This is a genomic window from Neisseria sp., assembly GCF_030530745.1.
Lineage (GTDB): Bacteria > Pseudomonadota > Gammaproteobacteria > Burkholderiales > Neisseriaceae > Neisseria.
In genome coordinates, this window is record NZ_JAUMUI010000006.1 from 1 (window position 1) to 56,192 (window position 56,192).

The following is a 56,192-nucleotide window of genomic DNA, read 5'->3' on the forward strand; positions in this document are numbered from 1 at the left end:
ATCCGTTAGGGGGAATTTAGAGGAGTTTTGGGATTTTTGCAAAGGTCTCAGGCCGCTTGAAATGCCTTAAATCCCGTCATACCCGGGCTTGACCCGGGTATCTCTTTTTCTTTTGAAACAAACAGATGCTCGGGCTGGACCCGAGCATGACGATACTTGGGCGTTTCAGGCGGCCTCAATGAATTTTAAAAAAAAGCCTTGCACCGCATGTTTCACTGCATTCAAGCGGTAGTTTTCCCGCTTAAAAAATCGATAAAGCTGCGTACTTTCGCGCTTAAAAACGTGCGGTCTATATAGGCCGCATATAGTTTGGTGGTGAAAATATGGTAATCCGGCAGCAGCTGCACCAGCCTGCCCGAAGCCAGATCTTCGTCCACGCACCATGCGGGTTGGTAGCCGATGCCGGCACCTGCACGGATCAGGCTGCCTGTCATCAGCGTGCTGTTGGAGCGGGTAACAGGGTTCAAGGCCAGTTTGGTTCGCCTGCCGCTGCCCTTGTGGCGTATTTCGATGCCGCTCATATCTACATAAGAAGCCAGCACCGCCGGATGGTCGGCAAGCTCTTCAGGTGTTTTCGGCACGCCGTTGCGGCGCAGGTAATCGGGCGAGGCGAGCAGCAGAAATTCTATATCGGCCAGCGGTTTCACAATCAGCGAAGGATTGGGGGTATCGGATACGCGCAAGGCTAAGTCGTAACCTTCGGCAATCAGATCGGCATGGCGGTTGCTCAAATCAAGATGGAGCGACACATCCGGATAATGTGCGGCATATTCGGCCAGCCAACTGCTGAAACGGGGGTTGGCAAACCATTGCGGCATGGTGATGCGCAATATGCCCTGCGGTTTGCCGGTGCCGTTGGCGGCTTTGCGGGCGGCGGTTTCCAGCGTTTCGAGTGCATAGCAGCATTGGCGGAAATATTCTTCGCCCGTTTCGGTTAAGTGCAGGTTACGGCTGTTGCGGTGCAGCAGCTTGGCCTGTATGGTGTTTTCAAGATGGCTGATGTGTTTGCTGGCCATGGCGGTGGAAATGCCGAGCTGCCCGGCGGCACGGGTAAAGCTGCCGTTTTGCACCACTTGGCGGAATACTTTCAGGCTGAACAGGGTGTCCATGTTTTCTTATTAGTAAACGTTATTTCAATAAAAAGATTGTATATCAATTAATATTAAACAGCTATACTGCCGCCTTCTTTTAAAAACACACATTCAGGATTTGATTTATGCATAATTTATCACGCTTTCAGCCGGTGATCCTTTCGATTCTGCGCATAGTTGCAGCCTATATGTTTATGCTGCACGGCACGGCCAAACTGTTTGCCTTGCCGCATATGGAAATGTTTGACGGTTTGCAGATTATGTCGGTTTACGGTTTGGCCGGCATACTCGAAACATTCGGCGGCCTGCTGCTGTTGCTGGGTTTGTTTACGCGGCCTGTTGCATTTGTGCTTTCAGGCCAGATGGCGGCAGCTTATTTTATGGCCCATATTTCTCCCAACCCTTTTATACCGCTGGTTAACGGCGGCGAACTGGCTGCTTTATACAGCTTTTTGTTCCTTTATTTGGCGGCGGCAGGCGGGGGTGCTTGGGCTTTAGACCATACATTTAAAAAAGAAACCCGTTAATATTATTGAATCTGCATCATATATCTGTATTTATGAAAGGAAAAAACATGACTTATCAAAATATCCTGCAGGCAGCGGAAACACGCCGTTCGGTTTATGCCTTAAACAAAAACCTGCCGCTGCCTGCGGCGGAAGTGGCGGGCATCGTCGAGCACGCCGTTCTGCACACACCTTCTTCATTCAATTCGCAATCTACCCGCGTGGTGGTTCTGTTTGGTGCCGAACATGAAAAATTGTGGCAGTTTGCCGAAGATGCACTGCGCGCCATCGTTCCTGCCGATAAATTCGAACCCACCCGGGAAAAGCTTGAGATGTTTAAGGCTGCTGCCGGTTCGGTATTGTTTTTTGAAGATCAGCAAGTGGTAAAAAGCCTGCAGGCACAATTTCCTTCCTATGCCGACAATTTTCCCGTGTGGGCGGAACAGGCCGACGCCATGCACCAATATGCTGTGTGGACAACACTGGCTGCCGCCGGCATCGGTGCCAACCTGCAACACTACAACCCGCTGATTGATGCGGCTGTTTCCGAAGAGTGGGGCATTCCTGCTTCATGGACTTTACGTGCGCAAATGGTGTTTGGAGGTATTGAGGCTGCAGCAGGCGAAAAAACATTTGCACTGCTGGAAGGCCGTTTCAAAGTGTTTGGTGCATAACCTGCCGGATAAATGTTTGATTAGTGCCAGCCGGGCCGTCTGAAGTTTTCAGACGGCCTTTTGCTAATAATGTCAAATAATACAATTATTTGATTTTAAATAAAAAATAATTCGAAAATATCGATAATGACATTCGGCCTAATGGAAATCCGGGTTGGTAAAAATCGCTGAAAGCCTTGCACGGTAATACTTTCAGCGATTTGTACCAACCCAAATGCCTAGGGGCTGTCGACATTTAACCGACGAAGCGGTTTTTTGAGGCAAAAACCGCGTATGCAAGGCAAAAAGCGCAGCAAGGTTGAACACCTTGCGAGCATTTTTAACGCCGCAGACGGGGTGTTTTGGCCAAAATACCGCCGTTGCGTTGAATGTCGACAGACCCTATTAAAACCCATATTCAGGCCGATGTTTGATAGGCCGCTACGGGCTCTGTAAAGGCTGCTGCCCCGGTTAAGGCTGCCCCTTCACATCAATAATCCACACTTCCGATTGCGAACCCAGGCGCAGCGGCACGCCCCAGAAGCCGTAGCCGGAGGTAACGAAGAAATGGCCGTTGCCGATTTGTTCGTATCCGTAATGCAAGCGGTTGAGAAAGCGCACGATCAAATTGGCGGGGGCAACCTGGCCGTTGTGCACATGACCCGATACCTGCACGTCGATCGGCAGCTTGGCATGGGTTTCGATATCGGTGGGGCGGTGGTCGAGCAGCAAAACAGGCAGGGCGGTGTTTTGGTTTTTCAGCAGTTCGGCGGTGGAGGGGCGCTTGGTGTCCAAATCGTCGTTACGGCCCACCACCAGCAGGCGGTTGTCGATCACCGTGCTTTCATTGGCGAGCACGCGTATGCCTGCTTTGGTTACTTCTTCGTAGATTTCGCGTTCGTGGCCGAACAGGTCGTGGTTGCCCAATGTGGCATACACGCCCAGCGGCGCGCGCAGTTTTTCAAGGCGGGGGCGCATGTTTTCGGCACGGTAGGCGATAACGTTGTCATCCATCAAATCGCCGGGCAGCAGTATGATGTCGACTTTTTCGCGGTTCATGATGGCGGCCAGTTCGTCTAGGCGTTTGGCGCCGAACAGTATGCCCAGATGCATATCGCTGGCCATGCCGATGCGCAGCGGCTGTTCAAGTTTTTTGTTGATGCTGATTTCGGCATGGCGGATAACCGGTGTGTAGGCATTATGCAGCGCCACGCCGAACAGGCCGATCACGAACAGCGGCGCAAACAGCCGCAGGCTGCGCGACATCGGCTTTTGCGGCATAAAGCGGCGCAGCACGAGATAGAGCAGAAACGTGGCCAGCGCGGCATACATCACAAACAGCAAAACCACCATCCACAGCGCCGCCCAGCGGAAAACGGCATGCCCCAACTGCAGCAGCAGGCCGGCAATCAGCGAATTGGTTACCAGAAACGCCAGCCCCATCAGCCGGCGCCTGCCGCGCGCGCCGATAACAGGGGCGGACAGCCATTGCAGCGACCGCCCCAGGCCGAACGTGAAAAGCTGCATCAGCAGCAGCACGGCAATAAAAAACACAATGCGCATAAACTATCCCGTATCAATAATGGCGGCGGATTTTAACACGCCGTTTCAGCAGAAAAACGCACGCGAAAGTAAAGAAAAGCAACCGCCGCATTTGTTATAATCCATCATCAGATTTCAGACGGCCTCTATCATGATGAGGCCGTCTGAAAACACATTTATGAAAGGAACCCAACTATGAACCAGCCGCAAAGCGCCATTATTCCCGAAAGCAGCAAAGCCGCCGTTTTTATCGAAGCCGACATCGTGCCGGGCGGCCTCGGGCACATCAAAACCGCCTGCGCGCAGAGCCTTGAAGCCTTGGCCGGACTGCAACGGCAATATCCCGACGCCGTATTGGGTCTGACCATCGCTTTCGGCAGCGAAGCATGGGCGGCGTTCGGGCATACGGAAGAAGGCAGCGAAATCAAACCCTTCCGCGTGCTTGGCAACGGCCTCGCTCCCGCCACCCAGCACGATATTATGTTCCATATCCAATCGCTGCGCCCTGATGTCAATTTCACGCTGGCGATGGCGCTTTTGGAAATTTTCGGCGGCAGCATCAAAGTGGCCGACGAAACCCACGGTTTCCGCTGGATTGAAAACCGCGGCCTCGACGGCTTTGTGGACGGCACCGAAAACCCGCACGAAACCGACGACATCCGCCGTATCGGCACCATCGCCGCAGACAAGCCCGACGCGGGAGGCAGTTATGTGCTGCTGCAAAAATACCGCCACGATTTGAAAAAATGGAACCAGGTGCCGCTGGCCGAACAAGAAGCCGCCGTCGGCCGCACCAAACAGAGCGACGAAGAATTCGGCAAAGACGTGCGCCTGCCCGATTCGCACCTCGGGCGCGTCAACCTGAAAGAAAACGGCGTCGGCCTGAAAATCGTGCGCCGCAGCCTGCCTTACGGCACCGCATCGGGCGAACACGGCTTGATGTTTATCGCCTATTGCGGCACGCTGCACAACATCGAAGCCCAGCTTTTGAGCATGTTCGGCGAAACCGACGGCCAAACCGACCTGCTGCTCCAACACGTTACCGCCGCCGTGTCGGGCGCGTATTATTACGCCCCTCCGGTGGAAAGGTTGGCGCAGTTGTAACGGGGGCGGTTTGATGTTTCAGACGGCCTGAAACCTTTGTGAAATTCCTTTCCACATCTTAAAACCTCTGCGTCATGCCCGGGCTTTACCCGAACATCTTTTTGTTTCAAAAGAAATAACAGATACCCGGGTTAAGCCCGGGTATGACGAAACATAAATAAATTCAGGATTAAAACATATTTTTGCAAAGATCCCGGCCTGAAATCGGTTTGGCAAAAGTCGAGGCCGTCTGAAAATCGTTTCAGACGGCCTCAACAAACTTTGCAAAGGTTTCCCCGGTTTATCTCACACCTTTGGGCGTGTAGCGTCCGGCCATCGATTTATACACCATGTTTTCATATTTCAGTACTTCATAGCGCTGGTTGATCAGGTCTTGGGCAGACGAGTATTCGGTGTTGAGTGCCCCGAGCCAGTCTTTCAGCTCGTTTTTGCCGTATTGGTAGCGCATTTGGTAATAACGGCTGTTTTTTTGATCGAGTGCGTGTTTTTTACGAGTATTGTTCAGGTTTTCTTCAGCACGGGCGTATTTCTGGTAATTGCCGAACACTTCGTTTAAAGCGGAAACCAAGGTTTGCTCGAAATTCAAACCGGCATTTTCAAAATCGGCTTGGGCGTTTTTATTCTGCCATTTTAAAGTTTTCCAATTTAGGAAGGGCAGGTTGATTTGCACGGAACCGCCCAAAAAAGGCACATCAAATGCAGTTTTTGCCTTATCCGACGAACTGCTGAGTGTGGCACCCAGAGTAATACTCGGATACCAGCTGCGCTTTTGGGCATCCAAGCTTTTCAGAGAAGACTGCAGGCGGTATTCGGCGGCGCGCAGGTCGGGGCGGTTGGCCAGGGTGGCTACGGGCACGTTCAGGTCGACGCCTTTCGCATCGGGCAGGCGGAAGCTTGCAGGTTGGGCCGCCATGTTTTCGCCGGGTTTCAGGTTCAGCAGGTTGCGCAGGGTTTCTTCCAGCGTTTCGCGGCTGCCTTTAAGCTGGAGCAGGCTGCTTTGCGCCGCAAGCAGCGACTGCTGCGACTGGCGCGGTTCGGAAGAATCGGCTTTGCCGTATTTGTATTTGGCCGAGGCGATACGGTTAATGCTTTGGTATTGTTTGATTGACTTTTCGGTGAGGGCGACGGCTTCGTTTAAATAGGCGATATTGAAATAGGCGTCGGCCACGTTGTTGGCGAGCGTGAGGCGGGCGGCTTCCAAATCCTGCCGGGTGGCACGGTATTCCCATACCTGCGCATCTGCCTGAGCCTTGAGCTTCTTCCACAAATCTATCTCATAACTCAGGCCGAGCTGGCTGCTGAATGATTGGCTGCTGCCGCCGCTTTTCAGGTTTTTGGATTTGGACGCACCAAGCGAGCCGTTGAACCCGGGCACCAGCTCCGCCCCGACGATATTGGCCTGATACAGGGCTTTATTCACACTGACTGCCGCTTTTTTCAGATCGGCATTGTTGGCAAATGCCTGGCCGATCAGGCTGTTGAGGCGGCTGTCGCGGTAAATGCCCCACCATTCTGTGTTTAAGTCATAACGTTGTGCGGTTTCTTCGGCCGGAATCACGTTGCCGGTTGCTTCGAGCGTCAGCTCCGGGCGGGCGGAAGGGGTGCCGGCGCAGGCGCTCAGGGCGAGCAGCACGCCGATGCTTGCGGCCGTTTGGACAAACAGTTTGCGTTTCATTGTCGTTTCCTTTTTTTTCAGACGGCCTTTTAGTGCTGCAAAGGCCGTCTGAAAACAGATTAATCGTGTGCCAGTGCGTCGATGGGGTTCAGCTGCGAGGCGCGTTTGGCGGGCATAAAGCCGAACACCACGCCGATGGCGGTGGAGCAGGTTACGGCGGCCACGATGGAGAGGGTTGAAAAAGACATGGCGAAATCTTTGACAAAATAATTGAACACCACGCTGATTCCGAAAGAAAACAGCACGCCTGCCAAACCGCCGATCAGGCAGATCAGCACGGCTTCTATCAGAAACTGCTGCAGGATATTGCTCTGCCGCGCCCCGATGGCCATGCGGATACCGATTTCTTTCGTGCGTTCGGTAACCGAAACCAGCATGATGTTCATCACGCCGATGCCGCCCACCACCAGCGAAATCAGGGCGATGCACGAAATCAGCAGCGTCATGGTGCCGGTTGCGCTTTCAACGGTTTGTTTGATGCTGTCGCTGTTTTGCATAAAAAAGTCTTTTACGCCGTGGCGCGAGAGCAGAAGCTCGTCCAAGCTGTTTTCGGCAGCCTGCGAATTGACGTTGTCTTTGATTTTTACCGTAATCGAATTAATGTGCCGCTGGCCGCTTATCTGGTTGATAACAGTGGTGTAGGGCGCCCATATCTGCAGGTTTTCGCTGCTGCCGAAACCGCTGTTGTCTTTTTCGGTGATGCCGATAACCTTCAGCGGGCGTTTTTTAAACAAAATGGTTTTGCCGATGGGGTTGGTGCCGTCTGAAAAAAACTTGTCTTTGGTGTTTTGGTCGATAACCGCCACCTGCGCATTGTTTTTCACGTCGTCATCGTTATACAGGCGGCCTTCGGCGATCTTGATGCCGCGCACGTCGAAATACTGTTCGCCCGCTCCGTAAAGCTGGGCGGTGGCGTCAATATTGCGGTAGGTGGCTGTGCCGCTTGATGAAACCATCGGCGTTACGCTGTCTACATAACCCTGTTTGGCAATCGCCTCGGCATCGCTGATGGTCAGTGTGCGTATCCTGCCCGAGCGGCGGTCGCCGAAGCCGCGCCCCGGATGTACGCTGATGGTGTTGGTGCCGATGGCGCTGATGTCGGCCAGGATTTTTTCCTGCGATCCGCGCCCCAAGGCAACCACCGACACCACCGAGGCAATGCCGATAATGATGCCGAGCATGGTCAGCAGCGAGCGCATTTTATGTGCCGTAATCGCCTGCACCGACATGCGGAACGACTCCATAAACTGGTCTTTGAAAAACAGCCACGAGGTGTTTTCTTTGATGCTCTCCACGCTGCTGGGGGCGATTTCGGTGTTTTTGCTGGTGTCGGCAATGATTTCGCCGTCGCGGATTTCAATTACGCGGTTGGCATTGGCGGCAATGCCCGGATCGTGCGTTACCAAAATAATGGTATGACCCTGTTTGTGCAGGCCGTGAATGATTTCCATCACGTTTTCGCCCGATTGGGTATCCAGTGCGCCGGTGGGTTCGTCGGCCAAAATGATTTCCCCGCCGTTCATCAGCGCACGGGCGATACTCACACGCTGCTGCTGGCCGCCTGAAAGTTCGCTGGGTTTGTTGTCTTCTTTGGTTTCCAAACCCAAATCATGCAAGAGGCTGTCGGCACGCCTGTTACGTTCTGCATGTTCCATGCCCGCATACACCGAGGGCAGAGCCACATTGTCGCGGGCGTTGAGCGCGCTGATTAGATTGTAGCGCTGGAAAATAAAGCCGAAGCGCTTGCGGCGCAGGCCTGCCAGTTCGTCGGCGGCCATTTTCGCCGTTTCCACCCCGTCTATTTTGTAAGACCCGGAAGTGGCGGTGTCCAAGCAGCCGAGAATATTCATCAGTGTGGATTTTCCCGAACCGGATTGGCCGATAATCGCCACGAAGTCGCCTTTTTCTATGGTGAGGCTGACATCTTTCAAAACGTGCACGCGGTTGTCGCCGCTGCCGAAATAACGGTTGATGTTTTTACATTCGATCAAACTCATTGCCGGCCTCCCGTTACATCGGCCCCATCGGGCCTCCGCCGCGGCGGCCGTTATTTTTTGCATCGGCGGCGGTGGCTTCGGAAATAATCACGTTTTCGCCTTCTTTCACACCCGAAATAATCTGGGTGTTGGTGCCGTCGCTCAAACCGGTTTTTACTTCGCGTTCCTGCACTTGGTTTTTCGCTCCCAGGATGCGCACAACTTTCTTGCCGTTTTTGGTTTTAACGGCCAGGTTCGGCACGCTCAGCACATTATCCGCTTTATTAATGACGATGGTGTTTTCGGTGGTCATGCCGATATGCAGCGAGCCGTCTTCGTTCGGAACCAGTGAACGGGCATAGTAGTAGACTGCCGTATCGGTTGTGTCGGTGCTGGTCGTATAAGAACCTTTCGACATCGTGGTCAGCCCCGGATCGACTGTGTCGATAACGGCGCTGCGGGGGGTGTCGGGCTGTGAAAGAATCGTGAACGTCAGATTCTGGCCGGCTTTAACCTTGCCCGCATCACCTTCTGCAATCTGCATTTTATTCAGCATTTTGCTTAAATCAGCCAATTGGATAACAGTGGGAATACTCTGCACGGCGGTAACCGTTTGGCCTTCTTCCACCGGAATGGACACTACGGTGCCGTCCATGGTGGCTACGATGCGCGTATAGCCCAAATCCGTTTCGGCGGTATTGATTGAAATCTGGGTTTGTTTGATTGAAGACTTTAATTCGGCCACAGAGGCTTTTGCCGAAGCCAAAGCGTCTTCCGCGTCTTCAAGTTCCTGCCTCGAAGTGGCATCTTCCGCCCACAGCGCTTTTTCGCGCTTATATTTCTTTTCGGCGGTGCGCTGTTTGATTTCGGCGGAAACCAGCTGGGCTTTATAGGTTTCCAGCCTGGCCTTGTTGGTATTGAGTGTATTGATTTGCGTAGTCGAATCGATTTCGGCGATCAAATCGCCTTTTTTCACCTGCTGGCCGATTTTTACATGCAGTTTTTTAATCTGCCCTGTAGCCTGCGAACCCACGGTAACCAATTGTGCCGCCGAAATTTCTCCTGTTGCACTCACGGTTTGGCGGATGTTGATGCGGCTTACCGGCTGGGTAAGGTAGTTCACCTCGTTTTTAGGTTTGAAATAAGTCCATGCCGCAAAGCCCAATGCTGCTGCAGCAGCCAAACCTGCAATCCATTTAATCGCTTTTGCCATAATGTTCCAATATTTAAGATTATCAGTTACGGATATTTTTGAAAAACAAGCCAACAAACGGGCGAGAGTTTACTGCAAAAGAAGTGGGCCGCCAAGCGTAAAGCATAAAAAAATAAATATTAACTAATTGTTATTAAATGTATTTTTTTATTGCTTTTACACTGGCGGGGAGAAATTTTTACAAATTTTCCCGCTTGCCGTGCTTATCCGTAAACATAAAATACAACAGTTTCTTAATTAAATTGTTCCGCTTGGTATATTTACGATACCAAATATCGCATTTGCGCGCTAAAAAAATGAAATCAATTTATACTTTGCAATCTTAAGCATCTGGTTTAGTATATTTATACTATACATGTTCGGCTTAGAAAGGTGCATGAGGCATACCCGCTTCTTTAATAAACAAACCGACGACTCACTTATCCGATACAGACACAACATGAAAACGCAACAACAAGGCTTTACCCTCATCGAACTGATGATTGCGGTGCTTATCTTGGCCATTCTGGCCACCATCGCCTATCCATCTTACGAAACCTATGTCCGCCAAACACGCCTGGAAAGCGTGCGTGCCGATTTGATGATCAATGCTCAGATGATGGAGCGTTATTATGCGCAGAACCGCCGTTTCCCTCCTAGTCAAGCCGATGCATCAGATGTACAAGAATCTTTAAAGCAGAATGAGTATTTTGATATCAGCTACCAAGCAAGCGGCGAAAACAACTATATCTTGACTGCAAAGCACAACGATAAAAACCCCAATGAAAACCGCTATATGAAGATAGACGGTAACGGGGTGGTTACTTTATGCAAAGAAAATGCATCGGCAAACGAAGAATGCTATATGTATAAATAATCATACAACAAGCTAAAAACACACGTTTTTTTCTTTACAACCGAACCGGGTGTGCGCATACTTTCCCGCAAACCGAAAATAAAGGGGAAAACCATGCAGAATGCCTGCCGACAAGGATTCACATTGCTTGAACTGCTCGCTGTTATAGCCATATCGGCTGTTTTGGCCGTGATTGCGGTTCCCGCTTATCAAAAATATGTCCGCGACACCCGTTTGAACCATGCCCGCACGGTGCTGCTGCAAAACGCCCATTTTATGGAGCGCTTTTATCAGCAGCACCGTTCGTTTAAGCAAACCTCCACCACATGGCCGGTTTTGCCGCATACCGAAACAGAACATTTCTGTATCCGCCCGCAAGGAAACGCCCGCGGCGCGCGCGACGGCAAATTCACCTTGAAAGCCGTTGCATTCGATAAAAACGGCGAAGCCCGCGTTGTCAAAATCAACGAATCGCTCACTGCCGTGGTATGTGAAAGCAGCGCCAGTACCTGTGAGGACAAAGGTGGTTTTTTTGCCGGCGGCAGCAGGGTGGATAAAAAGTGCAGGGTATTCCAATAAAAATTCAAAACAGGCCGTCTGAAATTTCAGACGGCCTGTTTCATAGCTAAGCCATTTATTTAGAGACCTTTGCAACCCCCCCCCCGGATGCGGCGCATTTCTGCGTTGTGCGCTGCCCGCCCGCTTAGCTTTGTACTTGATATGCCTGCGCCCGCTGCACTGCTACGCCTTGAACTGCATCCACATCCGGAGGTTTTGCAAAGGTCTCATTTAGTAACCGTTCCGTCATGCTAGGGGCTGTTGACAATTGGCCGGCGAGGCGGTTTTTTGAGGCAAAAACCGCGTATGCCAGGCAAAAAGCGCAGCAAGGTTGAACACCTTGCGAGCATTTTAGCTTCGCAAGTCCGCTACGCTACCTAACGCCGCAGACGGGGATTTTTGACCAAAAATACCGCCGTTGCGCTAATTGTCAACAGACCCTAGGGCTTGATCCGAGTATGACATGTTCTTTTTATTTGCTTTAGGTTAAACAACCGGCACCTTCCTGTTTCAGACGGCCTTATGCCGGGAACTTATTTGTATCCGGATAGTCTAGCGGGCGCAATTATCATAAATGAAAAAGGATCTCAAATATGACTAAATTATGCGCTTCTCCAACCAACCGCAAAGTGATTCTTTGGACCACCCTGATCGGCGGCTTTTTCAGCTCGCTGGTGAAATGGGGGTCTGAAGTGAACATGCCGCCGCGCATGCCCGGCGAAATTTCGCCGCCCGGTGCAAATATTGATGCATGGCTGGGTTGGCTCGGTTTCAACCAGCACTCGCTGGATTATGTGTATCAAGGCAACAGCGTGTTGGGCGCGGTAACGCTTTACCACTGGCTGTTCAGCTTTGTGTTTGCCTTTGTTTATGTGTGGGGTTCGGTGTATTGGCCGAAAATCCGCCTGTGGTACGGCGCGTTTTACGGTATTCTGATTACCGTGGTGATGCACGGGCTGCTGATTCCGATGTTCGGTTTCCGCAACCCGGCCTATGCCGACGGCGCGGTAGGCTGGATGTGGAACCTCAATGCGGCGGAACACATCAGCGAGTTTCTCGGCCACATTTATTGGTCGGTGTCCATTGAAGTGTGCATGATTGCTGTGCTGGCTTATTATGCGCGGCCGATTAAGGGCGACTGGGCAGAGCATTGAAGGGCACCTGTTAAGTGCCGATAAAAAAGCAGGATTTTGTCCTGCTTTTTTATATTGGTTTATTAATAACAAGCGGTTAAATTTAAGCCTGTTCAAGCCTTTACGGTTTGCCCACAAAAGTTGTGGATAACTGTGTGGAAAGTTTGTGAAACCAGCGTGTTTTTCCCGAAAAATCGGGCTTCGGCAACGGTTGCACAAAAATTAAGCCATAATAAAAACATTATATTTATCAATATATTATAATAAAATTTAAGTTGTCAAGCTTGTCGGTAGAAACGGTCGTTTCCGTCGATGCGGCCGATGTGGATAAAGAAATCCGACAGGTTAACAAAACGGATAAAGTCAGTAAATCTTCATCTGACAAAGGCTTGCAGTATTTTTAACGGCACCGGCAGGCAAAGCATTTTTCTGCCCGCTGTGATAAAGCAGCCGCCCCCCCCCCCCTTTAAGCCGCAAAGCGCAGAGGTTAAAATGCAGGCTGCACACACAAAGGATTTCCGCCATGCAAACCCGCTTACCGTTTTTCAGCCTGATCCGCGTTACCGGCGACGACCGCGCCGCCTTTCTGCACGGTCAGCTTTCCAACGATATCAACAACCTGCAACCCGGAGCAGCCTGTTACGCCACCTATAACACCCCCAAAGGCCGCGTGATTGCCAATATGCTGGTGCTCAACCGTGGCGGCGATTTGCTGCTGGTGCTGGCCGCTGATTTGGCCGAAACCGTAACCAAACGCCTGCGTATGTTTGTTTTGCGCGCCAAAGCCGTGTTCGAGCCGCTGCCGGATTTTGCCGCCGCCTGCGAACTGCCGCCGCAAACCCCGCCGCAACCCGCCGAAAGTCCTTCCCTTCCATTTTCCGCAGAAGAAAACAACGGCGTGTGGACTATTATGCTGCCCCATCAAGGCCGTCTGAAAATCGGCGTGGCGGCAGATCTGCCCACATATGACGCCGCTGCTGAAAACGCCTGGAACCTGCACGAAATCGAAAGCGGTTATCCGTGGATCAGCGCCGCCACCAGCGAAAGCTGCGTCGCCCAAATGCTCAACCAGCACACCATCGGCGGCGTGCATTTCAAAAAAGGCTGCTACCCCGGACAGGAAATCATCGCCCGCGCCCAATACAGAGGCCAGGTCAAACGCGGTTTGGCCGTACTCGAAAGCCCCTCGCTCGAAGCCGCCGGCACGGCGGTGCACAGCGGCGGCGAAGAAGCCGGCATCATCATCAACAGTGCTTTAACCGGCAGCGGCAGCACCAATCTGGCCGTGATTAAATTTTCTGCCGCAGCAACCCCTTTGACCGATGCCGACGGCAACGCGCTGAAAACCGGCAAAGTATTTTTTAAAACCGGTAACGAATAAGGCTGGGCCTTTGCAAGCCGCCCGGGCCGTCTGAAAACCCGCAACCCGTTCCCCACCATGTTTCAAATGAGAATACGCACCGACAGTGCCCGCTGGACGCGCCTGATGCTGAACTTCTGGCCGCCGCTTTTTTTCAGCGGCATCCGCATCACCGAGCTTTCCGACGATTTCCGCTATATGAAGGCCACTCTGAAAGACTGGCCGGGCACCCGCAACGTACACGGCGCGCAGTTCGGCGGCAGCCTGTTCGCCCTAACCGACGCATCCTACTCGGCCATGCTCAACGGCATGATAGGCAAACGGTATTATGTGTGGGACAAATCCGCCCATATCGACTTTATCAAACCCGGCCGCGGCGCCGTGTTCATCGAATGCCGTATCACCGACGAAATGCTGCACGATATTTACGAGAACACCAAAAACGGCGAAAAATACCTGCCCGAAATCCCCGTGCGCGTGTTCGACAAAAACGGCGAAACCGTTGCCGTCGCCAAACGCACGCTTTATATCCGTTTGAAGCCCACGTTCAGGCCGAAAAAAGAAGCTGCCTGATCAGTTAAAACGACAGCATCGATACCGATATTTAAAATATTTTAAACTGCACTTTTTATCCGTTTTGAAATATGAACCGTTTACTGACACCGTTGCCGGTATGGCTGATATTGGCCGATATGGCATACACTTTTGCCGTCGGCATCCTGCAGAGTTTCAATCTGATTCAAACCCGTTTGCCGAAAGGCGGGCTGCCCGTTTCTCCCGATATTGCTTTCAGCGGCTTCCAGGTGGCGGTAAACGGCGGTATGGCGGTGATTATCGGCTTTGGTTTGTGGACTTTGCTGAAACTCAACCGCAGTGTGATGCAGCGGCAGATTCTGCCTATCGGCGTTTTCCGCACACTCGGCCTGGTGGCCGTGCTCGCTTTCAGCATACCGTCCCTTTGGCAGTGGGCGTGGGCTTTAATCAAGTTGGCAGGCGGCAGTGAAACCGTCGCTTCCGACTCCCCCCGATACCTGGTTATTGCCGTCTGCCAGCCCCTCGTTGCCTGCCTGTGCCTGTACCGTCTGACCGGTTGGTACCGGCTGCATAAACATGCTGTCCCGGAAGCACTTCACGAATGAGTATGGCGGAAAGGCCCGACTGTGCTGCGGCACCTGCCTGTTTTTCTGTGCTGTTTGCGGCAGGCCGTTCTGTATAACGGGGCTTCGGTTGTACGTTTCAACTGACTGAAAGGCGGGCCGGGTTGCGGATATATTCTGAAAGTCTGAGGTTATTCTTGTTCTTCATCATCGTTCCAGCTGTTTTTTAAAGCGGTTTGAATGATGTCCGTATCAAAACCCCGATAGGCGAGAAAGCGCGCCTGCTTTTGTTTTTCTTTCAAATCGGCGGCGGGGGCTTTGAACTTTTTGCGCAGCACGGCCACGGCGGTTTGCAGTTCGCTGTCGCGGTCGGGCAGGAAACTGCGCGCGGTGTCTTCGCTCACGCCTTTGGCCTGCAAAGCCTGTTGCAGGCGCAGGCGGCCGTGTTGGCGGCTTTTGCTGTGCACGTAGGTTTCGGCGAAACGCTCGTCGGACTGCCAGCGGCGTTCGGCCAGTTCGTTTAAAAGCAGCTCGAGTTCTTCTTCGCTTTCGGCGTGCGGGGTGAGCTTGCGTTTGAGTTCGGCGCGGCTGGTTTCTTGGCGGGAAAGAATGTCGAGGGCGCGGGCGCGCAGGGATTTTTGCGGTTTCATTGCGGGCTGGAAAAGGGTTTTTCAGGAATGTTTGAGGCCGTCTGAAAAGGATTTCAGACGGCCTCAACGTTATTCGTCCTGCACTTTTTGCGGTTGCAGGTTTTCGTAGATTTCGGGCAGCGAGCCGATCAGCCAGTCGGGTTTGGTGGCAGGCTCTTGCGAGAGCAGGGTCATGTCGCCGTAGCCGAAGGTTACGCCCACGCTCAGGCAGCCCGCGGCTTTGGCGGCGAGGATGTCGTTGGCGGAGTCGCCCACCATCAGCATATCGGCGGGGGCGATGCCGAGCACTTCGGCGGCGTGCAGCAGCGGCAGCGGGCTGGGTTTTTTCTCGGGCAGGCTGTCGCCGCCGAGTATCAGGCTGAAATAGTCGGCCAAGTGCAGCTGTTTGAGCAGCTCGGCGGCCAGCACTTCGTTTTTGTTGGTAATCACCACCAGCGGAATGCCCAGCGATTTGAGCAGGCCCAAGCCGGCTTCGGTTTCGGGATAGGGGTGGGTGAACACGCTCAGGTGTTCGCGGTAGTAGCGGATGAAAAAGGTAAACGCCTGCTCCCAGCGGTTTTGGTCTACTTGGCCGTCGCGGCTGTCGGTGAGCACGCGGTGGACGAGGTTGGCCAGCCCGTCGCCGACGTAGCTTTCCACGGTGTGTTCGGGCAGCGGCGGCAACCCCATGTGTTCGCGGGTGGCGTTGGCGGCGGCGGCGAGGTCTTGCACGGAATCGCAGAGCGTGCCGTCCAAATCAAAGGCAACGGCTTGAACGTGTTCGATGGCGGGTGCGGTCATGGCGGTTTGCGGTGAAGTGGAAAAGGGAATGGAATTGTAGCACAGGGCGGGTAGGGCGGAACGGCTGCGGGCGGGGTTGTTTTTGAAAGGCGGCAGGCCGTCTGAAAATGATTTTCAGACGGCCTGCATGGGTTTGCAGAATCTCTGGTTTTATGTGGAAAACACAGCAGTCATACCCGGGTCAAGTCCGGGTATGACGGCAAATAAATATGATAAAAATACAATAAATCAGGGACAAGCGTTTATTCGATATTCTGCACCTGTTCGCGCATCTGCTCGATAAGCACTTTCAATTCCACCGATGCCTGCGTGCATTCGGCGGCGATGGCCTTGCTGCCCAGCGTGTTGGCTTCGCGGTTGAGTTCCTGCATCAGAAAATCCAAACGTTTGCCCACGCTGCCTTTGGCGGTGGTAACGATGCGGCGCACTTCGCCGATGTGGGTGCGCAGGCGGCTGAATTCTTCGTCGACGTCGGACTTCTGCATAAACAGGGTGAATTCCTGTTGCAGGCGGTCGTTGTCGATGGTTGCCACCGCCTCTTTCAGACGGCCCCTCACTTTTTCCATATGCGCTTCGAGCAGGCCGGGGAAAATGCCGCTTAAGTTGTTGATGATGTTTTCCATTTCGTCTAAGCGGCCCAGCAGGTGCTGCGCCAGTTTTCCGCCTTCGCGCGCCCGGGCGGCGGCAAAATCGGTTAAGGCTTGGTTTAACAGTTGCTGCACGGTTTGGGCGAAGGCTTCTTCGTCTTCGTTTTGGCTGGCGAGCACGCCAGGAAACTTCAAAATATCGGCCACGGTGAGCTTGCCCAAGCCTTCGTGTTTTTTGCGCCATTTTTTGTTGATCTCGGCCAGTTGCGCCACCAAATCCTGATTCACGCTCAGGCTTTGCGCGCCTGATGCGATGTCTTGAATCTGGATGCGGCACTCGAGCTTGCCCCGGGCGGCGCACTTGGCGATGCTTTCGCGCAGGCTGCTTTCGAGATGGCGCAAATCGTCTGGCATACGGAACTGCACGTCGAGATAGCGGTGGTTGACGGCGCGCACTTCCAAGTTGATGCGTTTGGCGCCGCATTCGCCTGCGGCGTTGGCAAAGCCGGTCATGCTGTGGATGGTCATGGTGTTTTACTCCGTGTGGTGTTTGCGGGTGAAATCGGCCGAAATATACCATATCTGCGCATGTTATAATCCGCGCGTATCGAATTTGAGGAATAAAACCGATGACTGCCTACACCCGCACTTCGCGCGCTGCCGACGCTTTGCGCGAAATCCGCATCACCCCCGGTTTTCTGCCCCATGCCGACGGCTCGGTGTTAATTGAATGCGGCAACACCAAAGTAATCTGCACTGCATCGGTTGACGAAAACGTGCCGCCGTTTCTGCGCGGTAAAGGGCAGGGCTGGGTAACGGCGGAATACGGCATGCTGCCCGCATCCACCGCTTCGCGTATGCGCCGCGAGGCTGCGGCGGGCAAACAGAGCGGGCGCACGCAGGAAATCCAGCGCCTGATCGGCCGCTCGCTGCGTGCGGTGGTGGATTTGGAAAGCTTGGGCGAGCGGCAGATTTTAATCGACTGCGACGTTATCCAAGCCGACGGCGGCACGCGCACCGCCGGCATCACGGGCGCATTTGTGGCTTTGCAGATGGCGGTGGATAAATTATTGGCGGCGGGTATGCTGCTGCACAACCCCGTGCGCGAAGCCGTGGCGGCGGTGTCGGCCGGCGTGGTCGGCGGCGTGCCGCTGCTGGATTTGGACTACCCCGAAGATTCCGGCTGCGAGAGCGATGTCAATATGGTGATGACCGCCTCGGGCAAAATCATCGAAATACAGGGCACGGCGGAAGGTGCGCCGTTCAGTGTGGCGGAACTGGGCGAGTTGATCAGATTGGGGCAGAAAGGCGTGGCCGAGCTGGTGCGGTACCAGCAGCAGGCTTTAGCGTCGATTACAGCCGTTTCCAACCGATAAGGCCGTCTGAAAAAGCGCAGGCCGTGTTTTTAGACGGCCAAAGGTTCCGGCTTTCACACCCAAACAAAATTGATTATGAGCAAACACATCCTACTCGGCATCAGCGGCGGCATTGCCGCCTATAAATCCTGCGAACTCGTGCGCCTCTTGAAAAAGCAGGGCCACAGCGTAACCGTGGCGATGAGCCGCGCCGCCACCGAATTCGTTTCGCCGCTCACCTTTCAAGCCTTAAGCGGCAACCCCGTGCTGGCCGAAACACACAGCGGCGGGACCGGTGGCAACGGTATGGCGCACATCAACCTCACCCGCGAAGCCAATGTGTTTCTGATTGCCCCCGCAAGTGCCAATACCATCGCCAAAATCGCGTACGGCATCGCCGACAACCTGCTCACTAATCTGGCCGCCGCGCGCAAATGCCCGCTGGCCGTGGCACCCGCAATGAATGTGGAAATGTGGTTCAACCCCGCCAACCAACGCAATATCGCACAGCTGCTTGCAGACGGCATCACCGTGTTCCAGCCCGCCGAAGGCGAGCAGGCCTGCGGCGAAACCGGCGTAGGCCGTATGCCCGAAGCCGCCGAGCTGGCCGACCTGCTGCCCGATATGTGGGCCGGCAAATTATTGCAGGGCAAAAAAGTGCTGATAACGGCAGGCGCAACGTTTGAAGCCATCGACCCCGTGCGCGGCATCACCAATATTTCCAGCGGCCGAATGGGCATGGCGCTCGCCCGATCCTGCCGCGCCGCCGGAGCGGAAGTGTCGCTGGTTTACGGCCAGATTCAAACAGGCATACCCGCCGGTTTGGCTCACACCGAGCAGGCCGTGAGCGCCGAAGCCATGTACCGCGCGGTGATGAACCGCATCGGCGGGCAAGACGTTTTCATTTCGGTGGCCGCCGTGGCCGACTACAAAGTGAAAAACAGCAGCGCGCAAAAGCTGAAGAAAAACCCCGCCGGCGCACCGCCCGTTATCGAACTGGCCGAAAACCCCGACATTCTCGCCGCCGTGGCCAAACTGGCCGATGCGCCTTTTTGCGTAGGCTTTGCCGCCGAAAGTGAAAACGTGCTCGAATACGCCCGCGCCAAGCGCCTGAAGAAAGGCATTCCCATGCTGGTAGCCAATGACGTGGCCGCCGCGATGGGCAAAGCCGTCAACCGCATCACCATTATCGACGGATACGGTGAAACCGCGTTTCCCGAAACCGACAAAAACCGGGCCGCCACTGAGATTGTGAAACACTTGGCACAGCGGCTTTAGGTTGGCAAAAGGCCGTCTGAAAACGGTATTTTATCGGCTGTGTTTTGATACCCGTCAATCCACTATCAAAACACAGCCTTTTTATATGTCCGGAGGGTTTTTACGATACTTATATCATTAAAAACCCTTAACCGGATTTAAATCGGAAAGCGGCTTCTTAAAAAAATGAAAATTCAAGAAACTTCTTAAAAACGAGGTTGTCGGAAAAGAACCATGTGAAGTTTATGTGGTTATTTATCAATCTGTTTTATAAAGGAGTGTGATTATGCAAACTTTGGCAACACATGAGCTGCAGTATGTTTCCGGAGCAAGTCAGCCTGGCTGGGGTGTGACAATCGGCAGTATAGTAGGGGGATTTACCCGTTCTCCGTGGGGTGTTGCGGCCGGAGCGGCCATCGGGCATGGAATTGAAACAACTGATTGGGATGCTGTGGCTCGAAATCGTATTAATTCGGTAGCCAAGGATATTAAAAACGGTAATATTCCTGCCGATTAACCTTGAGAATCAAGTGCCATGAAACTGACGGCTTTCATCATAACGGGCGCTTTGGCGGGTATGTCTGTATATTTCGTCATAAACAGGCTGACCGACTGGCCTGATCCTGTTTATGTCGCCCTATGCATTTCTTTGGCATTTGCAGGGTCTTATATTGCCCGGAAAATATATTTTTCTTCAAGAAAAAAATGTTGATTCCGGTTGTTTTTACCCAGGCCGTCTGAATGCGTTCAGACGGCTTTGGGGCTGCCGACAATTGACCCCAAACCCCCAAGATTACAGCCGCGTAACGCTCAACACGCCTTTTACCTCGGCCAGGCTGGCCAGCACGCGCGGCAGGTCGCCTACTTGGCGCACTTCCAGCGTGAAACGCATACTCGCTTCCAAATCGCGGCTTTGGGTTTGCACGGCGGTAACGTTGAGTTTGTGGCGGGCGAGTGTGTCGGAAACGTCGCGCAGCAGGCCGCTGCGGTCTTGGGCGCGGATTTCCACGTCCACGGCGAAAACCTGCCCTTCCTGCGCCTGCGCCCAAGCGGCGGTGAGCACTTTGTCGGGCGACTGTTCGGCCAGATGCTTGAATGAAGGGCAGTTGCTGCGGTGCACCGAAATGCCCCGTTCGCGGGTAACGAAGCCGACGATGTTATCGGGCGGGGCGGGCTTGCAGCATTTGGCCAGCGTGGTCATCAGGCCGTCTTCGCCGTCGATCAGCACGCCGTTTTTGCCGCCTTTTTTGATTTTAGACTGTTTGACGATAGTGGTTTCGTTTAGCGGCGGCGGGGGCGGCTCGACCAGTGTGCCACAGGCTTTCTGAATGGCGCGCGGCGACACTTCGCCTTGGCCGACGGCGGTGTAGAGGTCGTCGGTTTTATTAAAGCCAAGTTTTTCGGCCAAGTCTTGCAGATTGGGTTTGGGTGATACTTTAACCAGTTGTTTTTCAAGCTGGTTGCGGCCGTTTTCGCGCACGGTGTCGGCATTTTGCTGGCGGATGAAGGCGCGGATTTTGCTGATGGCCCTGTTGGATTTCACCCAGCCTTCGTGAAGCCAGTTTACCGAAGGCGAGCCTTCTTTGGCGGTGATGATTTCTACGCGCTGGCCGTTTTCGAGCGGGGTGGAAAGCGGCACGATCTGGCCGTCGACTTTGGCGCCGCGGCAGCGGTCGCCGACACTGCTGTGCAGGGCGTAGGCGAAGTCGATGGGGGTGGAGCCGGCGGGCAGCGACAACACTTTACCGTGAGGCGTGAGTACGTAGATGGTGTCGTTGAAAAGTTCGGTGCGGAAGGCACCGGCCAAATCTTCGCGGCCGTTGTCGGCCATGTTTTCGCGCCATTCGAGCAGTTGGCGCAGCCAGGCGATTTTCTGCTCGTAGGCGCTGTCGCCCCTGCCGCCTTCTTTATAGCGCCAGTGGGCGGCCACGCCGAATTCGTTGAACCGGTGCATATCGAAGGTGCGGATTTGCACTTCCACGCCTTTGTCTTCGGGGCCTACCACCACCGTGTGCAGGCTTTTGTAGCCGTTGCCTTTGGGCTGGGCGATATAGTCGTCGAACTCGCCCGGTACGGGCCGCCACAAGCTGTGGACGATGCCGAGCGTGGTGTAGCATTCCGGCACGGTTTCTACAAGGATGCGCACCGCGCGGATGTCGTACAAACCCTCAAAGCCGACCTTTTTCTTCACCATTTTTTTATAAATGGAATAAATATGCTTGGGGCGGCCGGCCACATCGTAACGGATGCCGTATTTGTCTAACTCGGTGCGAAGGCTGCTCAGAAAGCTGTTGATGTATTCGATCCGTTCTGTGCGCTTTTCGTCGAGCAGGCGGGCGATTTCTTTGTATTTTTCGGGATTTTGGTGGCGGAAGCCCAAATCTTCAAGTTGCCATTTGAGCTGCCACACGCCCAGGCGGTTGGCGAGCGGGGCGAAAATATCCAGCGTTTCTTTGGCCAGTGCTCGTTTGTCTCCGCTGTCGGGCAGCGTGCCGATAAACTGCATGGTGCGGGTGCGCAGCGCAAGCTTGATGAGTACCACGCGGATATCTCCCACCATCGCCAGCAGCATTTTGCGCATGGTTTCGGCCTGCTGGGCGCGCTCTTCCGGCGTAGCGAGGCTGTCGACGCGGGCGAAGTGGGTGAGTTTCTGAACTTCGTCGATGCCTTTCACCAAACTGCATACGTTTGCGCCGCATTTTTCGGTAACCGTTTCCTGCCAGTTGGCGGCAAACGAAGAAATATCGGTGAGTATGGTGGCGGCCACCGCTTCGGGCAGCAAATCCATACCGGCCACCATCTGCGCCGCGCCCAGCACGTTGCTTAACAGCGGTTCGCCGTTGGGGGTGAGGGCATCGACGGGGTAATGCGCTTCGGCCAGTTTGCGGGCGTTGAGCAGGATTTGGGCATCGTTGTCGTTCAGTTTGGCGGTGTAGCCGACTAGCCATTGGTGGTAATTATCGAGATTGGGCGCGATGCTGCTGGGCGTCTGCTTGACGTAGTTCATAGAATTCCCCGATAAGGCTGATATGGTGTGGCTATTGTATAGCATGGCCGGCGGGTTTTGAACCGATACCGCCGTGCGCCCTGATGATGAAAGCGGATAAGAACAACAGGCCGTTTGAGAAAGATTCTTAACGAGACTTTTGCAAAATCCCCGTCTGCGGCGCATTTCTGCGTTGTGCGCTGCTCGCCCGCCCAGCCTTGTATTTGATATGTCTGCGCCCGCTGCGCTGCTACGCCTTGAACTGCATCCGTATCCGGGGGGGGGCAAAGGTTTCTTAACTTGTCCAAGTATTGGGGAACAGTTTATTTTTTCAGACGGCCTTTAGGTATTTTGCAAAGGTCTCGGCTTATTGAAAGGCGGGGTAGGGCGTTATAGTGAAACTGATCAAGTTTTTCATAACCGTTGCGTCATACTCGGGACAAGCCGGATTATGGCGCATGTGTTTTTTCTTGTGTTGGCTCACTATACATTGCTTGCCTGCTAAACATGGAAGCTTTCGCCGCAGCCGCATTCGTCTTTTACGTTGGGGTTTTGGAACTTAAAACCTTCCTGCAAGCCTTCTTTGGTGTAGTCAAGCTCGGTGCCGTCGAGGTAAACGTGGCTTTTGGGGTCGACGAACACTTTCACACCGAAGCCTTCAAATACCAAATCTTCGGGCTGCACGTCATCGACAAATTCCAAAGTATAGGCCATGCCGGAGCAGCCGCTGGTTTTCACGCCCAAGCGGATGCCTTCGCCTTTGCCGCGTTTGGCGAGGAAGGTTTGGATATGGTCGGCGGCTTTTTCGGTTAGGGTAATCATTGTCTTAATCCTTGTGATGCCAAAATATGCAGACCGTGAGTCGGCCGGGCAAGGGTTTAAACGGGCGGGTAGGCAGTCAATCAACTTTAAGAAAAATCAGATTGCGTTATACTCGGACCCGCTCCGGGTATGACGGCACGGTTGCCAAATTAAGTGGAACCGTATTGCCCGCCTCAGACTTGGGTTTGCCGTTTCGCCCAAGCAACCGCCGCCGCAACGGCGGCTTTGGCCTGCGGGCTGTTTTTCCAGCAGCTCGATCCGGTCAGAGCTGCACCCTGCTGCAATATGTCTTCAGGGTCGGCGGCGGCAAGGGCGGACACATCGTCCAAGCCCATTTGCTGCAAACGCTGCAACACGGTTTTGCCTATGCCTTTTTCGGCCAATAGGGATTGGGTTTCTGCTTCGGTAAAGGGCACGGTGCTTCCTTTCTGAAATCTGCTTTCAGACGGCCTTGCATGTTTTAAACCGTTGCAGGCCGTCTGAACGGTTAAACGCCTTTTTTCTTTTTGTAGTCGGAAACGGCGGCTTTAATCGCGTCTTCGGCCAGAATCGAGCAGTGCACTTTCACGGGCGGCAGTTCCAGCTCTTCGGCAATGGCGCTGTTTTTGATGGCCAGCGCTTCGTCAAGGCTTTTGCCTTTCACCCATTCGGTAATCAGGCTGGACGAGGCGATGGCCGAGCCGCAGCCGTAGGTTTTGAACTTTGCGTCTTCAATCACGCCTTGTTCGTTAACTTTGATTTGCAGCTTCATCACGTCGCCGCAGGCGGGCGCGCCGACCATGCCGGTGCCGACCGATTCGTCGTTTTTGTCGAACGAGCCGACGTTGCGGGGGTTTTCGTAGTGATCGATCACTTTGTCGCTGTATGCCATGATGTGGTTCCTTGTGCGGATTTATCGGTTAATCGGTTTCTTTTGTTTCATTTAAGGCCGTCTGAAAGGAATTCAAGACGGGTTGGGGGTAACTATTTGCTAGGTTGGGTTGTTAAACCCGACTTTGCAAAAAGCTTTTTATGGATTTGTCGGGTTTGCAACCCAACCCACGCTTGCTAGGGTCTGTCGACATTCAACGCAACGGCGGTATTTTTGGCCAAAATCCCCCGTCTGCGGCGTTAAAAATGCCCGCAGGTGTCCAACCTTGCTGCGCTTTTTGCCTTGCATACGCGGTTTTTGCCTCAAAAAACCGCTTCGTCGGTTAAATGTCGACAGCCCCTAGGGTCTGTTGACAATTAACGCAACGGCGGTGTTTTTGGTCAAAAATCCCCGTCTGCGGCGTTAAAAATGCCCGCAGGTGTCCAACCTTGCTGCGCTTTTTGCCTTGCATACGCGGTTTTTGCCTCAAAAAACCGCTTCGCCGGTCAATTGTCAACAGACCCTAGGGCTTTGTCCAGTCTTCTACATTTAAACCGGCGATTTGCCGGAAAGCGGCATCATTGCTGACCAATACCGCGCCGACAGCCGATGCGTGTGCGGCAATCATCATATCCAGTGGGGCGAGGCTTTTGCCTGCCTGCTCGGCTTGTGCTTTAAAACTTCCGTAACGGCTGCCTGCCTGTTCGTCGAACGGCAGTACAGCCACGCGCAGCAAAAATTCATGCACGGCGCGGTGCAGTTTGACCGCATCGGGTTTCTTGGCCAAGCCGTACACCAACTCGGCGTGGGTAACCGCCGAGATATGCAGATCAGCCATCGGCACGCTTTGCAGTTTTGCCATCACATTGGGCTGCCGGCGCAGAATATGGCTGACCATATTGGTATCCAAAAGGTAAATCACGGTTACTCCTGCCAGTCTGCAAACGGGTCGCGCTGCTGCGCGGCGGTATCGCGCTCGATGACGTCGTGTTCGGACAGTTCTGCGGCGGCGGCGATAAAGCCCTGCCAATCGCTCGGGCGTTGCGACAAAATCACATCTCCCGTGGCTTCGTCGCGGCGGATATAAACTTCATCGCCCGAAAAGCGGAACGCCGCAGGCAGCCGCACGGCTTGGCTGCGGCCGTTTTGAAAGAGTTTGGCGGTTTGCATGGTGCGCTCCTTTTTAAGGTTTTGTCGGATTAAAGTCTAACAAGTCAAACAGTAGTTATCAAGATATATATCACTTAGAGGGTGTTTTTCCGTAGGTCGGGCATAAATGCCCGACTTACTGTTCAAATTTGTTTATTCAGGCCGTCTGAAAAATATGTTTCAGTCAGATTCAAGAATATGACCTGCCTTTTCAGACGGCCTCACGCACCAATTTTAATGTTCCGCCCATTCCACGGTATTCAAATCAATCCCTTCTTTAAACATCTCCCATAAGGGCGAGAGTTCGCGCAGTTTGCCGATTTTCGATTTGATCAGTTCGGCGGCAAATTTCACTTCTTCTTCGGTGGTCATGCGGCCGAAGGTGATGCGCAGGGAAGAGTGGGCGAGTTCGTCGTTGCGGCCGAGGGCACGCAAAACGTAGCTGGGTTCCAACGAAGCGGAGGTGCAGGCGGAGCCGCTGGATACGGCCAGCTCTTTCACGGCCATAATCAGGCTTTCGCCTTCGACGAAGTTGAAGCTCACGTTGAGGTTGGTGGGCACGCGGCTTTCCAAATCGCCGTTGATATATACTTCTTCGATGCCTTCGATGCCTTTCAGGAACAGTTCGCGCAGTTTGAGGGCGTGGGCGCGGTCTTGTTCCAATTCTTCGCGGGCGAGGCGGAAGGCTTCGCCCATGCCGACAATCTGGTGGGTGGGCAGGGTGCCCGAGCGGAAGCCGCGCTCGTGGCCGCCGCCGTGCATTTGCGCCTCGAGGCGCACGCGCGGTTTGCGGCGCACATACAGGGCACCGATGCCTTTGGGGCCGTAAATCTTGTGGGCGGAAAGGCTGAGCAGGTCGATTTTGGCGGCTTCCACGTCAATCGGGGTTTTGCCGGCGGCCTGGGCGGCGTCGACATGGAAGATGATTTTGTTTTCGCGGCAGATTTCACCGATAGCGGGAATATCCTGAATCACGCCGATTTCGTTGTTGACCCACATCACGGAAATCAGAATGGTGTCGTCGCGGATGGCGGCTTTGAGTTCGTTTAAATCAATCAGGCCGTTTTCCCGCACGCCCAGATAGGTTACTTCAAAGCCCTGGCGTTCGAGTTCGCGCATGGTGTCGAGCACGGCTTTGTGTTCGGTTTTCACGGTGATGAGGTGTTTGCCCTTGGTTTTGTAGAACTGCGCCGCACCTTTGATGGCGAGGTTGTTGGATTCGGTGGCGCCGCTGGTAAACACGATTTCTTTGGCGTCGGCGTTAAGCAGTTTGGCGATTTCGGCACGGGCGTTTTCTACGGCTTCTTCGGCCGTCCAGCCGAAGCTGTGGCTGCTGGAGGCGGGGTTGCCGAACTGTTCGGTTAAATAAGGAATCATTTTGGCGGCCACGCGCGGATCAACGGGGGTGGTGGCGGCATAGTCGAGGTAAATCGGGGTTTTAACGGTCATGGTTGTGTTCTTTCTTGATTATGGTTTTTTAATGGATGTGGGTATGGGTAAAGTCTACTACTTGGGTGTTGCCGGTGTTTTTTTGGTCGATAATGTGTTGCAGGGTAACGCTGCTGAGGTAGTTGTGGATGGTTTTGTTTAAGTTTTCCCACAGCTCGTGGGTGAGGCAGGGCGAGCCTTTGCGGCAGTCGGCCTTGCTGCTGCATTGGGTGGCATCCAAGCGGTCTTCGGCGGCGGCGATGATTTGGGCGATGTTAATTTCGGTTGCGGGGGAGGCGAGAACATAGCCGCCGCCGGGGCCGCGCAGGCTTTCCACCAGCTCGGCGCGGCGCAGCTTGCTGAAAAGTTGTTCTAAATAGGAAAGGGAAATATGCTGCCGCTCGCTGATGGCGCTGAGCTTCACGGCGCCGTTTTGGGCGTTGAGCGCCAAATCTATCATGGCGGTAACGGCAAACCGCCCTTTTGTGGTGAGTCGCATGGCAGTTGTTGGTGTTGTGGTGGTTGTGTTTGGCGGATTGTCTAATATCTGAGTGTTTTAGTCAAGTATATGTTTTCAGACGGCCCCGGGTGTTTGATATATCCGGCAGCTTGGTGTAAATTGATAAAGGTTCTCAAATAGTCTGTTTGATGATGGTTTTGAAAAGTATAAATAAATTAATTGGTTACCAAAGTGGAGTGAACTATGAACCGTGATTTGAGTAAGATGACCTGCATCGAAGACCTGCGCCGCGTTGCCAAGCGCAAGGTGCCGAAAATGTTTTACGACTATGCCGATTCGGGTTCGTGGTCGGAAACCACTTACCGCGAAAACACTTCGGATTTTAAAAACATCAAGTTCCGCCAGCGCGTGCTGGTGGATATGGAAGGCCGCAGCCTGGCTACCAAGATGATCGGGCAGGATGTGAAAATGCCGGTGGCCATCGCGCCGACGGGCTTTACCGGCATGCAGCATGCCGACGGCGAAATTTTAGCCGCCCGCGCCGCCGAAAAATTCGGCATACCGTTTTCGCTTTCCACCATGTCGATTTGTTCGATTGAAGATGTGGCCGAAAACACCGGTGCGCCGTTTTGGTTTCAGCTTTATGTGATGCGCGACCGCGAGTTTATGGAAAACCTGATTAAGCGCGCGCAGGCGGCGAATTGTTCGGCGCTGATTCTCACCGCCGATTTGCAGGTGCTCGGCCAGCGCCACAAAGACATCAAAAACGGCCTTTCCGCGCCGCCGAAACCCACGCTCGCCAACTTAATCAATCTGGCTGCCAAGCCCGAATGGTGCCTGAAAATGCTCAACACCGAGCGGCGCACGTTCCGCAACATCGTCGGCCATGCCAAAAACGTGGGCGATTTGTCGTCGCTTTCTTCGTGGACTTCCGAACAGTTCGACCCGCGCTTAAGCTGGGACGACGTTGCCCGCATCAAAGATTTGTGGGGCGGCAAGCTGATTATCAAAGGTATTATGGAGCCGGAAGACGCCGAGCTGGCCGTGAAGAGCGGGGCGGATGCCATCGTGGTTTCCAACCACGGCGGCCGCCAGCTCGACGACACCGTTTCCACCATCAAAGCCCTGCCTGATATTGTGGGCGCGGTGGGCAGCAACATCGAAGTGTGGCTCGACAGCGGCATCCGCAGCGGGCAGGATATCCTCAAAGCATGGGCGCTCGGCGCGCGCGGCACCATGATAGGGCGGGCCTTCCTTTACGGCTTGGGCGCATACGGCGAAGAGGGCGTAACCCGCGCGCTGGAAATTTTATATAAAGAAATGGATATTTCGATGGCGTTTACCGGCCACCGCGATATTCATCATGTAAACAAAGATATTCTGGTAAAAGGCACTTATCCCGAAGCGGATTGAGTATTGAGTGAAGTTGCCGGACAGGCCGTCTGAAAAGATTTTTTCAGACGGCCTGATTGTTTTGAAAAACAGTAAACGGCGCGGAATCGGGTTTTTACACTATTGACGATGCCGTGTTTTTTTACATTGCAAAACTTGTCTTTTTCATAAATTAAATATATAAATACGAACCATTATCAATTATTTTATCAGGAAGGCCGTCTGAAAAGAAGCGGGCGGTTACGAATCAAACTGTTTTAAATTATTGATTTTTATTGAGGAAAAGACATGAAGTTAAAACCCGCCGCCTGCGCCGTGGTGATGGCTTTTGCCGCCCCCGCACTTTATGCCGAAACCGTGCAGCCTGAAATTGCCGAACTGGAAACCGTTACCGTAACCGCCGACCGCAACGCGCAGAAGCTCGACCTCGCCGCGCCGAATGTGGCGGTGGTGTCGCGGCAAACCCTGAATCAGGCCGCCGCTGCGAATTTGGATGATGTGTTTTTATACGAGCCGGGCGTGTGGGTGCCGTCGGACAACACGCGGCGCGGTAACGCGGGCGTAAATATCCGCGGCATCGACGGCAACCGCATCCTGATGATGGTGGACGGCGTGCGCCTGCCGGAGGCGTATGCAGGCGGCGGCAGCAACGGTGCGATTTCGGGCCGCGATTTGGTCGAACCCGATACGCTTAAGCAGGCGGACATTGTGAAAGGGCCGTATTCCGCGCTCTACGGCAGCGATGCGCTGGGCGGGGTGGTAAATCTGGCCACTTATTCGCCGCGCGATTTCGTCGATGCCGACAAGCCTTATCACTTCGGTCTGAAATACGGCTACCGCAGCCGCGACAACAGCCACGGCCTAACCGCCACGGCGGCCGGCCGCACCGAAAACGCCGAGGGGCTGCTGATGCTCACCCGCCGCCAAGGGCATGAAATCAAAAACAAAGGCAGCGCCGATACGCGCGACAGCAGCCGCACCAAAAACAATCCGCAAGACAACAACAGCTACAATATTCTGGCCAAAGGCAATATCGGCAACGAAAACCACCGTCTCGAAGCCGTGTTCGAGCAGTTTTACCGCAAAAACGAAACCGAGTTGCTCAACACGCTGGGCAGCAGCAGCGTGGTGCGCGGCCCGACCACGGTTACCGCCACGCAGAGCCTGGCCGAAGCGTATGATTCCGCCCGCCGCCAACGCTTCGGCTTGGGCTACCGTTATATGGGCGGAGGCCGTCTGAAAGAAGCCGAAATCATGTTTTACCGCCAGCAGCTCAAAGCGCAGGACGATGCGGTGAACACGAGCGAAACCGCGATTAACGGCCGCACCGTCGGCAGCGGCGTCCGTTATTCCGACTACGGCTTCGACCAAACCGCCAACGGTATCAGCAGCCGTGCGGTGGCCGAGTTTGACACCGGCCGTCTGAAACACACCGTGGTGGCGGGGGCGGAATTCAAACACGTCGACACCGAGCGCAGCCGCGACAGCCTCACGGTTAATTCGGACGGCAGCACCAGCAAAAGCTATGCCGGCAGCCTCTATCCCAATAAAACCTTCCCCGACAGCAAACGGCGCACCTTCAGCGTGTATGCGCAAGACAGCATCGCCTTTGCCAACGGCGTGGTGCTCACGCCCGCGCTGCGCTACGAATACGAAAAGCTGAAGCCGCAAATCGACCAAGCCTATCTGAACGCCAATCCCGAAAGCCTGCCGCAAAACTTCAGCGACAGCGCCATCACGCCCAGCCTGCGCCTAAGCTGGCCGATGGGCGACGCGTTTACCGGTTTCGCCACCTATTCGCAGGGCTTCCGCACGCCGCCGTTCGATTCGGCCACCATGTCGTTTTCCAACACCCAATACGGCTACCAAATCGTGCCCAACAACAACCTCAAATCGGAGCATTCCAACAGCTTTGAATTGGGTTTGAAATACAAAGGCGGAAACAGCAGGGTGCAAGTTACCGCGTTCTACAACCGCTACCGCGACTTTATCTCCCGACAATTTGTCGGTATGGCAAACGGTTTGCAGATATTCCGCTTTGATAATCTCGACAAAGTGAAAACCTACGGCATAGAAGCGGCCACATCCCACCGTTTTGGCGGTGCTTGGCACCTCAACGGCAGCATCGCCTGGATGCGCGGGGAGGACGGCAACGGCAATGCGCTCGACACCGCCTACCCGCTCAACGGTGTGCTCGGTGTGGATTATGCGCAGGAAAAATGGGGTGCAGGCACCAAGCTGCGCTGGGCGGCCAAGCAGAAACGCGTGAGCAGCGAAAGTTTCTTCAAAACGCCGGGCTACGGTGTGTGGGACATCGGTGCGTGGTACAAGCCGGTGAAAAACGTCGAATTGGGGTTGAACCTCTACAACCTCGGCAACAAAAAATACTGGCAGCACGTTGATGTGGCCGGCATGGCCGATACCGGCGTGATGGATTTGTACAGCATGAGCGGCCGCAACGTGGCGGCTACGGTGCAGGTGAAGTTTTAAAGGTAAGGAAAAGGCTTTTCAGACGGCCTTATGTTGTGAAACAGGCCGTCTGAAAAACATGAAAGGAAACAACTGATGAATCTCTGGCAACAATACCAAGCCAACAAAGCCGGCAAACAAGGCGTGTATTTTCCCCGCGAAGGCGCGGCCGAATTGGGCGTAAGCGAGGGCGCGCTGATGGCCGACGCGCCCGAAAGCGTTTATCTCGGCGGCAAGGAAAACATCCGCGATATCGTATTGAAACTGCAAACCTTGGGGCGGGTGCAGTGCGTGGTACGCAACAGCGTGTGCGTGCACGAAAAACAAGGCGTTTATGAAAACGTGAGCATGGCGCCCACCTCCGGCATCGCCCTCAATGTGGGCGGCATCGACCTGCGCATCTTCCCCGCGCGCTGGCATCATGCGCTGGCCGTTACCACCCGCGATGGCGGCAAGGTTTCGCGCTCGGTGCAGTTTTACGACGAGTTCGGCGTGGCGGTTCAGAAAGTGTTTTTAAAAGAAGAGAATAAAGAAGCCGAATGGCAGGCTTTGCTGGCCGCTTTCGGCCGCAGCGGCAAACCTGAATTCCAAAGCGGCGAATTGCCGCCTGTGGAGGCCGCCGCCGCATTAATGCCCGAAAAAGAGGCCGCATTTCAGGAACGCTGGCTCGAATTGAAAGACATCCACTACTTCGGCGGCCTGCTCGAAACCTTCAATCTCGACCGCCAGACCGCCTACCGCCACGCGCCCGCAGGCCTCACCCGCCGGCTCGGCTCTGAAGTTTGGCAGCAGGTGCTGGAAGCAGCCAAGGCCAAGGGCTTGGAAATCATGATTTTTTCAGGCAACCGCGGCATCGTGCAGATTCAGACAGGCCGTGTGCACAACCTCGTGCGCGCACGCGGCTATCTGAACATTTTCGACAGCCAAGAAGAAGGCTTCAGCCTGCACCTGAAAGACGACGAAATCGCCGAAACCTGGGTGGTGCGCCGCCCGACGCGCGACGGTTTCGTTACCTGCGTGGAAGGTTTCGACAGCCGCCGCAAAACCGTGATTCAGATTTTCGGCAAAAGGCAGGAAGGCGAACCTGAGCTGGCGGCCTGGCGGGAAATTACCGACGGTTTGCTGCAGGCCGTCTGAACGGCACAACCCGAAACCAACCTTCCAAACAGGCCTTTGCGCCGAACATGCCTGTCTGAAAAAAGCAAAGGAAAGCATACCCATGAAAAAATATTTATTCGCTGCCGTTTTACTGGCTGCCCTGCAAACCGCCCACGCCCAGCGCATTGTGGTGCTGTCGCCCGATGTGGCCGATATTGCCGTGGCACTGGGCGCGGCCGGTGAAATCGTTGCCCGCGACCAAACCAGCCGCAATCCCGCGCTGAAAAACAAATCAAGTATCGGTATCTACCGGCAGCTTTCCGTCGAACCGGTTATCGCCGCCAAGCCCGATTTGGCGGTCGGTTCGTGGATGGTGCAGCCCGCCGCGATTTACGGCCGTCTGAAAAGTGCCGGCATCAATGCCGTCAACATCGCGCCGGACGACAGCATTGCCGCCTATCCGCAAAGCATCCGCACGCTGGGCAAGCTGATTAACAAAACCGCCCAAGCCGATGCGTTGGCAAGCAAATGGCAGGCGGAAATGAAACAGCAGCCCGCCAGCGGCAAACGTTACCTGTTCAGTTACGACGGCCGCATCGCGGCGGGGCGCAACACCGCCGCCGACGAAATCATCCGCCGCGCCGGCGGCACCAACGCCGCCGCCCATATCGACGGCATGAAACCGCTCAACCGCGAAGCGTGGCTGGCGGCCAAGCCCGATGTGATCGTGATTGCCGACCACAACGCCAAAGTCATCGGCGGCGCGCAACAGTTTGCCGCGCGCCCCGAAGTGGCCGCCAGCCCCGCCGCCAAAAACGGCAGAATTTACCTGTGGCCGGCCAACGATATGTTCCGCTACGGTTTGGATACGCCGCAAGTGGTGAGAAAACTGCATGATTTGGCCAAATAACCATCAGGCCGGGAGCTTTATAAAAAGGCGCCTCCCCCCTGAAAATGTTTTTATCCCGTCATACTCGGGCTTGGCCCGAGTATCTGCATATTTCTTTTGAAACCAAAAGATGCTCGGGTCAAGCCCGAGCATGACACAGAGGGTTGAAGATGTTAAAAGGAATTTTGCAAAGGTTCCAGGCCGTCTGAAAACCCTGCCGAAGGTGTTCAGACGGCCTATTCATCCGCTATTTACCTATTATTTCAATATCATGAAACCCGTTTCCTTTATTCTCGCTGTAACCGCCACCGCCGCGCTGATTTGGTTCTGCACCGGCATCGGTTTCGGCGAATGGCAAATGCCGCACCAAGCGGACGAAACCGTGCAGGCCATCCGCCTGCCGCGCGTGTGGGCGGCGCTGTTGGTCGGTGCCGCGCTGGCGGCAGCGGGCGCGGCTTTGCAGGCGCTGTTTGAAAACCCGCTGGCCGACCCCAGCCTGATCGGCACTTCCGGCGGCGCGGCCTTGGGCGTGATCTGCGTGCTGGCTTTCGGCGTCGGCGGCATCGGCGTGCCGCTGGCGGCGTTTGCCGGCGCGCTGGCAGTGTGTCTGCTGATTCTGGCGGCGCACAAACTGCTGGGCGGCGGCATGCTAGGTTTGCTGGTGTTGGGCTTTGTGTTGAGCGCGTTTTCGGCGGCGCTGGTAAGCCTGATTCTGTTTTTGTCCGACGACTTGGTGTTGCGCAGCACCACCGTTTGGCTGTCGGGCAGCTTGGCCGAAGCGGGTTTTACGCCGCCCGCTTATGCCGCAGGTGTGATGCTGGCGGGTTTGGCGCTGCTGCTGGGTGCGGGCAGAAAACTGGATATTCTGATGCTGGGCGAAGACACCGCCGTGAGCATGGGCATCTCGGTGCCGCGCGTGCGCCTGCAAACGGTGGCCGGCGCCGCGCTGCTGACCGGTGCGGCGGTGTCGTTGTCGGGCATCATCGGCTTTCTCGGTATGATGATTCCCAATGTGCTGGCACAAACGGTGGGCGGACGGCGCAGCAAGCTGATAGCGCTCTCCGCCTGGCTCGGCGCGGTATTCTTGTTGGCGGTAGACAGCGCCGCCCGCTGGCTTGCCTATCCGGTGGATTTGCCGGTGGGCATCGTGATTGCGCTGCTGGGCGGGCCGTTTTTTATGTGGCTGTTTCTGCGGCCGTTGCGCGGCAGCTGAGGCCGTCTGAAAAAATTCAGAATACCCGTCATACTCGTACTTGATCCGAGCATCTATCTGTTTCTTAATAGAAAAAGAAACTGTCATTATTTATTCCCCAATCCAACCGATTATGGACAACATCTCTTTTTCCATCCGCAATTTAACCGTTTCCACCCGCAGCAAAACCCTGCTGTCGCTGGGCGGGCTGGACATTCCGCACGGCTGCCACACCGCCGTAATAGGCCCCAACGGCGCAGGCAAATCTACCCTGCTCAAAGCCTTAATCGGGCAGGCCGGGCAAGGGGAGATTACTTTGTTCGGGCAGGCCGCCGCCCCGCAGCTGAAACAGGGCAAGGTGGCTTGGGTGGGGCAGCACGGCAGTTACCGGATGCCGCTTACCGTGCGCGAATACATTACCTTGGGGCAGAAAAACAGCGGCAAACTGTTTCAGACGGCCGCCAAACTGCCGCCCGAAGCACAGGCGCTGCTCGAAGATTTCGACCTTGCCGGTTTGGCCGGCAAACGCATCCACGACCTTTCCGGCGGCGAACAGCAGCGCGCCAACATCGTGCGCGCCCTGCTGCAAAACGCCCCCGTGCTGCTGCTCGATGAGCCGTGCAACCACCTTGATATCCGCCATCAACACAGCCTGATGCGCTATCTCAACCGCCACACGCAGCGTTTCAGCGCGCTGATGGTGCTGCACGATTTAAACCTGGCCGCGCAATACGCACAGCACATCGTGTTGTTAAACCAAGGAAAACTGGTAGCCGCCGGCACGGCCGAAGCCGTGATGCAGCCGGGGTTGCTGGCCGGGGTGTATCAATGGCCGATACGGCGTGTTTGCAGCGGAGGCCGGGTTTATTTCGGCAGTTAAGGAGGAGGGGAAAAACAGTAAGCAGGCCGTCTGAAACGTTCAGACGGCCTGAAACCTTTTGCCGGATCTATCGGCTTTTAAAACATCAGCCCTATAACGGCAGACAAATATTTTCAGCTTCAAGCAGGTTTTGCCGAACCGTCGCACCGTTAATGTTTACAGCAGTTTTGCCTTATTTTAAAGGTTTCTTTAAGCAAAACTGTGCAAAAATAAAATAAAAAATTAACTGACTGTAAAAAAAACATGTTATATTTGCGGAAATTTATGCAAAAATACTGAAATGCCTGTCGGGCATGTATTTTTCAAGCCGTCCGCAACTCTGAACAGCAACCGCGATATGACTGCCGTTTCCGATTTTATCCGTTCCGATATCAAAGCCTTAACCGCCTACCAGGTGGCCGATTTGCCTGAAGGCTTTATCAAGCTCGATGCAATGGAAAGCCCCTGCCATCCGTTTGCAGGCGATGAAGCATTGTTAAACGAATGGTTATGCTTGCTGAAAAAAGCGCCGATACACCTTTATCCCAACCCCGCAACCAGCGGCCTGCGGGAGGCCTTGCGCGAAGTGTTCGGCATTCCGCAGGCGGCCGAAATCGCATTGGGCAACGGTTCCGACGAGCTGATCCAACTGGTTACCATGCTGCTGGCCAAGCCCGGTGCGGCCATGCTGGCGGTGGAACCGGGTTTCGTGATGTATAAACACAATGCCGCTTTGTTCGGCATGGATTATATCGGCGTACCGCTGAACGAAGATTTCACGCTGAACCTGTCGGCGGTGCTGGCTGCGATTGAAAAGCATAACCCCGCGCTGGTTTTTATCGCTTATCCGAACAACCCCACCGGCACGGGTTTTAAGCGCGAAGAAGTGGAGGCCGTTATCCGCGCCGCCAAGGGCTTGGTGGTGGTGGATGAAGCCTACGGCGCGTTCAGCGGCGACAGCTTTCTGCCTCAGGCGGGCAGCATTGAAAATCTGCTGGTGATGCGCACCATCAGCAAAATCGGCTTTGCCGGCCTGCGCGTGGGCTATGCCTGCGGCTGTGCGGCGCTGATGCGCGAATTGGCGAAAATCGTGCCGCCCTACAATATGAACCAATTGTGTTTGGCAACGGCGAAATTCGCCCTGCAACATGCAGATAGAATCGCACGCACTACCGCAGCCCTGAAAGCCGAGCGCGAACGCCTGTTTCGTGAGCTGTCTGCTATAGGCCGTTTGAAAGCCTTTCCGAGCGAAGCCAATTTCATTACCGTACGCGTACCCGATGCCGCAGAGACATACGAAGCCTTAAAGAAAAATAAAATCCTGGTGAAAAAGCTGCACGGTTCGCACCCGATCTTGGCTCAATGCCTGCGCCTTACCGTTGGTTCGCCGCAGCAGAACGATGCGGTTTTAAACGTTATCCGCAACCTGTATGTTTAGAAAAAACGCCCGTTATGTTTTCAGACGGCATACCGTGGCAGCATTAATAATTTTAATCTGTTTTTTGTTAAAAGTTCCAATATGCGGGACGGCTCATAAAGCACCGTCCTGTGTACTGCCCTGATAGGGAAGGTGCCCCCGCCTTCCTGTTTAAAGCCAAATCCCACCGCCATGTAAGTGGCGGGGTTTCAACCGTAAAGGAATATTCTGATGAACAAAACCCAACTCCATCTTAAAAATCTGCAGCTGCTGATCAAAGAGGCCGGTTCTATGGCTGAATTGGCACGCCGCTGCGGCTACGATAACTCCGCTTCGCTCTCGCAAATCAAGCGTCGCCTGGAGCTTCAATCCGAAGATGAAAACGGCCGCGGTATCCGCCCCTCGCTTTTGTCGAAATTCGAAACCGGCATGGGCAAGCGCAAAGGCTGGATGAACCGCGAGCATAATCCCGAAGAGGAACAGCGCCGCAAAGAAGCGGCAGCAGCCCGTGCCGCAGCGGCGGAACAGGCGGCATTTTCCGTACCCGCACCCGCAATCGATTTCAACCGTGCCGAAGGCCGCGTGGCCGCAGTCAGCCGCAATACCCGTGAAACCCAAATTACAGTGGCTGTCAATCTCGACGGAACGGGGCAAGGCCGCTTCGACACCGGCGTGCCTTTCTTGGAGCACATGCTTGAGCAAGTGGCCCGCCACAGCCTGATCGACATCGACATCACCTGCAAAGGCGATCTGCATATCGACGATCACCACACCGTCGAAGACATCGGCATCACTTTCGGCCAAGCATTAAAACAGGCGCTGGGCAACAAGGCGGGTATCCGCCGCTACGGCCATGCCTATGTGCCGCTCGACGAGGCTTTAAGCCGCGTGGTAATCGACCTGTCAGGCCGCCCCGGCTTGGTTTACAACATCGAATTCACCCGTGCCTTAATCGGCAGGTTTGATGTGGATTTGTTCAGCGAGTTTTTCACCGGCCTGGTCAACCACAGCATGATGACGCTGCATATCGACAACTTCAGCGGCAAAAACGCCCACCACCAAGCCGAAACCGTGTTCAAAGCCTTCGGCCGTGCTTTGCACGCAGCGGTAGAGTTCGATCCGCGCATGGCCGGGCAGATGCCTTCCACCAAGGGAATGCTCACCGAAGAAGAGTAAGCCGCAGCCGCCTGTTCTGCAGGAAAACATCGGGCGGCAGTGAAAACCGCCTGACGACGGGTTATGAAGAAAAACCGGTGTTTTCATCAGAAACTCCTTTACGGCGGTGGGGTCTGTTGATAATTGACCGGCGAAGCGGTTTTTTGAGGCAAAAATCCGCGTATGCAAGGCAAAAAGCGCAGCAAGGTTGGACACCTTGCGAGCATTTTTAACGCCGCAGACGGGGATTTTTGACCAAAAACACCGCCGTTGTGTTAATTGTCAACAGGCCCTAGAGTTCGGCCTGGTTTTGATGGGGGGGCAACCTTTCCAAATCAGGCAATACACAGGAAATCGCTTGATGCCGCCCTGTGTTGAGATATTTTGCTGTTTGAATAAAACAAGGCCGTCTGAAAAACTTTCAGACGGCCTTGCAGTATGGGGTTCTGCTTTTTTTTGGGTTGTAGCGGCTGCAATTGGTGTTTAAAAAGTTTCGTCGTGCCGTAGATAGCGCCATTTGCCCGGCGGCAGCCTGCCCAGTTTCACTTTGCCCATGCGGATGCGCTTGAGGCCGGTTACGCGCAGGCCGACCAGTTCGCACATGCGGCGGATTTGGCGTTTTTTGCCCTGTTTTAACACAAAACGCAGCTGGTCTTCGTTTTGCCATTCCACCTTGGCGGGTTTGAGCTTTTCGCCGTCGAGGCTCAAGCCGTGGTTGAGCAGCCTTAAGCCTTCTTCGCCCAAGGTGCCGCGTACGCGCACGAGGTATTCTTTTTCGCTGCCGCTGTTTTCGCCGATAAGCTGTTTGGCGATGCGGCCGTCTTGCGTGAGCACCAACAGGCCGACCGAGTCGATGTCCAAACGTCCGGCAGGGGCGAGTCCGAATTTGTGTTTTTCGCTGAATTTGATGCGGCTGTCGTCGCCTTCCCAGCGGTTTTCGGGGGTGATTAGTTCGGCGGCGGATTTATAGCCCTTTTCGGCCTGCGCGCTCACATAGCCTACGGGTTTGTTGAGCAGTATCGTTACCCGCTGCGCCTGTTTTTCGTGTGCCTGTTTGTCGAGGTCGATGCGGTCGGCGGGGGTAACTTTCTGGCCGAGCACGGCGGTTTTTCCGTTCACTTTCACCCAGCCCTGTTCGATATAGCCGTCGGCTTCGCGGCGCGAGCAGAGGCCGAGTTCGGCCATGCGTTTGGAAAGGCGTAGGGGTTCTTGCGGGGAATTGGGCATTTCAGACGGCCTATTCGGTAAAAATAGTTATTTTATTATAGCCGAGAAGCAGTTGCCGTTTTTTGTTTTCAGACGGCCTTTTCCCTTTATATACCGTTATCGGCTATAATCCGGAACCCTTTACAGACAACACAGAGGAAGCGCTATGTCCCGTTTTTACCCGCACCCGATTATCGCCCGCGAAGGCTGGCCGTTTATCGGCGGCGGCCTGATTGCCGGTGTTTTGATAACTTTGTGGGCCGGTTGGTGGTCGCTGCCTTTCTGGCTGTTTACCGTGTTTGCGTTGCAGTTTTTCCGCGATCCGGCACGGACTGTGCCGCAGGATGCGGATGCGGTGTTAAGCCCGGTTGACGGCCGCATTGTGGTGGTGGAGCGCGCGCCCGACCCTTACCGCCGGGTGGAATCGCTGAAAATCAGCGTGTTTATGAACGTGTTTAACGTGCATTCGCAACGCTCGCCAGTCGACGGCACGGTAACGGCGGTGGAATACACGCCGGGCAAGTTTGTAAACGCCGATTTGGACAAGGCCAGTACCGAAAACGAGCGCAACGCCGTGTTGGCCACTACCCGCAGCGGCCGCGAAGTAACCTTTGTGCAGGTGGCGGGCTTGGTGGCGCGGCGGATTCTGTGCTATACGCAGGTAGGCGACACATTGCGGCGCGGCGAACGTTACGGCTTTATCCGCTTCGGTTCGCGTGTTGACGTTTACCTGCCGGTTGATGCGCAGGCGCAGGTGGCCATCGGCGACAAAGTCAGCGCCACCGAAACCATCTTGGCTCGCTTGCCGTTAACCGCACCGCAGCCGGCCGCCACCGCAGAAACTGCTGCCGCAGCTGTGGCGGATAATCATGCAGAAGCCAACGGAACCGAACCCCTGCCCGGCACTGAAGTGGCGCAAGCTGAAATCGAAGCCTCTGCCGGAAAAGTGCGCAAGGCGGTTGAAAAAGAGTTTGGCGCTTAACGTTAAGAGAATGTTTGACGTTTTCAAACAGGCCGTCTGAAAAAAACGAACTGTACCCCCAACAAGTCGAATTTCTCCAACTTGAAAAGGTATAGTTCGTTTTTTTTTCAGACGGCCTATCGCTATGATTGTGAAAGTTATGCTGAAAAACGTTATACTATATGATTAACATCAATACTTTCGAAGCATGGAGCAAATCAATGTCTGAAACCAACCGTTTTTTATGCCGCGAGTTGGGCTTGCTGGCATTTAACCGTCGCGTATTGGCGCAGGCGCAGGATACGCGCGTGCCGCTTTTGGAGCGTTTGCGCTTTTTGTGCATCGTATCATCCAATCTCGACGAATTTTTCGAAGTGCGCATGGCTTACCTCAAGCGCGAGCAGAAACAGCGCCCCAATCTGATTCTTGACAGCGGCAAAACCCCTACTGAAACCATTGCTGCCGCCCGCGAAGAAGTACGGGCGCTGATACACGAGCAATACGCTCTGTTTAATGAAGAGCTGCAGCCTGCCTTAAGCAAAGAAGGCATACATTTCTACCGCCGCCGTAACTGGACGCCCGAACAGCGCGCATGGGTTCAGGACTATTTCGACCGCGAGCTGCTGCAAATCCTCACCCCCATCGGCCTCGACCCTTCGCACCCTTTCCCGCGCCCGCTCAACAAATCGCTCAATTTTGCCGTCGAACTGGAAGGTAACGACGCTTTCGGTCGGGCTTCAGGTATGGCTATCGTGCAGGCGCCGCGTATCCTGCCCCGCGTTATCAAGCTGCCGTCCGAAATCTGCAACGGCGACGACGGCTTTGTGTTTTTATCGTCGATTCTGCACGAATATGTGGGCAAACTCTTCCCCGGTATGGAAGTCAAAGGCTGCCACCAGTTCCGCCTCACGCGCGACAGCGATCTGACGGTAGACGAAGAAGACCTGAAAAACCTGCGCACTGCCATTCAGAGCGAGCTGAGAGACCGCGAATACGGAGACGGCGTCCGCCTCGAAGTGGCAGAAACCTGTCCGCCGCATATTTATGAATTCCTGCTCGGCCATTTCAAGCTTGACGCATCCGAGCTTTATCAGGTGAGGGGACCTGTAAACCTGGTGCGCCTGATGGCAGTGCCCGATATGGTGGACCGCCCCGATTTAAAGTACCGGCCTCGCACGGCGGGGTTTCCCAGTAACCTGAGCAAAGGCAAATCAGTATTGGCTGCCGCTGCAGCCGGCCCCGTTCTGCTGCATCACCCCTACCAGTCGTTTGAACCGGTGGTGCGCTTTATCCAAGAGGCCGCCGTCGATCCCGATGTTGTGGCCATCAAAATGACTATCTACCGTACCGGCAGTACATCCGAGCTGGTGAAGGCCCTGCTGCGCGCTACCCGGGCCGGCAAAATCGTTACCGTGGTGGTGGAACTGATGGCGCGCTTTGACGAAGCCAACAACGTCAATTGGGCGCAACAGCTCGAAAATGCCGGGGCACACGTGGTATACGGGGTGTTCGGCTATAAGGTCCACGCCAAAATGGCACTGGTAATCCGCCGCGAAAACGGTGTGCTCAAACGCTATGCCCACTTGGGTACGGGCAACTACCACCAAGGTACTTCGCGCATCTACACCGATTTCGGCCTGATTACCGCCGATGAAGACATGACTGCCGATGTGAACACCCTGTTTATGGAAATTACGGGGCTGGGGCAGCCGGGGAGGCTGAACAAACTGTATCAAAGCCCGTTTACCCTGCAGCCCATGGTTATGGAAAGCATAGAGCGGGAAATGTGCCATGCCCAAGCGGGGAGGCCGGCGCGGATTATCGCCAAAATGAATTCGCTGATTGAGCCCAAGGTTATCGAAGCCCTTTATGCCGCCAGTGCCGCCGGCGTGCAGATCGATCTGATTGTGCGCGGCATGTGCGCCCTGCGCCCCGAAGTGCCGGGTTTGTCAGACAATATCCGCGTGCGTTCCATCATCGGCCGCCAGCTCGAACACTCGCGCGTATATTATTTTTATAACAACGGTGAAGAAAACACCTATATTTCCAGCGCCGACTGGATGGGGCGCAACTTCTTCCGCCGCATCGAAACCTGCACACCCATCGAAGACGCCGCCCTGAAAGCCCGCGTGATACGCGAAGGCCTCACCCTTGCCCTGCAGGACAACCGGCAGGCATGGCTGATGCGCCCCGACGGCAGCTACGTGCGCGCGGAGCCTGCCGAAGGCGGAGAAGAGGCGAGCCTGCAAGACCAACTGTGGGCGGAATACGGCACTTAACAGAGCGGGCGCTGTGTAAACAACGCGGTTAATTCTTACATCGAGGCCGTCTGAAAAATTTTCAGACGGCCTTTCGGTATCTAATCAAAATTCACAATCATAACCCGAAATGCCGGTTTAATGCGGCTTCGACAGACTGCCTCACGGCTTCGCGCCCGCGGTTGCTGTCGATAACCGCGTAGCGATCGGGGGCGGCGGCGGCGCGGTTAAGGTAAACATCGCGCACGCGGGTGAAAAAGGCGGCTTCTTCCTGCTCAAAGCGGTCTTTTTCGCGGTTTCGGCTGATGCGTTCCATAGAAACTTCCAGCGGCACGTCGAGCAGGATGGTCAGATCGGGACGCAGGCTTCCTTGCACCCAGTTTTCAAGCGCGGCAATGTCGGCCGGCGGCATGCCGCGGCCGCCGCCCTGGTAGGCGAAGGTGGCATCGGTGAAGCGGTCGGAAACCACGTTCACGCCGCGTGCCAGCGCGGGGGCGATAACGCTTTCGATGTGTTGGCAGCGGGCGGCGAACATCATCAGTGTTTCGGTGCGCAAACCGGCTTGGGTGGCGGGGTTGAGCAGGATTTCGCGCAAGGCCTCTCCCACCGGCGTGCCGCCCGGCTCGCGGGTAAACAGCACCGGCAGGTTGCGGGTTTCAAACCAATTTCGAATCACGGCAAGGTTGGTGGATTTGCCCGCGCCGTCGATGCCGTCAAGCGTGATAAATTGTGCCTGCATGGTGTTTGCTTTTCAGGGGGGGATAGGCGGCATTATAAAAGAAAAGAAATCGAGTTAAAGGCCGTCTGAAAACATTTTTGTTAAGTTAAACAGAAGCAAAATATTTTCAGACGGCCTTTGCGGAGTTATGCCTTATTTTTTCAGAATATATTTGCGCACGGCGGCGTTGTGTTCGTCGAGCGTGTGGCTGAACTGGCTCAAGCCCGTGCCGTCCATTCTCGAAACGAAATACAGGTATTTTTCGGCGGAAGGATGGGCGGCGGCTTCGAGCGCGGCTTTGCCGGGCAGCGCAATCGGCGTGGGGGTGAGGCCCGCACGGGTGTAGGTGTTGTAGGGGGTGTCGCGCTGCAAATCGGCTTTGCGGATGCGGCCTTTATAGGCATCGCCCATGCCGTAAATCACGCTGGGATCGGTTTGCAGGCGCATGCCGATGGCAAGGCGGTTGGTAAATACGGCGGAAACGTGGCGGCGGTCGTTTTTGTGGGCGGTTTCTTTTTCGATGATGCTGGCCATAATCAGCATTTCATAAGGGTTTTGATAGGGAAGCCCGCTCTGGCGCTCGTCCCACGCGGCTTGCAGGTTGCGCTGCATGGTCCGGTAGGCGGTTTTGTAAATTTGGATATCGCTGCTGCCCGCGTCGATTTCGTAGCTGTCGGGGAAAAACAGCCCTTCAGGGTTGCTGCTCGGCGCGTCGGGGGCGATTTCCTGCAGCAGTTTTTCATTGCTCCAGCCGCGCGTGGTGTGTTCGATGTCGTCGGTTCCGTTGATGATGCGGCGCATCTGCGAGAAGCGCATACCTTCCACGATACGCACCGTTACCGAATCGGGGCGGCCGCCGCGCAGGCGTTGCAGAATCTGCCAGGCGGAAACCTGTTTGGGCAGGCGGTAGGAGCCGGTGTGCAGGCGGTTGTGTACGCCCAACACATAAGCGGCAGCCAGCAGCGCATGGCGGCTGTACACCACGTCATCTTCGGCCAGCTTGCGGCTCACCGAGGCAATACCTTGGTTTTTTTCCACTTTCAGGCGGTAGGTTTTTTCGTTGTTTTTCGGCGTAAATAACAGCCCTGCCCAAACGGCGGCGGACAAAATAAAAGCGGCCGAAAGCCATTTCAACAATTTTTTCAGCATGGTAGGATTAGTGTGTGTCGGTTCAGACGGCAGTATAAAGCGAAAACGGCATTTTTTGCAGCGCCGCAGTTTTAGCGGCGGCGTTAAAAGTATGAAAGGCCGTCTGAAAAAGCGTAAAAACATTTCAAAGAACATTTATGAACAACTGGCAACAAGGCTGGTGGCTGCCCGCACGGCGCACCGGTTCCCCAAATTTCAGCCCCAGGGAAAACGGCGAAACCGTTTCGCTGGTGGTGCTGCACAATATTTCCCTCCCTCCGTTCGAATACGGCACGGGAGCGGTGGAAAAGCTGTTTACCAACCGCATCAACCCCGCAGAGCATCCGTTTTTCAGCGTGATACACGAATTGCGTGTGTCCAGCCATTTTTTCATCAGCCGCACGGGCGAAACCGTACAGTTTGTTTCGTGCGACGATATTGCTTTTCACGCCGGAGTTTCGTCGTTTCGCGGGCGTGAAAAATGCAATGCGTTTTCAGTGGGCATCGAATTGGAAGGCTGCGATTTTGAACCTTTTGCCGATGCACAGTATCAATCATTAAACACCCTTTTGCGCGCGCTGGCGGCACGCTACCCGATAGAGGCGGTTACCGGCCACCAGCACATCGCCCCGGGCCGCAAAAGCGACCCCGGGCACTTTTTCGATTGGGAGCGGGCAAAGGAAGGCGGCATTGCAATCGTGCGCTGAAAGATGCTGCCAGAGCAGGCGATTTTCGTTATAATCGCCGCATTAAACCAAACCCCACGGACTAACGGATTATTACATATGAGTGAAACCACACTGATTATCGTCGTGCTTGTGCTCGCTGTTATTTTGGGCGTGATTGCCTACAATATGTATCAAGAAAACAAATACCGCCGGCAGGTGCGCGAGCAGTTCGGCCATTCCGATAAAGATGCCTTGATGGGCAGTAAAACCGATTTCGTGCGCGACGGCCAAACGCAAGACCGGTCGGGCGTGCCCCTGCGCGCCCTGAGGCAAAAAGACATTTCCGGACAGGAAGCCCCGGGCGGCGGCAAAGACGATTCATTTGCCGCCAAAGTTTCCGAAGCGGCGGCGGGCAAGCCCGACGTGGAGTTTGAAATGGAAGACGACTTCACCGAAACCGTTATCCAGCCCGAAGTCAAACCCGCCGATGCCGCTTTCGACTTCAAAAAAATGGCCGCGCCGGTGTTTTCGCAAACCAAGCTGCAAGGTAAACGCAAACTGCTGCTTGATTTGAACGACCTCACCAAACTCGAGCTGCCGTGGTTCGACCACCGTTTCGACTATATGGCCTATATCTCGTTGCACGAAGCGCAGGAGCTGCATTCCATCCCCCGCCTTTCCAGCCGCCACCGCTTCCAAATCGCCGGCTGCACCATGGACGACCGCTTTCAAATTGCAGAACCGATTCCCAGCGTTTACTACCAAGGTTTCGTTATCGGCCTGCAGGCTGTCAGCCGCAGCGGCCTGGCCACGGTGCAGGAGCTTGAAAATTTCGGCGATCAGGTGAACCGGTTTGCCGAAAAAATGGACGGCAGCCTGCTGCTCACTGATGTAGAAACGTTTTTAAACATCGCCCGCCCGCTCGACGAATTGTGTGCCCGCGTCGATCAAACCATAGCCATGCACCTTGTTTCGCGCGGAACCGTCAGCGGCACCGAGCTGCGCGCCGCCGTTGAAAACCTCGGTTTCGAGCTGGGTGTCGACGGCGCTTTCCACCTGCCCGACGGGCAGGGCGAGCCGCTGTTCAGCATCATCACGCTCGACAATTCGCCTTTCACTTCCAGCCTGCTTGCCAACCAGGCCTACCGCGGTTTCAGCATGTTGTTTGATATCACCCATGTGCCCGCAGGCGAGAAACAGTTCAACCGCTTTATGGATTTGGCAGTGAAACTTTCCAGCGCGCTGGGCTTGGATTTGGTGAACGACAAACTCGAAGAGCTTTCCACCCAATGGCTCAAAGACGTGCGCAGCTATGTGCTGGCGCGTCAGGAAGAAATGCAGAAAGTGGGCATCGAGCCGGGCGGCACATTGTCGAAACGCCTGTTTTCCTAACCGCATTCCGGTATAAAGCGCAAGGCCGTCTGAAAGGAAAGTTTTCAGACGGCCTTTGGTTTGCGGTAAAGCAAACAAACCCCGGGCAACCGCAGATTAAAGCCGGCAAAGGCATGGCAGCTCCCCCCTTTTTCTATACAATAGGCTTATTTTTTCAGACGGCCTTTTGTTTAAAAGCAGGCCGTCTGAAACCCCGTTTCAAGCCTCAAGCCCAACATTAAGGAAATGCAACATGAGCAATTCAGTGATTACCGTTATCGGCAAAGACCGCGTCGGCATCGTTTACGACGTATCCAAAATCCTTGCAGAACACAAGCTCAACATCCTCAACATCAGCCAGCAGCTGATGGATGATTTTTTCACCATGATTATTCTGGTGGATACCGCCGAATGCCCGAAACCGCGCCAGGAGATGCTGGATTTGTTTGCCGAAGAGGGCAAAAGGCTGGCGCTGGACATCCGAATGCAGAACGAAGAAATCTTCAATGCCATGCACCGCATTTAAAGGGGTTGAATCATGAGCAAAAGCATACAGTCCAACGAAATTCTCGAAACCGTGCGCATGGTGGCCGACCAGAATTTCGACGTGCGCACCATCACCATCGGCATCGACCTGCACGACTGCATCAGCAGCAATATCGACGAACTCAACCGCAACATCTACAACAAAATCACCCGCACCGGCAAAGATTTGGTTCAGACGGCCGCCTATCTTTCGGCCAAATACGGCGTGCCGATTGTGAACCAGCGCATTTCGGTAACGCCCATCGCCCAAATCGCCGCGGCCACCAAAGCCGATTCGTATGTGAGCGTGGCGCAAACCCTCGACCGCGCCGCGAAAGCCATCGGCGTGTCGTTTATCGGCGGCTTTTCCGCCTTGGTGCAGAAAGGCATGTCGCCCGCCGATGAAATCCTGATCCGTTCGATTCCCGAAGCCATGAAAACCACCGACATCGTGTGCAGCTCCATCAACATCGGCAGCACGCGCGCGGGCATCAATATGGATGCGGTGAAACTGGCGGGCGAAACCATCAAACGTACCGCCGAAATCACGCCCGAAGGCTTCGGCTGCGCCAAAATCGTAGTGTTCTGCAACGCGGTGGAAGACAATCCATTTATGGCGGGCGCCTTCCACGGCTCGGGCGAGGCCGATGCCGTGATTAACGTGGGCGTGTCCGGCCCCGGTGTGGTAAAGGCCGCGCTGGAAAATTCCGACGCGCGCACCCTAACCGAAGTGGCCGAAGTGGTGAAGAAAACCGCCTTCAAAATTACCCGCGTAGGAGAGTTAATCGGCCGCGAAGCCGCCAAACGCCTGAACATTCCGTTCGGCATTCTCGATTTGTCGCTTGCGCCCACGCCCGCCGTCGGCGATTCGGTGGCGCGCATCCTCGAACAAATGGGCTTGAGCGTGTGCGGCACCCACGGTACCACTGCCGCGCTGGCATTATTGAACGATGCCGTGAAAAAAGGCGGCATGATGGCCTCCAGCGCGGTGGGCGGCTTAAGCGGCGCGTTTATCCCTGTTTCGGAAGACGAAGGCATGATTGCCGCCGCCGAAGCGGGCGTGCTGACGCTCGACAAGCTCGAAGCCATGACCGCTGTCTGCTCGGTGGGGCTGGATATGGTGGCCGTGCCCGGCACTACGTCGGCGGCCACCATTTCCGGCATCATCGCCGACGAAGCCGCCATCGGCATGATCAACAGCAAAACCACCGCCGTGCGTATTATTCCCGTGCCCGGCAAAGGCGTGGGCGAATCGGTGGAATTCGGCGGCCTGCTGGGTTATGCGCCGATTATGCCCGTGAAAGAAGGCTCGTGCGAAGTGTTTGTGAAGCGCGGCGGCCGTATTCCTGCGCCGGTGCAGTCAATGAAGAATTAACCGGAAAGCAGGCGTTCTGCCGCTTGCCGCCAAGTTTTAATAGAGTTGTGAGAAACGGCATTTGAAAGTCATTGAGGCCGTCTGAAATATTTCAGACGGCCTCGGTTTATTTTTAACTTTGTATGTTATATTATAACAATAATTTTAATCCCTCATTTCCAACCAAGCGAGAAAACCATGAAAAAAGCAGCCTTGTTTACCTTAGCCGCCTTACTTTGCCCGGCAGCCGCCCACGCCCACCGCGTTTGGGTGGAAAGCGCCCACACCCACGGCGGCGAAATCCTTAAAGCCGAGCTTGGCTACGGCGAGTTTCCCGATATGGAGCCGATTGCCAAAGACCGCCTGCACATTTTTAGTAAACCCATGCAGCTTGTTACCGAAAAGGGCAAAGAAGATTTGGTGCAGAAAGGGCAGTATAACTATCAATACCAAAGCAAAAAGCCCGTGAAAGAAGGCAGCTATTTGGTTACCGCCGAATACCGGCCCACTTTCTGGTCGAAAAACAAAGCCGGCTGGAAGCAGGCCAGCATTAAAGAAATGCCCGATGCCGAGTATTGCGAGCAAACCCGTATGTACGGCAAAAACATTGTCAACGTCGGCCATGAAAGCGCCGGCACCAAAGTCATCACCCGCCCGGTAGGCCAGGGTTTGGAAATCGTGCCGCTCGACAACCCCGCCAATGTGCATGTGGGCGAGCGTTTCAAAGTGCGCGTGCTGTTTAACGGCGAGCCGCTGCCCGGTGCCGTTGTAACCGCCACTTTCGACGGCTTCGATACCAGTGACCGCAGTAAAAACCACAAAGTGGAAGCGCAGGCGTTTTACGATAAAACCGGCGACGACGGCAGCGTAGATATTATCCCGCTGCGCCAAGGCTTCTGGAAAGCCAATGTCGAGCACAAAGTCGATTTCCCCGACCAGAAAACCTGCCAGAAACAGGCCAGCTACACCACACTCACGTTCCAAATCGGCCATCAGGCACACTAATAACGGCGTGATTGCCTGCCCCAACCGTTTTCAGACGGCCTCTATTTTAAGAAACACTTGGAGGCCGTCTGAAATCATTTATAATGCGCCCATATTGATTTGCATAAACATTTATAGATGGATAATAAAAAAGGCCGGTTTGTTCCTCCCGATTTCGCCAACCACAGTCCGCTTACCTGGTATCAGGCAGCCTCGGAGCAGCCCGCGTTTATCCGCGACGCCGCCCAAGCCAAAGCCATCGAATATCTCGACCGGCTGTGGACAGAATTAATGATGTTTAAGCGCAAGCGCAACCGTTTTCTGGGCCGCAGCCTGCGTTCGCCGCAACTGCCCAAAGGGCTGTATTTTTACGGTGGGGTAGGGCGCGGCAAGAGTTTTCTGATGGACGTGTTTTACGGCTGCCTGCCTTACCGCCGCAAACGCCGCGTACACTTCCACGCCTTCATGGCCGAAGTGCACCGGCGCATGAAAGCCCTGAAAAGCGAAGCCAACCCGCTCAAAGCGGTGGCGGCGGAAATTGCCAAAGAAACCCGCGTGCTGTGTTTCGACGAATTCCACGTCAGCGATATTGCCGACGCCATGATTTTGGGGCGGTTGCTGGAAAACCTGTTTGAAGGCGGCGTGGTGCTGGTGGCAACCTCCAACTACGCACCCTCGGAACTCTACCCGCAAGGGCAGAACCGCAGCAGCTTTCTGCCCACCATCGCGCTGATTGAAAGCAAACTCACGGTTCTCAACGTGGACGGCGGCGAAGACTACCGCCTGCGCACCTTGAAACCCGCCGAAGTATTTTATGTGCCCGACAGCGAAGAAAACGAAGGCAAACTCGCCTCGCTGTTTGCCCAAGTGGCGCACGGAAAAGCCAAAAATCCCCGCCCGATTATCATACACGGGCGGGAACTGATGTGTAACGCGCACGACGACAAAGCCATCTGGTTCGATTTCCGCGCCCTGTGTTTCGGCCTCCGCTCGCAGGCCGACTATCTCTATTTGGCCGAGCGCTACGAAATGGTTTTTGTGTCGGGCATCGAGAAACTGAGCGAAGCCGAAAAGGCAGAGGCCCGCCGCCTCACTTGGCTGATAGACGTGTTATACGACTTCCGCGTTAAATTTTGCGCCACCAGCAAAGTTCCCGCCGAAGAAATCTATGTGGAAGGCGACTTCGCCCACGAATTCGTGCGCACCGTCAGCCGTATGGTAGAGATGCAGTCGGAAGAATATCTGACTCTGCCCCATTTAACGCTCGGCAAAAAAAATGCCGATATTTAACAAAATATTGGCAGAGTTTGATAAAATATGCGCCCCGATTTTTGTTTGAATCAAGAATAGAGAAAAGCAGGCGTTTGTGCCTGCCGGGAAACTTCATCAAGTTTCCTTATCAGGGCAACACGTAGGGCGGCGCTTTATGTGTCGTCCTGTATGTTGAAACATTAATTAAAGGAATTTTTCATGGCTATCGAACGTACTATTTCCATCATCAAACCCGATGCAGTTGCTAAAGATGTAATCGGCAAAATCTACAGCCGTTTCGAAAGCAACGGCCTGCGCATTATCGCCGCCAAAATGAAACACCTGAGCACCAAAGAAGCCCAAGATTTCTACGCCGTGCATAAAGATCGCCCGTTCTTTGCCGACCTGGTTGCCTTTATGACCAGCGGCCCCGTGATGATTCAAGTGCTCGAAGGCGAAAACGCCGTGGCTAAAAACCGCGAATTGATGGGTGCGACCAACCCGAAAGAAGCCGCCGCCGGCACCATCCGCGCCGACTTCGCAGAATCCATTGATGCCAACGCCGTACACGGTTCCGACAGTCTGGAAAACGCCGCTAAAGAAATTGCTTATTTCTTCAGCGAAAGCGAAATCTGCGTCCGCTAAGCGGCAGTGCGACTCTTCGGGCTGTCTGAATGCTTTCAGACGGCCTGAAGGTTTTTAGCTTTAAATGGCAGCTTCTGCAACTGCGACGCTTGCTGCAACCCCATGATAAAGCTTCCATTTAAAAGCTTGTAACGAACATGAAAACCAATCTGCTGAATTTCGATTTAAACGGACTGACCGAGCATTTCGCGCAAATGGGCGAAAAGCCTTTCCGAGCCAAACAGGTGATGCGCTGGATACACCAAGCCGGTGCCGCCGGTTTCGACGAGATGACCGACCTGGCCAAATCCCTTCGATCCAAACTGCAAGAGCAGGCCGAAGTGGCCGTACCCGCTTTGATGGCCGCGCAAGAATCTTCAGACGGCACCCGCAAATGGCTGCTTGACGTGGGAACCGGCAACGGCGTGGAAACCGTGTTTATTCCCGAAGCCGACCGCGGCACATTGTGTATTTCGTCGCAAGTGGGCTGTGCGTTGGAATGCACGTTCTGCTCCACCGGCAGGCAGGGCTTCAACCGAAACCTGAGTGCCGCCGAAATTATCGGCCAGCTTTGGTGGGCAAACAAAGCCATGGGCGTTACCCCGAAAAACGAGCGGGTTGTGTCCAATGTGGTGATGATGGGCATGGGCGAGCCACTGGCCAATTTCGACAATGTGGTTACCGCCTTGGGCATTATGCTTGACGACCACGGCTACGGCTTGTCGCGCCGCAGGGTAACGGTGTCCACATCCGGCATGGTGCCGCAGATGGACAGGCTGCGCGACGTGATGCCGGTGGCGTTGGCTGTGTCGCTGCATGCCTCTAATGATGCCGTGCGTAACGAAATCGTGCCCCTGAATAAAAAATATCCGCTTGGCGAACTGATGGCGGCCTGCCGCCGCTATCTCGAAAAAGCCCCGCGCGATTTCGTTACTTTCGAATATGTGATGCTCGACGGCATTAACGACGAAGCGCAGCATGCAAGGGAATTAATCGAATTGGTGCGCGATGTGCCGTGCAAATTCAACCTGATACCGTTCAACCCGTTCCCGAATTCGGGTTACCAGCGCTCGAGCAATGAAAACATCCGCGTGTTCCGCGATATCCTGCAGCAGGCGGGCTTTGTGGTTACCGTGCGTAAAACCCGCGGCGACGATATCGACGCCGCCTGCGGCCAGCTCGCCGGCCAAGTGAAAGACAAAACACGCCGCCAGGAAAAATGGCAGCAGATTACCATGCAACCTAAGGGGGTAACATGACCATCAAAAAAACAGCGGGAATCATCTTAACGGCACTGGCGCTAAGCGCCTGCGCAAGTGGAGCTTCGCAGCCGAGTGCGCGCGAACGTGCCGGGCAGATATCGAATATAAAGACACAGCTTGCCGTGGAATATCTTCGCGGAAAAGATTACCGCCAGGCAGTCAGCAGCATAGATGAAGCATTGAAGGAAAATCCGAAAAATGAAAATGCCTGGCTGATCCGCGCCCAAATCTACCAATATTTGAAAGTTAACGACAAAGCGCAGGAAAGTTTCCGAAAAGCCTTGTCTATCAAGCCGGACAGTGCGGAAATCAACAACAATTACGGTTGGTTTTTATGCAGTACGCAAAACCGCCCGAACGATGCGATGCCTTATTTCGATAAAGCACTGGCCGATCCCACCTATCCCAATCCGCATGTTGCCAACCTCAACAAAGGCATATGCAGTACTAAGACGGGTCAGTATTCTCTGGCGGAAGCTTATTTCGAGCGCGCTTTGGCTGCCGCACCGCAGTTTTACCCTGTTTTGAAAGAAATGGCGCGCACCAAAATGCTGGCCGGCAATTTAAGCGACGCCGATTATTATTTCCGCCAATATCAAAGCAAAGTTGATGTTTTGGGTGCAGACGATTTACTCTTGGGTTGGCGCCTGTACAGCGCCTTGGGCAATACGCAGGCGGCCTATGAATACGAGGCGCAGCTGCGTGCCAACTACCCCTATTCCGATGAACTGCAAACAATTACAACAGGACGTTTGTGATGACCGATAACCAGCAACCAGAACAACACGCCTCCAACAGTGCTGCGGCCGAGTTGGGTTCGAAACTGCGCCGGGCTCGCGAGCAGAAAGGCTATTCGATCGGTGAAGTAACCGAACGCCTGAAACTGTCGACCCACCAAATCGAAGGCTTGGAAAGCGGCAACTACGAAGGTTTGCCCGAATTGGTGTTTGTGCGCGGTTTTTTACGCACCTACGGTCGTTTTTTGGATTTGGACGATAATGAGATTGCCGTATTTTTAGACCGCATCGCGCCGCAAAACCGCAATAACCTCTATGCAGTCGAACGCGGCGGCAGTCAAACTCTGAATTACCAGCAAACCGAAGTGAAAAAATCGTTCCCTACCTGGATCTTGGGTGTGCTGACGGCGGTGGTTGTCGGCGGCGGCATTTATGTATGGCAGAATAAGTCCAACCAAGAATACGTCAAGCAGAGCGACAATATGGAACGCCCCGAGCTGGCGGGTACGACGGCAGGCAATCTTCAAGCCGGCAATATTTCGGTAGTGGCGATGGGCAGCGGTGCCGCGGCTTCGTCCGTTTCCGACTCTTCCGCCTCCGCCCCCGTTTCTCAGGATGCCGCTTCCGATGTCGTGCCGGTTGCCGCTGATGAATTGGCGGTTAAGGTGTTATACCGTTCCAACTTGGTTATCAAAGACAAAAACGGCGGTTTTGTCATCAACCGCATCGTGCCCGCCGGCAGCGAGCACCGCTTCAGAGGCGGCGCGCCGTATGAGGTTTGGATCGGCTATTCAATTGGTGCCACCGCCAATTACGGCGGCCGGGAAATCAATGTGCGCCAGCACTTAACCGGTAAAACCACTTCATCTTTCACCGTAGGCCAGCAATGAGTAATCCACCCTCCAACCGCCGCCAAACCCATCAAGTCCGCATCGACCATTTAACCGTAGGTTCTGATGCGCCTGTTGTGGTGCAGTCGATGACCAACACCGATACCGCCGATGCGGCGGGCACGGCGCAGCAGGTTAAAGAATTGAGCGATGCCGGCTCGGAGATGGTGCGGATTACCGTAAACAGCCCCGAAGCCGCCGCCAAGGTGGCGGAAATCAGAAGCCGCCTGGACGACATGGGCTGCAACACGCCGCTGGTGGGGGATTTTCACTTCAACGGCGAGCGCCTGCTGCAAGAGTTTCCCGACTGCGCCCGCGCATTGTCGAAATACCGTATCAACCCCGGTAATGTGGGCAAAGGCGCGAAAGGCGACGAAAAATTCGCCTATATGATCCGCACCGCCGCCGAACACGATAAAGCCGTACGCATCGGCGTGAACTGGGGTTCGCTCGATCAAAGCCTCGCCAAACGCATGATGGATGCCAATTTGGCTTCGGCAGCACCTAAGCCGCCCGAAGAGGTAATGAAAGAGACGCTGATTGTGTCGGCGTTGGAATCCGCACAAAAAGCGGTGGATTTGGGATTGCCCGAAAACAAAATTATTCTGTCGTGCAAGGTTAGCGCCGTGCAGGATTTGATTCAGGTTTACCGCGATTTGGGCGCACGCTGCGCTTACCCGCTGCACTTGGGCTTAACCGAAGCGGGCATGGGCAGCAAGGGCATTGTGGCTTCAACCGCCGCATTGGCCGTTTTGTTGCAGGAAGGCATAGGCGACACTATCCGCATTTCGCTCACCCCCGAGCCGGGCAGCCCGCGCACGCAGGAGGTGGTGGTGGCGCAGGAAATCCTGCAAACCATGGGTTTGCGTTCGTTTACGCCCATGGTTACCGCCTGCCCGGGCTGCGGACGCACCACCAGCACGGTGTTCCAAGAACTGGCGCGCGATATCCAGCAATACCTGCGCGACAAAATGACGGTTTGGCGCAGCCAATACCCCGGTGTGGAATCGTTGAACGTTGCCGTGATGGGCTGCGTGGTCAACGGCCCGGGCGAGAGCAAACTGGCCGACATCGGCATCAGCCTGCCCGGCACGGGCGAAACCCCCGTCGCCCCCGTGTATGTGGACGGCGAGCGAAAAGTAACGCTTAAAGGCGACAATATGGCCGCCGAATTTTTGGCTATTGTGCAGGAATACGTAGAAACCAACTATGGCGAAGGCGGTAAAAAACGCAACGAAAGCCGGGTGATTCCCATCAGCCCGGTGTAAAACCTGCCGTTATGTTTTCAGACGGCCTCAATATCCAAACCAGCGAGGTGGAAAATGGCACCCGATTTACGCGAATTGCTGTTGCAGCTTTATCTGCTCAACAACCCGAAAGCAGAACACAAAGTGTTTATCTATACCTATCAGGGCGTGAGCGACATGGCCGTGAACCCGTTTCAGTTTGTGGGCGCGGATTTGCTCGACAACGTTAAAAAAAGCCTGATTTTGCAGAACCTGCCCTCGGGAGAGATGATACAGGCCTTTGTTTCGCCGGCCGCTTCGGGCAAAAAACAGGCTTGGGAAGTTGAAAACACCATGCTTTACGGCAACAAAAGCGGCGTGTTGGTTTCTGTCGACCTCGATAAAGAAAGCATTGGTCAATCCGAAAAATACAAACAGTTTGCCGGTTTGACCACCAGTATGCTGCGTCAGTTTATCAACAGCGGCATCGAATAACAGGCCGTCTGAAAAAAGAATGTGAAAATCAGAAAACTATGGGACAAAAAATCCAAGCCGTTAAAGGCATGAACGATCTGCTGCCGGTGGAGCAGAAAGATTTCAAGCTCACCGCCGCTTTCTGGCAGGCGTTTGAAGATACCGTTGCCCGCTGGGCGCGCCGCTACGGCTACAACCAAATCCGCACCCCCATTTTGGAGCAGACCGGCCTGTTTGTGCGCTCCATCGGCGAAGAAACCGATGTGGTCGGCAAAGAAATGTACACTTTTGCCGATTCCAACGACAGGCTCAGCCTGAGCCTGCGCCCCGAAGGCACGGCATCGTGCCTGCGCGCAGTGGTCGAACACAACCTGCTGTATAACGGCCCGCAGAAATTATGGTATATGGGGCCGATGTTCCGCCGCGAACGCCCGCAGAAAGGGCGTTACCGCCAGTTTCACCAAGTGGGGGTGGAGGCTTTGGGTTTCGAAGGCCCCGATATTGATGCCGAAATCGTCGCCATGTCGGCAGATTTATGGAAAGAATTGGGTATACGCGACCATCTGGTTTTAGAAATCAACAGCTTGGGTAACCGCGAAGAGCGCGCCGCACACCGTGCCGCGCTGGTGGCCTATTTGGGCAGCCACCAAGACAAGCTCGACGAAGACAGCAGGCGCCGCCTGCACACCAACCCTCTGCGCGTGCTTGACAGCAAAAATCCCGATTTGCAGGAAATCTGCAACAACGCCCCGCACTTAACCGAATATTTGGGCGAAGCCTCGCGCGCGCACTATGCCGGCTTCAAAGCCATGCTCGACGGCCTGAACATCACCTATGTGGAAAACCCCCGCCTGGTACGCGGTTTGGACTACTACAACCAAACCGTGTTCGAATGGACAACCGACAAACTCGGCGCGCAGGCCACCGTTTGCGGCGGCGGCCGTTACGACGGCCTGATTGAAGAGCTGGGCGGCAAACCCGCGCCGTCCATCGGTTTTGCCATGGGCGTGGAACGCC

The 56,192-nt window shown here is 54.7% G+C and carries 56 protein-coding genes (1 of these 56 running past the window's edge); 37 read left to right on the forward strand and 19 right to left on the reverse strand.

The features are described from left to right. Positions 1-221: 221 nt before the first annotated feature. Entirely contained in the window at positions 222-1,109 is an 888-nt protein-coding gene (locus Q3970_RS03505; RefSeq protein ID WP_303099223.1) for a LysR family transcriptional regulator, read from the reverse strand. Positions 1,110-1,216: 107 nt separating this feature from the next. Between Q3970_RS03505 and Q3970_RS03510 the strand changes: the two genes are divergently transcribed. Next, positions 1,217-1,618 (forward strand): DoxX family protein, encoded by a 402-nt coding sequence (locus Q3970_RS03510; protein ID WP_303099224.1) that lies wholly within the window; start codon positions 1,217-1,219, stop codon positions 1,616-1,618. Between the two features lie 47 nt (positions 1,619-1,665). Then, positions 1,666-2,271 carry a nitroreductase family protein gene (locus Q3970_RS03515; RefSeq protein ID WP_303099225.1) on the forward strand — a complete coding sequence of 202 codons (606 nt, stop codon included), beginning with the start codon at positions 1,666-1,668 and terminating at the stop codon, positions 2,269-2,271. Between the two features lie 450 nt (positions 2,272-2,721). On the opposite strand, the gene Q3970_RS03520 is transcribed toward Q3970_RS03515, so the two are convergent. After that, on the reverse strand, positions 2,722-3,813 hold the full coding sequence (locus Q3970_RS03520) for a metallophosphoesterase (RefSeq protein WP_303099226.1): 1,092 nt from the start codon (positions 3,811-3,813) through the stop codon (positions 2,722-2,724). Positions 3,814-3,987: 174 nt separating this feature from the next. Here Q3970_RS03520 and Q3970_RS03525 point away from each other — a divergent pair, with 174 nt between their 5' ends. Next, positions 3,988-4,896 (forward strand): Dyp-type peroxidase, encoded by a 909-nt coding sequence (locus Q3970_RS03525; RefSeq protein WP_303099227.1) that lies wholly within the window; start codon positions 3,988-3,990, stop codon positions 4,894-4,896. 280 nt (positions 4,897-5,176) lie between these two features. Here the strand turns inward: Q3970_RS03525 and Q3970_RS03530 are convergent, their stop codons facing one another. Genes Q3970_RS03530 through Q3970_RS03540 form a run of 3 tightly spaced genes read right to left on the reverse strand, consistent with a single transcriptional unit; the run spans position 5,177 to position 9,760 of the window. Further along, the gene (locus Q3970_RS03530; protein ID WP_303099228.1) at positions 5,177-6,571 is read right to left on the reverse strand and encodes a TolC family protein; all 1,395 of its coding nucleotides are present in this window, start codon (positions 6,569-6,571) and stop codon (positions 5,177-5,179) included. A 59-nt stretch (positions 6,572-6,630) separates the two neighbouring features. Further along, the gene (locus Q3970_RS03535) at positions 6,631-8,568 is read right to left on the reverse strand and encodes a MacB family efflux pump subunit (RefSeq protein ID WP_303099229.1); all 1,938 of its coding nucleotides are present in this window, start codon (positions 8,566-8,568) and stop codon (positions 6,631-6,633) included. Between the two features lie 13 nt (positions 8,569-8,581). Next, on the reverse strand, positions 8,582-9,760 hold the full coding sequence (locus Q3970_RS03540; protein ID WP_303099230.1) for an efflux RND transporter periplasmic adaptor subunit: 1,179 nt from the start codon (positions 9,758-9,760) through the stop codon (positions 8,582-8,584). Positions 9,761-10,199: 439 nt separating this feature from the next. Here Q3970_RS03540 and Q3970_RS03545 point away from each other — a divergent pair, with 439 nt between their 5' ends. From Q3970_RS03545 to Q3970_RS03570, 7 genes are all read left to right on the forward strand, one after another. Beyond that, a complete protein-coding gene (locus Q3970_RS03545) occupies positions 10,200-10,616 on the forward strand; it encodes a type IV pilin protein (protein WP_303099231.1) in 417 nt (138 codons plus the stop codon). Between the two features lie 93 nt (positions 10,617-10,709). Next, entirely contained in the window at positions 10,710-11,174 is a 465-nt protein-coding gene (locus Q3970_RS03550) for a type IV pilin protein (protein WP_303099232.1), read from the forward strand. Between the two features lie 87 nt (positions 11,175-11,261). After that, positions 11,262-11,408 (forward strand): lipoprotein signal peptidase, encoded by a 147-nt coding sequence (locus Q3970_RS10715; protein ID WP_368494368.1) that lies wholly within the window; start codon positions 11,262-11,264, stop codon positions 11,406-11,408. Between the two features lie 338 nt (positions 11,409-11,746). Then, positions 11,747-12,307 carry a DUF1440 domain-containing protein gene (locus tag Q3970_RS03555; protein WP_303099233.1) on the forward strand — a complete coding sequence of 187 codons (561 nt, stop codon included), beginning with the start codon at positions 11,747-11,749 and terminating at the stop codon, positions 12,305-12,307. Positions 12,308-12,809: 502 nt separating this feature from the next. Beyond that, positions 12,810-13,667: a folate-binding protein YgfZ gene (locus tag Q3970_RS03560; protein ID WP_303099234.1), complete on the forward strand. Its 858-nt coding sequence runs from the start codon at positions 12,810-12,812 to the stop codon at positions 13,665-13,667. A 66-nt stretch (positions 13,668-13,733) separates the two neighbouring features. Further along, positions 13,734-14,219 carry a DUF4442 domain-containing protein gene (locus Q3970_RS03565; protein WP_303099235.1) on the forward strand — a complete coding sequence of 162 codons (486 nt, stop codon included), beginning with the start codon at positions 13,734-13,736 and terminating at the stop codon, positions 14,217-14,219. Between the two features lie 71 nt (positions 14,220-14,290). Continuing rightward, positions 14,291-14,785 (forward strand): hypothetical protein, encoded by a 495-nt coding sequence (locus tag Q3970_RS03570; RefSeq protein WP_303099236.1) that lies wholly within the window; start codon positions 14,291-14,293, stop codon positions 14,783-14,785. A 149-nt stretch (positions 14,786-14,934) separates the two neighbouring features. Here the strand turns inward: Q3970_RS03570 and recX are convergent, their stop codons facing one another. The 3 genes from recX to Q3970_RS03585 all read right to left on the reverse strand — a co-directional run bounded on the left by recX (position 14,935) and on the right by Q3970_RS03585 (position 17,288). Beyond that, positions 14,935-15,393 (reverse strand): recombination regulator RecX, encoded by a 459-nt coding sequence (gene recX, locus Q3970_RS03575; RefSeq protein ID WP_303099237.1) that lies wholly within the window; start codon positions 15,391-15,393, stop codon positions 14,935-14,937. Between the two features lie 69 nt (positions 15,394-15,462). Next, positions 15,463-16,173 carry a phosphoglycolate phosphatase gene (locus Q3970_RS03580; protein WP_303099238.1) on the reverse strand — a complete coding sequence of 237 codons (711 nt, stop codon included), beginning with the start codon at positions 16,171-16,173 and terminating at the stop codon, positions 15,463-15,465. Between the two features lie 242 nt (positions 16,174-16,415). Further along, positions 16,416-17,288 carry a YicC/YloC family endoribonuclease gene (locus tag Q3970_RS03585; RefSeq protein ID WP_303099239.1) on the reverse strand — a complete coding sequence of 291 codons (873 nt, stop codon included), beginning with the start codon at positions 17,286-17,288 and terminating at the stop codon, positions 16,416-16,418. Positions 17,289-17,389: 101 nt separating this feature from the next. On the opposite strand from Q3970_RS03585, the gene rph reads away from it, so the two are divergent. From rph to Q3970_RS03600, 3 genes are all read left to right on the forward strand, one after another. After that, positions 17,390-18,136 (forward strand): ribonuclease PH, encoded by a 747-nt coding sequence (gene rph / locus Q3970_RS03590; RefSeq protein WP_303099240.1) that lies wholly within the window; start codon positions 17,390-17,392, stop codon positions 18,134-18,136. 75 nt (positions 18,137-18,211) lie between these two features. Beyond that, positions 18,212-19,393 (forward strand): bifunctional phosphopantothenoylcysteine decarboxylase/phosphopantothenate--cysteine ligase CoaBC, encoded by a 1,182-nt coding sequence (gene coaBC / locus Q3970_RS03595; RefSeq protein WP_303099241.1) that lies wholly within the window; start codon positions 18,212-18,214, stop codon positions 19,391-19,393. Positions 19,394-19,658: 265 nt separating this feature from the next. Then, positions 19,659-19,889: a hypothetical protein gene (locus Q3970_RS03600; protein ID WP_303099242.1), complete on the forward strand. Its 231-nt coding sequence runs from the start codon at positions 19,659-19,661 to the stop codon at positions 19,887-19,889. 276 nt (positions 19,890-20,165) lie between these two features. On the opposite strand, the gene Q3970_RS03605 is transcribed toward Q3970_RS03600, so the two are convergent. The 8 genes from Q3970_RS03605 to iscR form a co-directional block, all read right to left on the reverse strand. Continuing rightward, a complete protein-coding gene (locus tag Q3970_RS03605; protein WP_303099243.1) occupies positions 20,166-22,379 on the reverse strand; it encodes a bifunctional (p)ppGpp synthetase/guanosine-3',5'-bis(diphosphate) 3'-pyrophosphohydrolase in 2,214 nt (737 codons plus the stop codon). A 480-nt stretch (positions 22,380-22,859) separates the two neighbouring features. After that, positions 22,860-23,180 (reverse strand): iron-sulfur cluster assembly protein IscA, encoded by a 321-nt coding sequence (gene iscA, locus Q3970_RS03615; protein WP_303099245.1) that lies wholly within the window; start codon positions 23,178-23,180, stop codon positions 22,860-22,862. Between the two features lie 173 nt (positions 23,181-23,353). After that, on the reverse strand, positions 23,354-23,596 hold the full coding sequence (locus Q3970_RS03620; RefSeq protein ID WP_303099246.1) for a recombinase RecA: 243 nt from the start codon (positions 23,594-23,596) through the stop codon (positions 23,354-23,356). Between the two features lie 71 nt (positions 23,597-23,667). After that, entirely contained in the window at positions 23,668-24,051 is a 384-nt protein-coding gene (gene iscU / locus Q3970_RS03625; protein WP_303099247.1) for a Fe-S cluster assembly scaffold IscU, read from the reverse strand. Between the two features lie 502 nt (positions 24,052-24,553). Continuing rightward, positions 24,554-24,952, reverse strand: coding sequence for a type II toxin-antitoxin system VapC family toxin (locus Q3970_RS03630; RefSeq protein ID WP_303099248.1), 399 nt, complete (start codon positions 24,950-24,952; stop codon positions 24,554-24,556). Between the two features lie 2 nt (positions 24,953-24,954). Continuing rightward, positions 24,955-25,200 carry an antitoxin gene (locus tag Q3970_RS03635; RefSeq protein ID WP_303099249.1) on the reverse strand — a complete coding sequence of 82 codons (246 nt, stop codon included), beginning with the start codon at positions 25,198-25,200 and terminating at the stop codon, positions 24,955-24,957. 213 nt (positions 25,201-25,413) lie between these two features. Further along, positions 25,414-26,628 carry an IscS subfamily cysteine desulfurase gene (locus Q3970_RS03640; RefSeq protein WP_303099250.1) on the reverse strand — a complete coding sequence of 405 codons (1,215 nt, stop codon included), beginning with the start codon at positions 26,626-26,628 and terminating at the stop codon, positions 25,414-25,416. A gap of 28 nt (positions 26,629-26,656) precedes the next feature. Then, on the reverse strand, positions 26,657-27,106 hold the full coding sequence (iscR, locus tag Q3970_RS03645) for a Fe-S cluster assembly transcriptional regulator IscR (protein WP_303099251.1): 450 nt from the start codon (positions 27,104-27,106) through the stop codon (positions 26,657-26,659). 204 nt (positions 27,107-27,310) lie between these two features. Between iscR and Q3970_RS03650 the strand changes: the two genes are divergently transcribed. The 9 genes from Q3970_RS03650 (at position 27,311) to Q3970_RS03690 (ending at position 38,025) form a co-directional block, all read left to right on the forward strand. Further along, positions 27,311-28,480, forward strand: coding sequence for an alpha-hydroxy acid oxidase (locus Q3970_RS03650; protein ID WP_303099252.1), 1,170 nt, complete (start codon positions 27,311-27,313; stop codon positions 28,478-28,480). Positions 28,481-28,747: 267 nt separating this feature from the next. After that, positions 28,748-30,949: a TonB-dependent hemoglobin/transferrin/lactoferrin family receptor gene (locus tag Q3970_RS03655; RefSeq protein WP_303099253.1), complete on the forward strand. Its 2,202-nt coding sequence runs from the start codon at positions 28,748-28,750 to the stop codon at positions 30,947-30,949. A gap of 75 nt (positions 30,950-31,024) precedes the next feature. Continuing rightward, positions 31,025-32,065: a ChuX/HutX family heme-like substrate-binding protein gene (locus Q3970_RS03660; RefSeq protein WP_303099254.1), complete on the forward strand. Its 1,041-nt coding sequence runs from the start codon at positions 31,025-31,027 to the stop codon at positions 32,063-32,065. Positions 32,066-32,147: 82 nt separating this feature from the next. Beyond that, positions 32,148-32,936, forward strand: coding sequence for a hemin ABC transporter substrate-binding protein (locus Q3970_RS03665; protein ID WP_303099255.1), 789 nt, complete (start codon positions 32,148-32,150; stop codon positions 32,934-32,936). 250 nt (positions 32,937-33,186) lie between these two features. Further along, positions 33,187-34,128, forward strand: coding sequence for an iron ABC transporter permease (locus Q3970_RS03670; protein WP_303099256.1), 942 nt, complete (start codon positions 33,187-33,189; stop codon positions 34,126-34,128). 112 nt (positions 34,129-34,240) lie between these two features. Continuing rightward, positions 34,241-34,987: an ABC transporter ATP-binding protein gene (locus tag Q3970_RS03675; RefSeq protein ID WP_303099257.1), complete on the forward strand. Its 747-nt coding sequence runs from the start codon at positions 34,241-34,243 to the stop codon at positions 34,985-34,987. Positions 34,988-35,324: 337 nt separating this feature from the next. Then, positions 35,325-36,404 carry a histidinol-phosphate transaminase gene (hisC, locus tag Q3970_RS03680; protein WP_303099258.1) on the forward strand — a complete coding sequence of 360 codons (1,080 nt, stop codon included), beginning with the start codon at positions 35,325-35,327 and terminating at the stop codon, positions 36,402-36,404. Between the two features lie 210 nt (positions 36,405-36,614). After that, entirely contained in the window at positions 36,615-37,559 is a 945-nt protein-coding gene (gene hisB / locus Q3970_RS03685) for an imidazoleglycerol-phosphate dehydratase HisB (RefSeq protein ID WP_303099259.1), read from the forward strand. A gap of 187 nt (positions 37,560-37,746) precedes the next feature. Continuing rightward, complete coding sequence (locus tag Q3970_RS03690) at positions 37,747-38,025, forward strand: hypothetical protein (protein WP_303099260.1); 279 nt, start codon at positions 37,747-37,749, stop codon at positions 38,023-38,025. Here Q3970_RS03690 and Q3970_RS03695 read toward each other — a convergent pair. Further along, a complete protein-coding gene (locus tag Q3970_RS03695) occupies positions 38,022-38,765 on the reverse strand; it encodes a pseudouridine synthase (protein WP_303099261.1) in 744 nt (247 codons plus the stop codon). The two genes, Q3970_RS03690 and Q3970_RS03695, sit on opposite strands and share 4 nt — an antisense overlap. Positions 38,766-38,910: 145 nt before the next feature. On the opposite strand from Q3970_RS03695, the gene Q3970_RS03700 reads away from it, so the two are divergent. Together Q3970_RS03700 and ppk1 are read left to right on the forward strand one after the other, a co-directional pair. Then, positions 38,911-39,726 (forward strand): phosphatidylserine decarboxylase, encoded by an 816-nt coding sequence (locus Q3970_RS03700; protein WP_303099262.1) that lies wholly within the window; start codon positions 38,911-38,913, stop codon positions 39,724-39,726. A 200-nt stretch (positions 39,727-39,926) separates the two neighbouring features. Further along, positions 39,927-41,984 carry a polyphosphate kinase 1 gene (gene ppk1, locus Q3970_RS03705; protein ID WP_303099305.1) on the forward strand — a complete coding sequence of 686 codons (2,058 nt, stop codon included), beginning with the start codon at positions 39,927-39,929 and terminating at the stop codon, positions 41,982-41,984. Positions 41,985-42,081: 97 nt separating this feature from the next. On the opposite strand, the gene tmk is transcribed toward ppk1, so the two are convergent. After that, the gene (tmk, locus tag Q3970_RS03710; protein WP_303099263.1) at positions 42,082-42,702 is read right to left on the reverse strand and encodes a dTMP kinase; all 621 of its coding nucleotides are present in this window, start codon (positions 42,700-42,702) and stop codon (positions 42,082-42,084) included. A gap of 132 nt (positions 42,703-42,834) precedes the next feature. Further along, the gene (mltG, locus tag Q3970_RS03715) at positions 42,835-43,830 is read right to left on the reverse strand and encodes an endolytic transglycosylase MltG (RefSeq protein WP_303099264.1); all 996 of its coding nucleotides are present in this window, start codon (positions 43,828-43,830) and stop codon (positions 42,835-42,837) included. A 137-nt stretch (positions 43,831-43,967) separates the two neighbouring features. Here mltG and ampD point away from each other — a divergent pair, with 137 nt between their 5' ends. From ampD to hisS, 13 genes are all read left to right on the forward strand, one after another. Beyond that, positions 43,968-44,516 (forward strand): 1,6-anhydro-N-acetylmuramyl-L-alanine amidase AmpD, encoded by a 549-nt coding sequence (gene ampD, locus Q3970_RS03720; protein ID WP_303099265.1) that lies wholly within the window; start codon positions 43,968-43,970, stop codon positions 44,514-44,516. A gap of 78 nt (positions 44,517-44,594) precedes the next feature. Next, positions 44,595-45,869, forward strand: a complete 1,275-nt coding sequence (locus Q3970_RS03725; RefSeq protein WP_303099266.1) for a cell division protein ZipA C-terminal FtsZ-binding domain-containing protein — start codon at positions 44,595-44,597, stop codon at positions 45,867-45,869. A 232-nt stretch (positions 45,870-46,101) separates the two neighbouring features. Next, the gene (locus Q3970_RS03730; protein ID WP_303099267.1) at positions 46,102-46,374 is read left to right on the forward strand and encodes an ACT domain-containing protein; all 273 of its coding nucleotides are present in this window, start codon (positions 46,102-46,104) and stop codon (positions 46,372-46,374) included. Positions 46,375-46,386: 12 nt separating this feature from the next. After that, positions 46,387-47,748 carry a PFL family protein gene (locus tag Q3970_RS03735; protein WP_303099268.1) on the forward strand — a complete coding sequence of 454 codons (1,362 nt, stop codon included), beginning with the start codon at positions 46,387-46,389 and terminating at the stop codon, positions 47,746-47,748. 177 nt (positions 47,749-47,925) lie between these two features. Further along, entirely contained in the window at positions 47,926-48,732 is an 807-nt protein-coding gene (locus Q3970_RS03740; RefSeq protein WP_303099269.1) for a DUF4198 domain-containing protein, read from the forward strand. Positions 48,733-48,849: 117 nt separating this feature from the next. Beyond that, positions 48,850-50,001: a cell division protein ZapE gene (gene zapE / locus Q3970_RS03745; RefSeq protein ID WP_303099270.1), complete on the forward strand. Its 1,152-nt coding sequence runs from the start codon at positions 48,850-48,852 to the stop codon at positions 49,999-50,001. A gap of 180 nt (positions 50,002-50,181) precedes the next feature. After that, a complete protein-coding gene (gene ndk, locus Q3970_RS03750; protein WP_303099271.1) occupies positions 50,182-50,607 on the forward strand; it encodes a nucleoside-diphosphate kinase in 426 nt (141 codons plus the stop codon). 137 nt (positions 50,608-50,744) lie between these two features. After that, the gene (gene rlmN / locus Q3970_RS03755) at positions 50,745-51,845 is read left to right on the forward strand and encodes a 23S rRNA (adenine(2503)-C(2))-methyltransferase RlmN (RefSeq protein WP_303099272.1); all 1,101 of its coding nucleotides are present in this window, start codon (positions 50,745-50,747) and stop codon (positions 51,843-51,845) included. Further along, the gene (gene pilW, locus Q3970_RS03760; protein ID WP_303099273.1) at positions 51,842-52,606 is read left to right on the forward strand and encodes a type IV pilus biogenesis/stability protein PilW; all 765 of its coding nucleotides are present in this window, start codon (positions 51,842-51,844) and stop codon (positions 52,604-52,606) included. The genes rlmN and pilW overlap by 4 nt, the downstream gene beginning before the upstream one ends. Continuing rightward, positions 52,606-53,475: a helix-turn-helix domain-containing protein gene (locus Q3970_RS03765; protein ID WP_303099274.1), complete on the forward strand. Its 870-nt coding sequence runs from the start codon at positions 52,606-52,608 to the stop codon at positions 53,473-53,475. The genes pilW and Q3970_RS03765 overlap by 1 nt, the downstream gene beginning before the upstream one ends. Beyond that, a complete protein-coding gene (gene ispG, locus Q3970_RS03770) occupies positions 53,472-54,743 on the forward strand; it encodes a flavodoxin-dependent (E)-4-hydroxy-3-methylbut-2-enyl-diphosphate synthase (protein ID WP_303099275.1) in 1,272 nt (423 codons plus the stop codon). Before Q3970_RS03765 ends, ispG begins: the two co-directional genes overlap by 4 nt. 54 nt (positions 54,744-54,797) lie before the next feature. Beyond that, a complete protein-coding gene (locus tag Q3970_RS03775) occupies positions 54,798-55,196 on the forward strand; it encodes a hypothetical protein (protein WP_085367007.1) in 399 nt (132 codons plus the stop codon). Positions 55,197-55,234: 38 nt separating this feature from the next. Continuing rightward, positions 55,235-56,192, forward strand: partial view of a histidine--tRNA ligase gene (gene hisS, locus Q3970_RS03780; protein WP_303099276.1) — the 5' portion only. The gene runs 338 nt beyond the window's last position; 958 of the gene's 1,296 nt are visible here — the first part of the coding sequence; its start codon is at positions 55,235-55,237; the stop codon falls past the right edge of the window.

What these genes read in the sequence shown, in the direction of transcription:
- Q3970_RS03505 (WP_303099223.1), bottom strand. Translation starts at nt 1,109, where the DNA reads ATGGACACCCTGTTCAGCCTGAAAGTATTCCGCCAAGTGGTGCAAAAC.
- Q3970_RS03510 (WP_303099224.1), top strand. Translation starts at nt 1,217, where the DNA reads ATGCATAATTTATCACGCTTTCAGCCGGTGATCCTTTCGATTCTGCGC.
- Q3970_RS03515 (WP_303099225.1), top strand. Translation starts at nt 1,666, where the DNA reads ATGACTTATCAAAATATCCTGCAGGCAGCGGAAACACGCCGTTCGGTT.
- Q3970_RS03520 (WP_303099226.1), bottom strand. Translation starts at nt 3,813, where the DNA reads ATGCGCATTGTGTTTTTTATTGCCGTGCTGCTGCTGATGCAGCTTTTC.
- Q3970_RS03525 (WP_303099227.1), top strand. Translation starts at nt 3,988, where the DNA reads ATGAACCAGCCGCAAAGCGCCATTATTCCCGAAAGCAGCAAAGCCGCC.
- Q3970_RS03530 (WP_303099228.1), bottom strand. Translation starts at nt 6,571, where the DNA reads ATGAAACGCAAACTGTTTGTCCAAACGGCCGCAAGCATCGGCGTGCTG.
- Q3970_RS03535 (WP_303099229.1), bottom strand. Translation starts at nt 8,568, where the DNA reads ATGAGTTTGATCGAATGTAAAAACATCAACCGTTATTTCGGCAGCGGC.
- Q3970_RS03540 (WP_303099230.1), bottom strand. Translation starts at nt 9,760, where the DNA reads ATGGCAAAAGCGATTAAATGGATTGCAGGTTTGGCTGCTGCAGCAGCA.
- Q3970_RS03545 (WP_303099231.1), top strand. Translation starts at nt 10,200, where the DNA reads ATGAAAACGCAACAACAAGGCTTTACCCTCATCGAACTGATGATTGCG.
- Q3970_RS03550 (WP_303099232.1), top strand. Translation starts at nt 10,710, where the DNA reads ATGCAGAATGCCTGCCGACAAGGATTCACATTGCTTGAACTGCTCGCT.
- Q3970_RS10715 (WP_368494368.1), top strand. Translation starts at nt 11,262, where the DNA reads ATGCGGCGCATTTCTGCGTTGTGCGCTGCCCGCCCGCTTAGCTTTGTA.
- Q3970_RS03555 (WP_303099233.1), top strand. Translation starts at nt 11,747, where the DNA reads ATGACTAAATTATGCGCTTCTCCAACCAACCGCAAAGTGATTCTTTGG.
- Q3970_RS03560 (WP_303099234.1), top strand. Translation starts at nt 12,810, where the DNA reads ATGCAAACCCGCTTACCGTTTTTCAGCCTGATCCGCGTTACCGGCGAC.
- Q3970_RS03565 (WP_303099235.1), top strand. Translation starts at nt 13,734, where the DNA reads ATGAGAATACGCACCGACAGTGCCCGCTGGACGCGCCTGATGCTGAAC.
- Q3970_RS03570 (WP_303099236.1), top strand. Translation starts at nt 14,291, where the DNA reads ATGAACCGTTTACTGACACCGTTGCCGGTATGGCTGATATTGGCCGAT.
- recX (WP_303099237.1), bottom strand. Translation starts at nt 15,393, where the DNA reads ATGAAACCGCAAAAATCCCTGCGCGCCCGCGCCCTCGACATTCTTTCC.
- Q3970_RS03580 (WP_303099238.1), bottom strand. Translation starts at nt 16,173, where the DNA reads ATGACCGCACCCGCCATCGAACACGTTCAAGCCGTTGCCTTTGATTTG.
- Q3970_RS03585 (WP_303099239.1), bottom strand. Translation starts at nt 17,288, where the DNA reads ATGACCATCCACAGCATGACCGGCTTTGCCAACGCCGCAGGCGAATGC.
- rph (WP_303099240.1), top strand. Translation starts at nt 17,390, where the DNA reads ATGACTGCCTACACCCGCACTTCGCGCGCTGCCGACGCTTTGCGCGAA.
- coaBC (WP_303099241.1), top strand. Translation starts at nt 18,212, where the DNA reads ATGAGCAAACACATCCTACTCGGCATCAGCGGCGGCATTGCCGCCTAT.
- Q3970_RS03600 (WP_303099242.1), top strand. Translation starts at nt 19,659, where the DNA reads ATGCAAACTTTGGCAACACATGAGCTGCAGTATGTTTCCGGAGCAAGT.
- Q3970_RS03605 (WP_303099243.1), bottom strand. Translation starts at nt 22,379, where the DNA reads ATGAACTACGTCAAGCAGACGCCCAGCAGCATCGCGCCCAATCTCGAT.
- iscA (WP_303099245.1), bottom strand. Translation starts at nt 23,180, where the DNA reads ATGATTACCCTAACCGAAAAAGCCGCCGACCATATCCAAACCTTCCTC.
- iscU (WP_303099247.1), bottom strand. Translation starts at nt 24,051, where the DNA reads ATGGCATACAGCGACAAAGTGATCGATCACTACGAAAACCCCCGCAAC.
- Q3970_RS03635 (WP_303099249.1), bottom strand. Translation starts at nt 25,200, where the DNA reads ATGCAAACCGCCAAACTCTTTCAAAACGGCCGCAGCCAAGCCGTGCGG.
- Q3970_RS03640 (WP_303099250.1), bottom strand. Translation starts at nt 26,628, where the DNA reads ATGACCGTTAAAACCCCGATTTACCTCGACTATGCCGCCACCACCCCC.
- iscR (WP_303099251.1), bottom strand. Translation starts at nt 27,106, where the DNA reads ATGCGACTCACCACAAAAGGGCGGTTTGCCGTTACCGCCATGATAGAT.
- Q3970_RS03650 (WP_303099252.1), top strand. Translation starts at nt 27,311, where the DNA reads ATGAACCGTGATTTGAGTAAGATGACCTGCATCGAAGACCTGCGCCGC.
- Q3970_RS03655 (WP_303099253.1), top strand. Translation starts at nt 28,748, where the DNA reads ATGAAGTTAAAACCCGCCGCCTGCGCCGTGGTGATGGCTTTTGCCGCC.
- Q3970_RS03660 (WP_303099254.1), top strand. Translation starts at nt 31,025, where the DNA reads ATGAATCTCTGGCAACAATACCAAGCCAACAAAGCCGGCAAACAAGGC.
- Q3970_RS03665 (WP_303099255.1), top strand. Translation starts at nt 32,148, where the DNA reads ATGAAAAAATATTTATTCGCTGCCGTTTTACTGGCTGCCCTGCAAACC.
- Q3970_RS03670 (WP_303099256.1), top strand. Translation starts at nt 33,187, where the DNA reads ATGAAACCCGTTTCCTTTATTCTCGCTGTAACCGCCACCGCCGCGCTG.
- Q3970_RS03675 (WP_303099257.1), top strand. Translation starts at nt 34,241, where the DNA reads ATGGACAACATCTCTTTTTCCATCCGCAATTTAACCGTTTCCACCCGC.
- hisC (WP_303099258.1), top strand. Translation starts at nt 35,325, where the DNA reads ATGACTGCCGTTTCCGATTTTATCCGTTCCGATATCAAAGCCTTAACC.
- hisB (WP_303099259.1), top strand. Translation starts at nt 36,615, where the DNA reads ATGAACAAAACCCAACTCCATCTTAAAAATCTGCAGCTGCTGATCAAA.
- Q3970_RS03695 (WP_303099261.1), bottom strand. Translation starts at nt 38,765, where the DNA reads ATGCCCAATTCCCCGCAAGAACCCCTACGCCTTTCCAAACGCATGGCC.
- Q3970_RS03700 (WP_303099262.1), top strand. Translation starts at nt 38,911, where the DNA reads ATGTCCCGTTTTTACCCGCACCCGATTATCGCCCGCGAAGGCTGGCCG.
- ppk1 (WP_303099305.1), top strand. Translation starts at nt 39,927, where the DNA reads ATGTCTGAAACCAACCGTTTTTTATGCCGCGAGTTGGGCTTGCTGGCA.
- tmk (WP_303099263.1), bottom strand. Translation starts at nt 42,702, where the DNA reads ATGCAGGCACAATTTATCACGCTTGACGGCATCGACGGCGCGGGCAAA.
- mltG (WP_303099264.1), bottom strand. Translation starts at nt 43,830, where the DNA reads ATGCTGAAAAAATTGTTGAAATGGCTTTCGGCCGCTTTTATTTTGTCC.
- ampD (WP_303099265.1), top strand. Translation starts at nt 43,968, where the DNA reads ATGAACAACTGGCAACAAGGCTGGTGGCTGCCCGCACGGCGCACCGGT.
- Q3970_RS03725 (WP_303099266.1), top strand. Translation starts at nt 44,595, where the DNA reads ATGAGTGAAACCACACTGATTATCGTCGTGCTTGTGCTCGCTGTTATT.
- Q3970_RS03730 (WP_303099267.1), top strand. Translation starts at nt 46,102, where the DNA reads ATGAGCAATTCAGTGATTACCGTTATCGGCAAAGACCGCGTCGGCATC.
- Q3970_RS03735 (WP_303099268.1), top strand. Translation starts at nt 46,387, where the DNA reads ATGAGCAAAAGCATACAGTCCAACGAAATTCTCGAAACCGTGCGCATG.
- Q3970_RS03740 (WP_303099269.1), top strand. Translation starts at nt 47,926, where the DNA reads ATGAAAAAAGCAGCCTTGTTTACCTTAGCCGCCTTACTTTGCCCGGCA.
- zapE (WP_303099270.1), top strand. Translation starts at nt 48,850, where the DNA reads ATGGATAATAAAAAAGGCCGGTTTGTTCCTCCCGATTTCGCCAACCAC.
- ndk (WP_303099271.1), top strand. Translation starts at nt 50,182, where the DNA reads ATGGCTATCGAACGTACTATTTCCATCATCAAACCCGATGCAGTTGCT.
- rlmN (WP_303099272.1), top strand. Translation starts at nt 50,745, where the DNA reads ATGAAAACCAATCTGCTGAATTTCGATTTAAACGGACTGACCGAGCAT.
- pilW (WP_303099273.1), top strand. Translation starts at nt 51,842, where the DNA reads ATGACCATCAAAAAAACAGCGGGAATCATCTTAACGGCACTGGCGCTA.
- Q3970_RS03765 (WP_303099274.1), top strand. Translation starts at nt 52,606, where the DNA reads ATGACCGATAACCAGCAACCAGAACAACACGCCTCCAACAGTGCTGCG.
- ispG (WP_303099275.1), top strand. Translation starts at nt 53,472, where the DNA reads ATGAGTAATCCACCCTCCAACCGCCGCCAAACCCATCAAGTCCGCATC.
- Q3970_RS03775 (WP_085367007.1), top strand. Translation starts at nt 54,798, where the DNA reads ATGGCACCCGATTTACGCGAATTGCTGTTGCAGCTTTATCTGCTCAAC.